This window comes from Parabacteroides johnsonii DSM 18315, from assembly GCF_025151045.1.
Lineage (GTDB): Bacteria > Bacteroidota > Bacteroidia > Bacteroidales > Tannerellaceae > Parabacteroides > Parabacteroides johnsonii.
Genome location: NZ_CP102285.1, coordinates 3,633,304 through 3,690,974, shown reverse-complemented (window position 1 = coordinate 3,690,974; position 57,671 = coordinate 3,633,304). Strand labels below are relative to the sequence as shown.

Annotated in this window: 39 protein-coding genes and 1 pseudogene (1 of these 40 running past the window's edge); 19 read left to right on the top strand and 21 right to left on the bottom strand. The window is 47.1% G+C overall.

What is annotated here, in order from left to right; genetic code table 11:
• The first annotated feature begins 553 nt into the window (after positions 1-553).
• The 7 genes and pseudogenes from NQ564_RS15260 to NQ564_RS15230 all read left to right on the top strand — a co-directional run bounded on the left by NQ564_RS15260 (position 554) and on the right by NQ564_RS15230 (position 7,947).
• Entirely contained in the window at positions 554-2,230 is a 1,677-nt protein-coding gene (locus NQ564_RS15260; protein ID WP_039847995.1) for a hypothetical protein, read from the top strand.
• 267 nt (positions 2,231-2,497) lie between these two features.
• The gene (locus tag NQ564_RS15255; protein WP_008146621.1) at positions 2,498-2,851 is read left to right on the top strand and encodes a DUF3244 domain-containing protein; all 354 of its coding nucleotides are present in this window, start codon (positions 2,498-2,500) and stop codon (positions 2,849-2,851) included.
• Between the two features lie 21 nt (positions 2,852-2,872).
• Positions 2,873-4,051 (top strand): hypothetical protein, encoded by a 1,179-nt coding sequence (locus NQ564_RS15250; protein ID WP_008146619.1) that lies wholly within the window; start codon positions 2,873-2,875, stop codon positions 4,049-4,051.
• Between the two features lie 105 nt (positions 4,052-4,156).
• Positions 4,157-4,609: a porin family protein gene (locus NQ564_RS15245; RefSeq protein ID WP_008146617.1), complete on the top strand. Its 453-nt coding sequence runs from the start codon at positions 4,157-4,159 to the stop codon at positions 4,607-4,609.
• Between the two features lie 171 nt (positions 4,610-4,780).
• Positions 4,781-5,290, top strand: a complete 510-nt coding sequence (locus tag NQ564_RS15240) for a hypothetical protein (RefSeq protein ID WP_233441456.1) — start codon at positions 4,781-4,783, stop codon at positions 5,288-5,290.
• A gap of 56 nt (positions 5,291-5,346) precedes the next feature.
• The gene (ruvB, locus tag NQ564_RS15235) at positions 5,347-6,372 is read left to right on the top strand and encodes a Holliday junction branch migration DNA helicase RuvB (protein ID WP_005645102.1); all 1,026 of its coding nucleotides are present in this window, start codon (positions 5,347-5,349) and stop codon (positions 6,370-6,372) included.
• Between the two features lie 52 nt (positions 6,373-6,424).
• Positions 6,425-7,947, top strand: a pseudogene (locus NQ564_RS15230) (lipopolysaccharide biosynthesis protein).
• A 9-nt stretch (positions 7,948-7,956) separates the two neighbouring features.
• On the opposite strand, the gene NQ564_RS15225 reads toward NQ564_RS15230, so the two are convergent.
• Positions 7,957-10,026, bottom strand: coding sequence for a sensor histidine kinase (locus NQ564_RS15225; protein WP_008146612.1), 2,070 nt, complete (start codon positions 10,024-10,026; stop codon positions 7,957-7,959).
• A 253-nt stretch (positions 10,027-10,279) separates the two neighbouring features.
• On the opposite strand from NQ564_RS15225, the gene NQ564_RS15220 reads away from it, so the two are divergent.
• From NQ564_RS15220 to NQ564_RS15210, 3 genes are all read left to right on the top strand, one after another.
• The gene (locus NQ564_RS15220; RefSeq protein WP_036607795.1) at positions 10,280-11,638 is read left to right on the top strand and encodes a TIGR00341 family protein; all 1,359 of its coding nucleotides are present in this window, start codon (positions 10,280-10,282) and stop codon (positions 11,636-11,638) included.
• A 19-nt stretch (positions 11,639-11,657) separates the two neighbouring features.
• Positions 11,658-13,790, top strand: a complete 2,133-nt coding sequence (locus tag NQ564_RS15215; protein WP_370759226.1) for a S46 family peptidase — start codon at positions 11,658-11,660, stop codon at positions 13,788-13,790.
• A 283-nt stretch (positions 13,791-14,073) separates the two neighbouring features.
• A complete protein-coding gene (locus tag NQ564_RS15210; RefSeq protein ID WP_008146602.1) occupies positions 14,074-15,648 on the top strand; it encodes a sulfatase family protein in 1,575 nt (524 codons plus the stop codon).
• On the opposite strand, the gene NQ564_RS15205 is transcribed toward NQ564_RS15210, so the two are convergent.
• On the bottom strand, positions 15,649-16,536 hold the full coding sequence (locus NQ564_RS15205; RefSeq protein WP_008146600.1) for an AraC family transcriptional regulator: 888 nt from the start codon (positions 16,534-16,536) through the stop codon (positions 15,649-15,651). It lies immediately after the preceding gene.
• Positions 16,537-16,889: 353 nt separating this feature from the next.
• Between NQ564_RS15205 and NQ564_RS15200 the strand changes: the two genes are divergently transcribed.
• Genes NQ564_RS15200 through NQ564_RS15190 form a run of 3 tightly spaced genes read left to right on the top strand, consistent with a single transcriptional unit; the run spans position 16,890 to position 24,428 of the window.
• Positions 16,890-18,263 (top strand): sugar porter family MFS transporter, encoded by a 1,374-nt coding sequence (locus NQ564_RS15200; RefSeq protein WP_008146596.1) that lies wholly within the window; start codon positions 16,890-16,892, stop codon positions 18,261-18,263.
• Between the two features lie 9 nt (positions 18,264-18,272).
• Entirely contained in the window at positions 18,273-21,572 is a 3,300-nt protein-coding gene (locus tag NQ564_RS15195; protein WP_008146594.1) for a DUF5107 domain-containing protein, read from the top strand.
• A 45-nt stretch (positions 21,573-21,617) separates the two neighbouring features.
• Positions 21,618-24,428 carry a sugar-binding domain-containing protein gene (locus tag NQ564_RS15190; protein ID WP_008146592.1) on the top strand — a complete coding sequence of 937 codons (2,811 nt, stop codon included), beginning with the start codon at positions 21,618-21,620 and terminating at the stop codon, positions 24,426-24,428.
• Positions 24,429-25,126: 698 nt separating this feature from the next.
• On the opposite strand, the gene NQ564_RS15185 is transcribed toward NQ564_RS15190, so the two are convergent.
• The 3 genes from NQ564_RS15185 to NQ564_RS15175 all read right to left on the bottom strand — a co-directional run bounded on the left by NQ564_RS15185 (position 25,127) and on the right by NQ564_RS15175 (position 30,297).
• Positions 25,127-27,268: an alpha-L-fucosidase gene (locus NQ564_RS15185; protein WP_008146587.1), complete on the bottom strand. Its 2,142-nt coding sequence runs from the start codon at positions 27,266-27,268 to the stop codon at positions 25,127-25,129.
• Between the two features lie 207 nt (positions 27,269-27,475).
• Positions 27,476-28,648: a C1 family peptidase gene (locus NQ564_RS15180; protein WP_021862791.1), complete on the bottom strand. Its 1,173-nt coding sequence runs from the start codon at positions 28,646-28,648 to the stop codon at positions 27,476-27,478.
• A gap of 38 nt (positions 28,649-28,686) precedes the next feature.
• Complete coding sequence (locus NQ564_RS15175) at positions 28,687-30,297, bottom strand: dipeptidase (RefSeq protein ID WP_008146585.1); 1,611 nt, start codon at positions 30,295-30,297, stop codon at positions 28,687-28,689.
• A 128-nt stretch (positions 30,298-30,425) separates the two neighbouring features.
• Here NQ564_RS15175 and NQ564_RS15170 point away from each other — a divergent pair, with 128 nt between their 5' ends.
• Positions 30,426-32,000 carry a beta-N-acetylhexosaminidase gene (locus NQ564_RS15170; RefSeq protein ID WP_021862789.1) on the top strand — a complete coding sequence of 525 codons (1,575 nt, stop codon included), beginning with the start codon at positions 30,426-30,428 and terminating at the stop codon, positions 31,998-32,000.
• 117 nt (positions 32,001-32,117) lie between these two features.
• Here the strand turns inward: NQ564_RS15170 and NQ564_RS15165 are convergent, their stop codons facing one another.
• The 5 genes from NQ564_RS15165 to NQ564_RS15145 all read right to left on the bottom strand — a co-directional run bounded on the left by NQ564_RS15165 (position 32,118) and on the right by NQ564_RS15145 (position 37,344).
• A complete protein-coding gene (locus NQ564_RS15165; protein ID WP_050771026.1) occupies positions 32,118-33,893 on the bottom strand; it encodes a DEAD/DEAH box helicase in 1,776 nt (591 codons plus the stop codon).
• Positions 33,894-34,017: 124 nt separating this feature from the next.
• On the bottom strand, positions 34,018-35,082 hold the full coding sequence (locus NQ564_RS15160) for a tyrosine-protein phosphatase (RefSeq protein ID WP_008156211.1): 1,065 nt from the start codon (positions 35,080-35,082) through the stop codon (positions 34,018-34,020).
• Between the two features lie 78 nt (positions 35,083-35,160).
• The gene (locus NQ564_RS15155) at positions 35,161-36,090 is read right to left on the bottom strand and encodes a carbohydrate kinase family protein (protein ID WP_008146580.1); all 930 of its coding nucleotides are present in this window, start codon (positions 36,088-36,090) and stop codon (positions 35,161-35,163) included.
• A 5-nt stretch (positions 36,091-36,095) separates the two neighbouring features.
• Positions 36,096-36,713 carry an SIS domain-containing protein gene (locus tag NQ564_RS15150; protein WP_008146579.1) on the bottom strand — a complete coding sequence of 206 codons (618 nt, stop codon included), beginning with the start codon at positions 36,711-36,713 and terminating at the stop codon, positions 36,096-36,098.
• Between the two features lie 100 nt (positions 36,714-36,813).
• Positions 36,814-37,344 (bottom strand): ORF6N domain-containing protein, encoded by a 531-nt coding sequence (locus tag NQ564_RS15145; protein WP_008146578.1) that lies wholly within the window; start codon positions 37,342-37,344, stop codon positions 36,814-36,816.
• A gap of 92 nt (positions 37,345-37,436) precedes the next feature.
• On the opposite strand from NQ564_RS15145, the gene NQ564_RS15140 reads away from it, so the two are divergent.
• Entirely contained in the window at positions 37,437-38,663 is a 1,227-nt protein-coding gene (locus tag NQ564_RS15140; RefSeq protein ID WP_008146577.1) for a M16 family metallopeptidase, read from the top strand.
• A 7-nt stretch (positions 38,664-38,670) separates the two neighbouring features.
• On the opposite strand, the gene NQ564_RS15135 is transcribed toward NQ564_RS15140, so the two are convergent.
• On the bottom strand, positions 38,671-40,071 hold the full coding sequence (locus NQ564_RS15135; RefSeq protein WP_008146576.1) for an alanine/glycine:cation symporter family protein: 1,401 nt from the start codon (positions 40,069-40,071) through the stop codon (positions 38,671-38,673).
• A 195-nt stretch (positions 40,072-40,266) separates the two neighbouring features.
• Between NQ564_RS15135 and NQ564_RS15130 the strand changes: the two genes are divergently transcribed.
• A complete protein-coding gene (locus tag NQ564_RS15130; RefSeq protein WP_008146574.1) occupies positions 40,267-40,773 on the top strand; it encodes a flavin reductase family protein in 507 nt (168 codons plus the stop codon).
• A gap of 51 nt (positions 40,774-40,824) precedes the next feature.
• Here the strand turns inward: NQ564_RS15130 and NQ564_RS15125 are convergent, their stop codons facing one another.
• The 3 genes from NQ564_RS15125 to cysS form a co-directional block, all read right to left on the bottom strand.
• A complete protein-coding gene (locus NQ564_RS15125; protein ID WP_008146573.1) occupies positions 40,825-41,592 on the bottom strand; it encodes an AAA family ATPase in 768 nt (255 codons plus the stop codon).
• Positions 41,593-42,674: 1,082 nt separating this feature from the next.
• Entirely contained in the window at positions 42,675-43,082 is a 408-nt protein-coding gene (locus NQ564_RS15120) for a PaaI family thioesterase (RefSeq protein ID WP_008146570.1), read from the bottom strand.
• 4 nt (positions 43,083-43,086) lie between these two features.
• Positions 43,087-44,565: a cysteine--tRNA ligase gene (cysS, locus tag NQ564_RS15115; protein ID WP_008146569.1), complete on the bottom strand. Its 1,479-nt coding sequence runs from the start codon at positions 44,563-44,565 to the stop codon at positions 43,087-43,089.
• Positions 44,566-44,655: 90 nt separating this feature from the next.
• Here cysS and NQ564_RS15110 point away from each other — a divergent pair, with 90 nt between their 5' ends.
• A complete protein-coding gene (locus tag NQ564_RS15110) occupies positions 44,656-46,464 on the top strand; it encodes an alpha-1,3-galactosidase-related protein (RefSeq protein ID WP_008146568.1) in 1,809 nt (602 codons plus the stop codon).
• Between the two features lie 141 nt (positions 46,465-46,605).
• Here the strand turns inward: NQ564_RS15110 and NQ564_RS15105 are convergent, their stop codons facing one another.
• The 5 genes from NQ564_RS15105 to rpoN all read right to left on the bottom strand — a co-directional run bounded on the left by NQ564_RS15105 (position 46,606) and on the right by rpoN (position 51,571).
• Positions 46,606-48,444 carry a 4-hydroxy-3-methylbut-2-en-1-yl diphosphate synthase gene (locus NQ564_RS15105; RefSeq protein WP_008146567.1) on the bottom strand — a complete coding sequence of 613 codons (1,839 nt, stop codon included), beginning with the start codon at positions 48,442-48,444 and terminating at the stop codon, positions 46,606-46,608.
• A gap of 124 nt (positions 48,445-48,568) precedes the next feature.
• Positions 48,569-49,075: a 5-(carboxyamino)imidazole ribonucleotide mutase gene (gene purE / locus NQ564_RS15100; RefSeq protein ID WP_008146566.1), complete on the bottom strand. Its 507-nt coding sequence runs from the start codon at positions 49,073-49,075 to the stop codon at positions 48,569-48,571.
• Positions 49,072-49,452: a glycine cleavage system protein GcvH gene (gene gcvH, locus NQ564_RS15095; protein ID WP_008146565.1), complete on the bottom strand. Its 381-nt coding sequence runs from the start codon at positions 49,450-49,452 to the stop codon at positions 49,072-49,074. The genes purE and gcvH overlap by 4 nt, the downstream gene beginning before the upstream one ends.
• Before the next feature lie 16 nt (positions 49,453-49,468).
• Positions 49,469-50,089 (bottom strand): phosphatase PAP2 family protein, encoded by a 621-nt coding sequence (locus NQ564_RS15090; RefSeq protein WP_008156225.1) that lies wholly within the window; start codon positions 50,087-50,089, stop codon positions 49,469-49,471.
• A gap of 12 nt (positions 50,090-50,101) precedes the next feature.
• The gene (gene rpoN / locus NQ564_RS15085) at positions 50,102-51,571 is read right to left on the bottom strand and encodes an RNA polymerase factor sigma-54 (RefSeq protein ID WP_008146563.1); all 1,470 of its coding nucleotides are present in this window, start codon (positions 51,569-51,571) and stop codon (positions 50,102-50,104) included.
• Positions 51,572-51,769: 198 nt separating this feature from the next.
• Between rpoN and NQ564_RS15080 the strand changes: the two genes are divergently transcribed.
• Complete coding sequence (locus NQ564_RS15080) at positions 51,770-53,932, top strand: sensor histidine kinase (RefSeq protein ID WP_008146562.1); 2,163 nt, start codon at positions 51,770-51,772, stop codon at positions 53,930-53,932.
• On the opposite strand, the gene NQ564_RS15075 is transcribed toward NQ564_RS15080, so the two are convergent.
• Together NQ564_RS15075 and NQ564_RS15070 are read right to left on the bottom strand one after the other, a co-directional pair.
• Complete coding sequence (locus NQ564_RS15075; RefSeq protein WP_008156228.1) at positions 53,910-54,782, bottom strand: DMT family transporter; 873 nt, start codon at positions 54,780-54,782, stop codon at positions 53,910-53,912. The two genes, NQ564_RS15080 and NQ564_RS15075, sit on opposite strands and share 23 nt — an antisense overlap.
• A 165-nt stretch (positions 54,783-54,947) precedes the next feature.
• A complete protein-coding gene (locus NQ564_RS15070; protein ID WP_008146560.1) occupies positions 54,948-56,615 on the bottom strand; it encodes a nucleoside kinase in 1,668 nt (555 codons plus the stop codon).
• An 82-nt stretch (positions 56,616-56,697) separates the two neighbouring features.
• Between NQ564_RS15070 and NQ564_RS15065 the strand changes: the two genes are divergently transcribed.
• Positions 56,698-57,671, top strand: the 5' portion of a protein-coding gene (locus tag NQ564_RS15065; RefSeq protein ID WP_008146559.1) for a Na/Pi cotransporter family protein. The gene runs 715 nt beyond the window's last position; the window shows 974 of its 1,689 coding nt (coding positions 1-974); it begins with the start codon at positions 56,698-56,700; its stop codon lies off the right edge, out of view.

The following is a 57,671-nucleotide window of genomic DNA, read 5'->3' as shown; positions in this document are numbered from 1 at the left end:
ATTCCATTCTCTACGTTCTCCATCGCATAGAAAGTGAAGCTCACAACGGCCAAAAGTGAATACTCCTAAACGGGTTCAAAGTACAATAACCCCTCCTAAAAGCGTTATATTGGAATTTCTGCTAATAACCAGAGCTTTGTCGAATATCGAGTTTCTTAAAAAATATTACCCGCAAGGGTAATTTGAAATATATGGGGTATAAAATCAATTTTCATGCGCTATTGTTTCGATTCGGACCAACGAGTATTTTAATGAATCGTACAATAAGTAATAGGTGACACTAAGCTTCGTTTTGAAGATGATGTGAACCTATTAAATCATCATCTAAAAGGTTCACATTTCTTCCATTGGCATATTGGCTAAAAACAGGTGGGCTTTAGGCTGAAAAGCGTAAAAACGGGGGATATACGTGTCGGCTGAAATGCCCAAAACGAATTGAATTGACAGCTAAAAGCCTGTTTTTACGATAAACTGAGTAGTCGAAGGTGTTGTCCTGATTATAAAAATGCGTACCTTTCCCGCCTGAAAGCAATAGATCTAACAATATATCCGTATGAAAAACATATTCTTGCTTATCTTATTACCTGTCTGTCTCTTCTTCTCATGCGGAGGGAACCGGACTGCGTCGGAAATGATGGATCGGGCAGAAATACTTTTGGAAACAAATCCGGATAGTGCTTATACATTATTAAATAATATAGAAACCCCTGATAAATTGAACGAAAGGCAGTTTGCACGTTGGTGTATGCTGTATTGCCGGACGGCGGACAAATTGTTCGAAGATATGTTGTACACCGAACAACTCGACCGGGCTTTGTCTTGGTACAAAAATCATGGGACTGCGGAACAGCAGGCTTGGATGGGGCTCTACTTAGGGCGTTCGTATGTGAAAGACAAACTCTTTATTCCGGCGACGAAAGCTTATTCGGATGCGTTGTCGTTGACAAAAGAGAAACATTTATATAATGTAGCAGGGTATATTTGTAGCTATATGGCGGATCTTTACCAATATACGGGTCAGAGAAGTGAGGAGCGGAGGAAAGTCGAAGATGCAGTCGGTTTTTTCAAACAGGCTGGTAATGAACGAAGTTATGCCTTTGCCTTGCGAGATGTGGCAAAGACATGGGCATTTGACGATTCCTTGTCGTTGGCGCTTCACTATATGCTAATGGCAGATTCAGTTATTACGAACCTCCGGGATTCGGCTGAAATTGGTGAAATAGCTAATGGTTTGGGGAATATTTATGATTTGATGGGGGATGTGGAGAAATCAAAAGCTTGTTTCTTCAAGTGTTTAAATTTGAATACGATGGATCAAGCTCCGACTTACCTGGCTTTGAGTGATCTCTATTATAATGAAAGCCACCTTGATTCTGCCCGTTATTATCTTGAGAAAGCTGCAACTCCGACATCGAATTCTTATACATTGATAGATTGTTTTTATTTAGGTTATCTTATAGAGAAAGAGGCTGGCGATACGGAAAGGGCACTTTGTCTTTTGGAGCAATACCAAGAAAAGAAGGATTCTTTGTACAATGAACAAATGCAGGTTGATATCGTTGATGCGGAGAAACGGCATGATGTTGTCACTGTTGTTCAAGAGAATAGAGAATTGGTAGTTGAGAAACGATTTTTGTTAGCTTTTGCTGTTATCATTTGTCTTTTGTTAGTTGTAGGCTATCAGATGAGAGATAAGAAAAGGCTTCTTGAGATAAATCAACGACAAAAGTTTTTAGAAGAAGAGAAAAGACATCATAAGAAACTGAAAACTGAACTCGAAGACCGTCTTCAAGAGCTTACGGCAGAGATGGAAAGGAAAGCTGCAACACATGAGGATACAAGTGAATACAAGAAAGAGATCATTGCCTTGAGATTTGAAAAATTGAAACAGTCTTCTTTGTTTAAAGCAATAAAGGAGCAATGTCGGAAAGTAGAACTAAATATTGAACAAAAATTAAGCGAAGAAGATTGGAAAGACCTTATCCGGCTGATTAATTCTCTTTTTCCGAATACTTCTGCTTTTATGAAAGAAAATACGTTGGGACTGACAAAAACAGAAACCAAAGTCTGTTATCTCAGTTTTTTTAATCTGCGTTTAAGTGAAGAGGCCATTCTTTTAGGAGTCAGTTCAGACTCGGCTAATAAATTCCGGAGTCGTACCCGGCAGAAACTATGCCCAGACCAAAAGGGGGGTGATATAAACGAGTTCATCCTTCAAAAAGGATGGTAAAAGCCCGAATTTTGCATTAAAATATGGACAATTCTTACTATTGGAATTCGTAAATAGTTGATTGATAGATTTAAATGTAGGGATTGTGTGAATGTTAGTTGTCTATAATAAAAGTGTAGCATGAGTCTATATGCTTTATTATCAGATGGTGTGAATTTATGTAGGACAATTTTGTCCATATAAGAAAGGGTTTTGTCCATATCCCAATTTGTAGCTTCTTATGCTTTCCTTTATGTTTGCATCCAATGATTAATTAACAATGCTTATATGAATACATTTAGAAAAATCGGATGCTTGCTCTTAATAGCAGCTTTTTCGTTTCCTTGCTTTGCCAAAAAACGAATACACCTAAAAGGAAAATGGAGTGATCGATTTAGAACTATTATCTCTGAGCAATCCATCCAAGCATGGGTTGAAGACAACAACAAAGATTTGTTGTTGGAGTTTTCTGCTAATTTAGGAACGGTCGAAGTGACTATAACAAATTCAGTAGGAGAAGTAGTATATAAACAATCTGTAGAGGCACAGCCTTCGGTGGTCATTTCTTTGGAAGAAGAGATGAGAGATGGAGATGTGGTGTTGGTGACAGATGGTGAGAATGTGATTTATGGATCTTTATAATTAACTACAAAATAATAAAAAATGAAAGTTTATAACTTGTTTATTGCGATATTATTATCGCTTGTTTTTGGTACGTCATGTACTAATGAAGAAATAAATGAATTTCAACCAAATCAAAAATTACAGACGAAAGCAATTGAAAAATCAATTGAAGTATCAGATGTTGCTCAATTGATTTCTATGGTTGAGATTGATGATGAAGTCATGAATGAAGTTAAAACAGGAGTTGAAAACTCATGTAAATATGGTTTAGATGAAGAATATAGATTTACAGATATGCTTAATCCGGATGAAAGTAAAATATCTCGATCTATTAATATTCCGATTTTAATTCAGAGAATGAAGGCGAAATATGAAGAATTGGATTTGGAAACTTTGAATTCTGATTTTTTTGATCTTCTTGAAAATAGTGATCTACAGATATATTGGCCATATTCTGACAATTGGAATGGCTTAGACAAGCCTATCATTGTCTGTGGTTCAGAAGATGATAAATTAGTTTATATTTTTAAAGGGAATAATAATGAAACAGACACTATATCTTTTACGAAAGAATTTATTAAGCAAAATACTGTTTGGGTTATTTCAGAAAATAGCACACCATATGATGAGCTTCCAAATTTTTATAAAGATGAATTTATAAATAAAGATGGAGTCGTGTTTTTAAGCCAATATGCAGCTAAAAAAATGGCTTGTAATAATCGTGCTATAGGGAGTGATAGCGGAATTTATCTTGATAAGTTTAATGCTCTTCACTCATATGAAGGAGGGCTGTCGGCAGGTGGACCAGAGTTGAATTTTATATGGTGCCATGCTGGACTGTCTTTATCCAATTCACCTACAGGATTTGTTAATACTTACAGATATAATATGAAAGGTAGTGAAGTTGGGAAAGAAATACAATTAGATTATCGAATAAGAAATTTTTGGCCAGAAAATGAAGTAGAAAACGTTCTTGTCGTTTTTGATTCGGATGGTGGTAAAGATAAAACAGCTACACGTAATATGAGATATATTGATCTCTTCGGTAAAGAAACAATTGTTTCAGCTAAATTTAAATATGAGAGACGAGATGAGTTTATTTTTGATAAAACCTTCACTCGAAAACAAATTTATGAAGATAACTATGCTACTTCCGGCGACTTAAGACAGTACAAAAATTCTGAAAATTTATTTTGGGTTACTCTTGCTGTTAAATAAATGATACAAACTATATTACCATCGAGATGAAAGCATTTTAGTCTCGATGGCAATATTTTAGATATAAATATGAAAGCGAATTTGTAGAACTAAAAACAAAATTTAATGGGAAAAATAATTATTTCGCTACTTTTACTAATCTCTTCTTTGTCCGTAAAAGGGATTGAATTACAGCCTTATTCCGGAATTATATATTCGCATAGATGGGGTTTGCAGACTGGTGCGGACATCAGTTTCCCTCTGAAAAATAATTTTTATTTTCAAACGGGCCTGATGCTTTATTCAAATCCGGAACCAACATATTCTTATGACGATTGGAGGATTGGCGTCAATTTGCCTATTTATATGCAATATCGGTTGCCAATAAATAACAAGTTGAGAATAAATATCAATGTCGGGCCTTATTTGGGAATTGCATCTGTCGGGCAAATAGGTGTTGCATGTAAAATGGGTATTGATATTTCAAGGGTTAATTTAGGTCTCAGCTATTATCAGAATTGTGTGACAGATAAATTTGCGGTATTAGGATTGTCTGTAGGATATAAATTTGTGCTCTGACATATATTGAAAAAGTATTCTCGCTGAGTAGGGGTTTTCTCATTTTTCCAGTCATATCAACGAAGTCAAACCAATAAAAAGAGAGTGATGTTTTTATTGTTGAGTTTAGTGTGTTTATCTGTTTCCGCACAAAATGGGAAAGTGAGAAGTGGGGTAATAGGTGGTGTTTCGATGGATTGGTATAAGGATGAGGCTATGTCTAAAGGCAACGTTGGGTTTAATATACCGGATATGAAACCTTCTTTTCATGTGGGATATCAGTTTCAATTCGAATTGAAACACCGTTTATCGGTGGATGCTACTTTATTATATGGGCAGAAGCGGGGAGAAATTACTTCGGTTGGCTATGAAGTGGCACCGGTTAAAGGCTACAAAAGTAAGTTTGCAAGAAACTACATTGCTTTGGACGGTGTTCTGAATTATAACCTGATAGGAGGACTGAAGGTCGGAGCGGGTGTTGAGCCTACTCTCCATTTTAAGGATCATATTATGATTGGGAATACAATCAAATCAGCCTTTGACGTCCCGGTCGTTGTCAAAGCCGCTTATACTTTCAAATACTTCGATCTGGCCCTGACATACAAACATGGCACTTGCAATGTAATGAAAGGAGTCCCTTATATGAAATCGGGACGGACACGTGATCTGCAAGTTTCTATCTTTGTCCCGATATTCCGGTGATACAAGTTCAGAACCCGGTAATTCTTATTATCTTTGCCTGTCAAAGCAATAAGAATATGGAAGATGAATTTGATATAAGGGATGCACGTGTTCCGGAGAGCGAGCGAGAGTATGAGAATGCGCTTCGCCCGCTTTCGTTTCATGACTTCAGCGGACAGGCCAAAGTAGTCGAGAACCTGAAGATTTTCGTGATGGCAGCCCGGATGCGTAAGGAGGCACTCGATCATGTGCTGTTGCATGGGCCTCCCGGATTGGGAAAGACTACATTATCCAATATTATAGCGAATGAATTGGGAGTCGGCTTCAAGGTGACTTCAGGGCCGGTACTGGATAAACCGGGCGATCTGGCGGGAGTGTTGACTTCGCTGGAAAAGAATGATGTCCTTTTTATCGACGAGATCCACCGGTTGAGCCCGATTGTGGAGGAATACCTGTATTCGGCGATGGAAGATTACCGGATCGATATCATGATCGATAAAGGGCCGAGTGCCCGTTCCATCCAGATCGACCTGGCTCCGTTTACATTGGTGGGAGCGACGACTCGCAGTGGTTTGCTGACAAGTCCGCTCAGGGCACGTTTCGGGATCAATATGCACCTCGAATATTACGAGATGGAGACGCTGACGAAGATCGTGTTGCGTAGTGCCGATATCCTGAATGTGAAATGCGAGCTGAGTGCAGCACGCGAGATCGCTTCCCGTAGTCGTGGTACCCCCCGTATAGCGAATGCATTGCTACGTCGTGTGCGTGATTTTGCACAGGTGAAAGGGTCAGGCGAGATCGACAAGGCGATTTCCTGCTATGCACTGGAGGCATTGAACATCGACCGGTACGGTCTGGATCAGATCGACAATAAGTTGCTGACGACTATCATCGACAAGTTTAATGGTGGACCGGTAGGGCTGACGACTATCGCGACTGCGCTGGGAGAAGACCCCGGAACGCTGGAAGAAGTTTATGAGCCTTTCCTTATTAAAGAGGGTTTTATCAAACGTACGCCCCGCGGTCGCGAGGTGACGGAGTTGGCTTATACCCATCTGGGACGGCTTCGCCCCGACGGAATACAAAGCTCACTATTTTAGTCAAACCATTAATTGTCAATTACCAATTATCAATTGTCAATTGTTTTAAATTATGGCAGGAGGAATGAAGCGGCTCGCAGGAGAGACCGCAATTTATGGCGTCAGCAGTATTGTCGGGAAGTTCCTGAACTGGATGCTGGTGCCGATGTACACGCGTGTACTGGCTACCGAAAGCGATTTCGGGATTGTGACGAATCTGTATGCTTGGACAGCCTTGTTGATGGTGATCTTGACGTATGGGATGGAGACTGGCTTTTTCCGGTTTATGAACAAGAAAGAGATCAAGCTCCCGATGCGGGTGTATGCGACGACGTTATTCAGTCTGGCGTTCACTTCCGTCCTGTTTATGGTGTTGGTGTTCAGTGCGCTGGCTCCGATCAGTAACTTTTTAGGATATGGTGCGCACCCTGAGTATATCGGGATGATGGCGGGGATCGTGGCGGTGGATGCTTTCTGTTGCGTTCCGTTTGCTTTCCTCAGGTATCAGGGGAAGGCGGTTCGCTTTGCAGCGATCAAACTGTTGAACATCTTCCTGAATATCGTATTGGTGATCTTCTTCCTGATCGTTTGTCCGTGGCTGTATGAACATGCGCCGGGATTGATCAGTTGGTTTTATGTGCCCGGCTATCAGGTAGAGTATATCTTTGCCAGTAATGTGGTTACTTCGGTGGTGACGTTCTTGCTTTTGGTGCCGGATATGATACCCGGATTGCGTGAGAAAGCCAGTTTTGTGTTGCTGAAACAGATGTTGAAATACTCGTTCCCGATCCTGATTTTAGGGATTGCCGGTATTTTCAACCAGACGGCGGATAAGATTCTGTTCCCTTTCCTGTTCGAAGATAAGGATTATGCGGCTACCCAGTTGGGGATTTATGGGGCCTGTTTCAAAGTGGCGGTGGTGATGGTGATGTTTATCCAGGCATTCCGGTATGCCTACGAGCCTTTTATTTTTGCCAGGAATAAGGATGACGATAATACGAAAGCATATTCGGAGGCAATGAAGTATTTCATTATTTTTTCGTTGATTATCTTTTTAGGTGTGATGTATTATCTGGATATCCTGAAATATTTTGTAGACGCCAAGTATTATCCCGGATTGCGTGTCGTACCGATTGTGATGTTGGGAGAATTGTTCTTCGGAATCTATTTTAACCTGTCGTTTTGGTATAAGCTGATCGACCAGACGCAGTGGGGAGCCTACTTTTCGACGATCGGTTGCGTGGTGACCGTGTTGATGATTGTATTGTTGGCTCCGGTTTACGGGTATATGGCATGTGCTTGGGCTTCATTTGCCAGCAATCTGTTGATGATGATCCTTTCCTATGTGATCGGGCAGAAGAAATTCCCGATCCGGTACGATATAAAGTCGGCCGTTATTTATAGCATATTGGCGGCTTTATTTTATGCTGTCGGGATGTTGCCCCGTATCGATTCGGAAATTCTCCGTTTGGGCTATCGTACGGTTTTGCTCCTGGTTTTCTTGGCAATCATCATTAAACGCGTCTTCCGTTAAGCGAATTGCCTTATATCGGAAAAAGATTTGCATCTAAGAATATTGGAACTGGCAAAATATGAACCTGTTGGCTATTTGTAGGGATTAATCGGGAACCGTAGCACGAACCGGGCTCCTCCGGTATAACTGGTGTCCAGTTTGAGGGAACCGTTGAGACGTTGGGTGATGAGGCGGCAGAGGTAGAGGCCGAGACCCGAACCGGGGATGAAGTCGTCGTTCTTGGTGAAACGTTCAAAAATCCATTCGCTCTTGTCTGCCGGAATTCCGCATCCTGTGTCGGTAACGCTGATGCACATTATTTTTCCTTCTTCTTCAGGCTGGTAGGAAAGTGTGATGCTTCCCTGATCCGTGAACTTGTTCGCGTTGTTCAGCAGATGGGTGATGATAATGCCGAAATGATTCGGGTCCGAATAGATCAGGTCATTGCTCTTGTCGCCTTCGATCTGGTAATGGATATCCGGCTTCTGCTGCAACTTTTTCAACTGGTTCATTTCGTGGTGGCAAAGCAGGTCGATATGGACCGGTTCCAGCGGGAGGATTTCGTTGCTGCTATCCAGTTGGGCGATTACCAGAACATCGTTCATCATGGAGGTGATGTTATGGCAGTTCGTATAGATGATTTTGCTGAATTCCTTTTTTTCCTCCGGGCTTACGCCGTCGCCGGTGATGAGTTCGGCAAAGCCGTTGATCGCATTTAGCGGCGTACGCACTTCGTGGCACATATTCTTGATAAAGGCGTTCTTCATCCGTTCGCTTTCCTGTGCCTTTTCACTGGCGATGACTACCAGTCGGTTCGACTCCTGCAACTCCTTGTACAGCGATTTGATCTTTCCTAAGCGGAAGAATATGAAGATTCCGAAGCAGATCGAAAGGATGAGCAATGTAAGGAATAGATATAACCGGCTCTGGCTTTTTTGCAGGTCTACTTCCAGCGCTTTCTTCTCGACCACCAGCTCGTCTACATGTTTTTTGATCTCCAGGTCTTCGACTTTGTTTTCCATGCTTCGTGTGCGTGCGGAATCCAAGAGTACGGTATATTCCTTGTAGGCTTCGTAGGCATCTTTATATCTGTGCAGACTGTCGAGACAGTCGATTTTGTCTTTTAGCGTCAGGACGATGTTTTCGGTCAGGTCGAACTGGAAATCGCCGTGGCGGAAATAATAGATGACTGAATCGTTGTAATCTGCCGCTTTCTGGAAGTCCCGTATCGATTTGTAATAGTTGAGCGAAGTGAAAAAGCGGTCATATTCGGCGGAGAATGCGGCATCTTCGGGATATTTCCTGTTCAAATCGATGAAGTAGTTGAAATAGTAGGTTGCCATATCTTTCCCGACCGTTTCTGTTGCGGTTGCCAAGGTGGAGTAGGCGTTCAGAAGATGCCGTTTGCTTGTGTACGGACGCTTCTTCATCTCTTTTGTGTCTGCATATTCCTTTTGCATGTTCAGGTAGAGGAGGGAGGCTTTCACCCGATCTTCGGGAGTCGCTTCCATAAGGCTCAGTATGTTGAGCGTATTCAGGCGGAACAGATACGAATAGCGGAGCGGGATATTGTCCGATAGCTTGATCAGGTTGTTCATGTAATAACATATCTCTTTATAGATAGCATTCTGGTTTTTCGGATCGACCCGGTTGCTGTTCGCCATACCGAGGAGATAATAGTTCGCTATTTTGTCGAGAACCGGCATGCCTTTTTCCGTTTCGAGGCGGAGTTTGTATTTTTCAATCAGCTTCATCCGGTCTTCGCCTTTGGTGTAATAGACAACACGGACATCCATGATCGTTTTCATATACGTGACAAGGAAATCGCGTGCTTTCCCTTTCAGTTCCCTTTCGGCTTCGGCGAGATACACCTTTGCGCTGTCCTTGGCATCGGTATTCACATAAAAGCGCAAGATTTCGGTCAGGGCCGCTTCCTTATAATAGTCTTCGTCTTCTTCAAGGGCGAGTTTATAGAGTTGCTTGGCATATTCCACTTGTTCTTCCTGTCGGGAAATATCCATCAGATTAGTCATGATTTCCAGTTTTTGTAAAGGAGAGGAGGCAGATGACAAGGCCCCCGACAGCGAATCTTTCACTGCTGTATTCGCCTCTGTAGAGAGGGAAAAAGCGAGGAAGTATATCAGGAGAATGTAGTGTTTCATCTTGTTTACCGGGATTAATTGAGAGTGTTCGTTGTTGTTTCTGTATTGTGTATCTGCAAAGTTAAGTGAAAATCAATAATTATCAGGATATATGCTCCACTTATTTTATGTTCACAGCTCTTATTTTTTATTTCGAGATACTATTTCTATCTTTGTGCAGTTTAGGCGATGTGTTAAAACGGTTGTGAGAGAGTGTTAGCCATTATAAAGGTCGTTTAACGGGATGTTCGTATACAAACATGATTTTAATAGGATGGAAAAAGGATTGTTGCACAAGCAAATTAGGGACTTCTTTGTCCGTAATTTTGATGTCCGTCAAGAAAAAGAGGATGAACTCGAAACGATCGAGTCTATCAAGAAAGGCATAGAGTTTAAGGGGACGAACCTCTGGGTTCTGATCTTTGCAACCTTTGTTGCTTCGCTGGGTTTGAATACGAACTCGACGGCGGTGATTATCGGTGCGATGTTGATTTCCCCGCTGATGGGCCCTATCATGGGGTTCGGTCTGGGATTGGGAATCTCTGATTTCGACCTGATCAAGCGTTCCTTCCGCAATTTTGCTACGGCGACGGTATTTAGTGTCATCACATCGACGCTCTTTTTCCTGATCTCTCCGATCAGCGAGGCGCAGAGTGAGTTGCTGGCCCGTACGCAGCCTACTGTCTATGACGTGCTCATCGCGTTCTTCGGTGGTCTGGCGGGGATCGTTGCCAGTTCGACCAAGAGCAAGGGGAATGTGATTCCCGGCGTGGCGATCGCTACGGCTTTGATGCCGCCGCTTTGTACGGCCGGATTCGGATTGGCGAGCGGTAACCTATATTATTTCTTCGGTGCTTTCTATCTCTATTTTATCAATACGGTGTTTATCAGTCTGGCTACCTACGTGGTGGTCCGCCTGTTGAAATATCCGAAGAAGGTCTTTTTAAACAAACAGCGCGAGAAGATCGTGACGAGATATGTCGGGGTGATCGTTTTCTTTACCATCGTGCCGAGTCTTTTCCTGAGCTACAACCTGATCCGAGCCAGTTATTTCAATGACCGGGTGCGGACGTTCGTCGCGGATGAACTGAGTTTCCCGAACACGCAGATATTGAGCAAGACGGTGATCGACACCAGTGACAAGAAAGAGGTGAAAGTTGTCCTGATCGGCGAGACTGTGCCGGAAACGATGATAACGAACGCCCGTGCCAAGATGCCGAAATACGGCTTGAAAAACGTAGGGCTTATCGTACAGCAAGGGTTCGGGCAGGAAGCCACCGACATTAACGAGTTGAAAAGCCTACTGATGCAGGATTTGTATAAGAATAGCGAAGAGGTTCTCCGGGCACAGTCCCTCCAGATCGATTCGTTGAAACGCGACCTGAACAAATATCACAGTCATAATCATCTTACGTCCGAGCTGATGCCGGAAATGAAAGTTCTTTTCCCTTATATCAAGGAAGTCTCTTGTGCGCATACCTATCTGATGGATATGGATAGCATTCAACCCGATACCGTCCTGTTAGTCTATCTGAAAAGTAAAGAAAAAGTACGCGAGGCGGAACAAGAAAAGATCAAGAAATGGCTTGCCGCGCGTGTAGAACAAAAGAAAATCAAATTAATTATTGAATAACGAACAAAGAATGAATTTTATGAAGAAGTTGTGGGCAGTGTTACTGCTTCTCGTTGCTTCAGGCCAAGTGTTTGCCGATGAGGGCATGTGGGTACTGAAAGAGTTGAATAAACAAAACCTGGCGAGGATGAAGGAGTTGGGATTTACTCCGTCTTACGAACAGTTGTACAGTGAAACTGACCCGTGTGTTGCCAATGCCGTGGTGATCTTCGGAGGAGGATGTAGCGGTATCACCGTCTCTAATGAAGGGCTGATTTTCACCAACCACCATTGTGGTTTCGGTTCGATCCAGCAGTTAAGCAGTGTGGAACACGATTACCTGAAAGACGGTTTCGTTTCCCAGAGTAAGGAAGAAGAGTTGCCGGTTCCGGGCCTGACAGTCCGCTACCTGCGTGAGACGGTGGATGTGAGCGATCGCATTAATTCACAGATAGCTTCGATCAAGGAAGAGCACCTGCGTCTGGCTGCTGCCGACTCGATCGGGCAGGCGATGGCCGATTCTGTGGGAAACACGGAATTTCAGGCTGCCGATGTCGTACCTTTCTATAATAATAACAAGTATTTCCTGATCGTCTACGATGTTTTCAATGATGTCCGTATGGTGTTCGCTCCGCCCAGCTCGGTCGGAAAATTCGGTGGGGATACGGACAACTGGATGTGGCCGCGCCATACGGGCGATTTCTCCGTGTTCCGCGTATATGCAGGTGCCGATAACAAGCCGGCAGCCTACAGCAAGGATAATAAGCCATATCAGCCTAAATACGTAGCCGAAGTGTCGTTGCAAGGTTATGAGGACAAGGATTACGCGATGACGATCGGTTTCCCCGGCAGCACGGACCGTTATCTCTGTTCATGGGGTGTGCAGCAGCGTATCGAGGATAGCAATAAGCCTCGTATCGAAGTGCGTGGCATCAAACAGGCGATCTGGAAAGACGCGATGTTGAAGAGCGACGAGGTGCGTATCAAATATGCCTCCAAATATGCTGGTAGTTCCAATTACTGGAAAAATTCAATTGGCATGAATAAGGGGCTTGCCAACCTGAAAGTGATCGAACGCAAACGCGAAGAAGAAGCTGCTTTTGCCGCCTGGGTGGCACAAGATGCGAAGCGTAAAGAGGTGTACGGTGACGTCTTGAACCTGTTGGAAAAAGGATATACTTCTTCCAGAGAATATAAGAAGATCTCCACCTACTTGGGCGAAGCGTTCCTGAGCGGCGCCGAGATCGTGAAGCTGGCCCGTATGATCCAGAGTGTGGATGTGAAAGGCTCTACCCCTGAAGAGATCGATATCTTCCTCGAAGATAATATCAAGCCTTTCTTCAAGGATTATGACGCAAGCCTCGACCAGAAGGTGCTGGCGGCTATGATGAAGATCGTAAAGGAACGGGTTCCGGCAGAGAATCTTCCGGATATCTACAAGAAGGTGGACAAAAAGTATAAAGGCGATTATGAAAAGTATGCCGCCGATGTATTCAAGAAGACATCTATCCTGTCTTATGACAATATCGCTTCCATGCTGAAGGACCCAAAAAAATATACGAAGCTGAAGAAGGACCCGGCTGCCGAGTTGAGCTTGTCCGTCCTGATCTCCCTTTTCGAATTGCAACAGCTCACAGGTGATTCTTATTACGATATCGCCAAGGGCGAACGCCTGTATTTCGCCGGCCTGAAAGAGATGTACCCGGAAAAGGCACTTTCTTCGGACGCCAACTTTACGATGCGTGTGAGCTACGGTTCCATCGGCGGCTACCGTCCGTACGATGCTGCTTGGTATGATTATTATACGACCGAGAAGGGGATCTTCGAAAAGGAAAACCCCGAAAGTGACGAATTCTGGGTTCAGCCTGAAATCCTCGACCTGATCCGCAACAAAAATTTTGGCCAATATGCCAATAAGGATGGAGAGTTGCAGCTTTGCTTCCTTTCCAACAACGATATAACAGGAGGTAACTCCGGTAGTCCGGTATTCGACAAGAACGCTCGCTTGATCGGCCTCGCTTTCGATGGTAACTGGGAGGCCATGAGTGGTGATATCGCCTTCGAACCGGATTTGCAGCGCACGATCAGTGTTGACATACGCTATGTGCTGTATATGATCGACAAGTGGGGAAAATGTCCGCGGTTGATAGAGGAATTGAAGCTGGTGAAGTAAGACGCAGATATGAAAAGGAGACGCGGGTTACGCGGAGGACACACTCTTGCGTGATCCGCGTCTTTTTTATAGTTCTCCCGGCTGTTCTGCATTGCCTCCGCCTCCTGATGAGGATTTGGAGGGCTGCTTGTCGTCTGGTTTGTTTTATTATGATTTTTATTTGTTATCGGAATATTTTATTACCTCGTCCGAACATTCTCCCATTGGTAAATTGGCATATTTCCGCATTGGTACATAATGCAAATTCGTTACTTTTGCAGAGAAGAAAAACAAAAGACATGCCATGAAAATATTAAATCAACTTATCATTGGTGCCGGTCTCCTGGCGACAGCCTCCCCGGTGCTGGCTACTGGCAAAACGGGAACGACTGGCGAACGCCCGAATATCCTCTTTATACTTTCCGACGACCATAGCTCGCAGGCGTGGGGGATATATGGCGGAATCCTGCGCGATTATGTGAAAAACGAGAATATCCGCCGCCTGGCAGCCGAAGGATGCGTGCTCGACAACTGTTTTTGTACGAACTCGATCTCCGTACCCAGCCGTGCTGCGATCATGACAGGCGCCTATAGCCATCATAATGGGGTCTATACGCTTGAAGACAGACTCGATCCGGCTTTGGACAATATTGCGAAACGCATGCAGGAGGGAGGGTATCAGACTGCCCTTTTCGGCAAATGGCATCTCAAGACGCAGCCGTCGGGGTTCGACACCTTTTCGGTTTTCCATGATCAGGGAGAATATTGGGATCCGCTTTTCAAGACCGCGGAAGGATGGGTAGACGATGATAAAGGGAAAAGTGGCAAGATGGAGAAGGGGTTCTCGACCGACTTGGTGACCGACAAGACGATTCAGTGGATCCGTTCGCGCGATAAGAACCAGCCTTTCATGATGTGTTGCCATTTCAAGGCGACACATGAACCGTGGGATTTTCCTGAACGGTTGAAACATCTCTACGACGGGGTTACATTTCCCGAACCGGCAAATATGATGGAGTTCGGGCCGGAAGAGTCCGGGCGTACATTTCCCGGACAGCCGTTGGAGGACATGGCACGCCGTTGGGGGATTGCGTCGAAAGACCCGGATTCGTGGTGGTGCAAGTATCCGGAACTGCCTTTCTCCATAGAAGGAATGAACAAGGAGGATGCACGCCGGAAAATCTATCAGAAGTTGATTCGCGACTACCTACGTTGTGGAGCGGCCATCGATGACAATATCGGCCGTCTGCTGCGTTTCCTCGATGAGGAAGGGCTGTCGAAGAATACGATCGTGGTCTATGTTTCCGACCAAGGCTATTTCCTTGGCGAGCACGGCTTTTTCGATAAGCGTATGATGTTCGAGGAACCACTCCGGATGCCTTTTGTCATCCGTTACCCGAAGGAGATCCCTGCCGGGACACGCAATTCTGACATTATCCTCAACACTGATTTTGCCGCCACGTTAGCCGACTATGCCGGAGTGAATGCTCCGGCGTGCAGCGAAGGCCGCAGCTTCCGTGACAACCTGAAAGGCGAGACTCCTCGCGACTGGCGGCAATCCATGTACTACCGCTACTGGACGCATCACAAAATACGTCCGGCTCATATGGGAATTCGGGGCCATCGTTATAAACTGATGTTCCTCTACGGCGACCCGCTGAATGCAACGGGATCGGATAAGGCACCGGTCACTCCGTCTTGGGAATTCTATGATCTGCTCGCCGACCCGCATGAAAACCATAATCTTTACGGTTCCCCAACCTATGCTGGTGAAATCGAGAAGATGAAACGCGAACTCCTGAAACTCCGCCGAGAGATTGGCGATACCGATGCGGCAAATCCCCGGATGCAGGAGATTATGGATGCGTATTATTGGTAATCATCCTTTCTTCATCTTCTTGTACTCGCGCGGCGGCATTCCCATGATCTTGCTGAAGAGGCGGGAGAAGTAGTAAGTGTCTTCGATGCCGATCTTATAGCAGACCTGGTTCACCTTCATGTCCGTAAAGTCTAAGAGCTGGCAGGCCTGCTGTATCTTTAACTGGTTGAAGTAGGTCAGTGGTGCGTAACCTGTCCGCTGGCTGAACAGGACGGAGAAGTGGGAGGAGGAATAGCCCGTATGGGCGGCGATTTCCTGCAACGTCAGCTTTTTCTCGATGTTCTCCTTCATGAAATGGATGGCAGCCGTTACGATATCGTTCTTTTCCGTTTCGTGACGGGCAGCATCCCGATATTGTTGCAAATAGCGCAATGTCCCAAGGTAGTGGTAGAAGATGGAGCAGGCATAGAGTAGGTTTTCATGGCTGTAGCCCATTTCCAGTGTCCGGAGTATTTCTTCGAACATATCGATCCGGTTACTGATGCGGGAGTGCATCCCCGGTTTGATCTCTACCGGACGTGTGCACTGCCTGGCGAAATGGGAAGCCAGCTTTCCTTTAAAATGAATCCAGTAGATTGTCCACGGGTCCTTCTCGTTGGCCCCGTAAGCGTGCGGTTTTCCTGCCGGCAGGATGAAATATTGGTTGGCGGTCACCTGGAATTCCTCGCCTTCCGTCCGGTACCAGCCGGATCCCTCTATACAATAGATAAAGACGAATTGCGTGATCGGCTCCTGCCGTTCCCGGAAATGATGCCAGGCCTTCGGATAATATCCGATATCGGTAATGTGTAAAATGGAGGAAATAGGGTCTTCTTCCATCTCACGGATGATGGGCTGTGGAAGGACAAGCACCCGTTCTCCGCTGAAACCGTCTTTTCTTTTGATCATGGCTAACTGACTTAAGTGTGGTACAAACTTACTATTAAAATCGGAAGATTGTCCATCTCCTTCGATTTTTTATCTATTTATTCTTCCTGCAAAAGGCATTTATTTTGCATTCGTATCTTAATCATTCAATATTAGCAGGTAAATGAAGATTTACGGGTATGGAACAAGGATGACATGGTGATACAAAATGATTATCTTCCCGTAGGGGCAGGGCTCTGCTCTGCCCTTTGGATCCGGCAAGGCGGACGTTATTTTCATTGGGCGGAGTAGAACCCCGCCCCTACGAGACACCATTATTTTATTACGCACCCATAAATCATCATTTACCGCAAATAACTTAACAACTAATTATCATGAAACAAACGACAACCTATTTATTACTGATCTGCCTCGTCTCGGCAATGGGTGGATTGCTTTTTGGTTACGATTGGGTCGTAATCGGGGGAGCCAAGATTTTCTATGAACCCTTTTTCAATCTGGAAAGTTCGGCGGCACTCCGAGGTTGGGCAATGAGCAGCGCGCTGATCGGTTGCTTGGTGGGAGCTTTGTTTTCGGGTGCCTGGAGTGATCGCTACGGACGTAAGAAAATGTTGATCGCGGCCTCTTTCCTTTTTGTCGCTTCGGCCATTGGGACCGGGGCGGTGGACAGTTTTTTCTGGTTTGTCGTCTACCGTATTGTCGGAGGATTCGGGATCGGTATTGCATCGAACGTCTCTCCGGTTTATATTGCGGAAGTTTCTCCCGCATCCGTCCGCGGCAAGTTTGTTTCGCTCAACCAGTTGACGATCGTGTTAGGCATTCTGATGGCCCAATTGGCGAACTGGCAGATCGGCGAATATTTTACGGCCGGCAGCGAGACGCTGAGTGCGGAAAGTATTGAATGGGCTTGGCGTTGGATGTTTTGGGCCGAGCTGGTTCCGGCGGGATTGTTTTTTGTCCTTTCCTTTGTGATTCCAGAGAGTCCTCGTTGGCTGGCTACGGCCGGACGTTCTGGCGAGGCTGGTAAGATCCTCATGCGTATCAGTGGTGCGGAGTATGCCGGACAGACGCTCTCTGAATTGGGACAGTTGAACGGAGATAAGCAAGAAAAGGCCAATTGGGGTGCTCTGTTGAAACCCGGTGTGAGGAATGTACTGGTAATCGGGATCGTACTGGCTGTTTTCCAGCAGTGGTGCGGGATTAATGTGATCTTCAATTATGCGCAGGAAATCTTTTCGGCTGCCGGCTATGCCGTGTCCGATGTCCTGATGAATATCGTGGTGACGGGTGTGACGAACGTGATCTTTACGTTTGTCGCCATTTATACGGTGGATAAATGGGGGCGGCGCACACTGATGTTTGTCGGTTCGGTAGGGCTGGCGATGATCTACTTTATTTTAGGGACTTGCTATTTTTTAGGGGTAAACGGCTGGCCGATGTTGCTCTTGGTCGTTTTGGCGATTGCCTGCTATGCGATGTCCCTGGCTCCGGTGGTCTGGGTGGTGCTTTCTGAAATTTTTCCCGTTCGCATACGCGGGATGGCAATGGCGCTCTCTACCTTCTTCCTTTGGGTGGCTTGTTTCCTGCTCACTTATACCTTCCCGATCCTGAATGAGGCAGTCGGCGCTTCGGGAACATTCTGGCTATATGGCGGGATCTGTCTGGCCGGCTTCCTTTTCATACGGGCCAAGCTCCCGGAAACCAAAGGTAAGACACTGGAAGAACTGGAAAAAGAATTAACGAAATAATTTGAGAATATGGCAGAGATTGTAAAAGTTTGGGAGGAAGATATCCTTCTCCCTACCTATGGCATTGGTAAACCGGAGAAGAATCCGATGTTCCTGGAAAAACGTGTGTATCAGGGAAGCAGCGGGGTCGTATATCCGTATCCTGTAATTGAAAAGATCGAAGATACTTGTGAGGATAAGTCCTATCATGCCGTGTATCTGGAAAATGAATATATAAAGGTGATGATCCTGCCAGAATTGGGCGGACGGGTACAGATGGCGTACGACAAGGTCAAGCAACGTCATTTCATTTATTACAATCATGTGATCAAGCCGGCCCTGGTCGGATTGACCGGCCCTTGGATCTCCGGCGGTATCGAGTTCAACTGGCCGCAGCACCATCGTCCGAGCACGGTTCTTCCAGTGGATTACTCGATCGAGAAAAAGTCGGACGGTAGTGTGGTTGTTTGGGTTAGCGAAAGGGAACGTATGTTCCACCAGAAAGGGATGGCCGGGTTCACATTACATCCGGGCCGGGCTGTTCTGGAAATACAGGGAAAAGTATATAATCCAACCCCTGTTCCGCAGACGTTCCTCTGGTGGGCGAATCCGGCGGTTGCCGTGAACGAGCAATACCAGTCGGTCTTCCCCGGTGATGTGAATGCTGTGTTCGATCATGGAAAGCGGGATGTTTCGCGCTATCCGATTGCTACCGGAACCTATTATAAGATGGATTATTCGGCAGGTGTCGATATCTCCCGCTATAAGAATATTCCCGTGCCGACGTCCTACATGGCGATCCGTTCCAAATATAATTTTGTCGGCGGCTATGAAAATGATACCCATGCCGGTGTCCTGCATGTTGCCAACCACCATGTCTCTCCGGGCAAAAAGCAATGGACCTGGGGAAATGGCGATTTCGGGCAGGCCTGGGATCGTAATTTGACGGATGAGGACGGTCCTTATATCGAGTTGATGACAGGAGTCTATACTGACAACCAACCGGATTTCACTTGGTTGCAGCCATATGAAGAAAAGACTTTTACCCAGTATTTTATACCATACCGGGAATTGGGTGTGGTGAAGAATGCTTCTTCCGACCTGTTGATGAACATCGAAACGGAGGGCAATGCTTCCCGCCTGAAAATCTTTGCTACTTCGGTGCAGAAGGATTTGCATATCGTGGTGGTGAAAGAGGACGAACAAGTTTTGGATATCATTCGTGATGTCACACCAGAAACGATCCTCGAAGAGTGGGTTCCGGTCGATACCCTGACAGGTCTTCGCGTCTCTATCTGTAACTCAAAGGGAAAACTCCTTCTATCTTGGGAACCTGAACCCAATGAGATAAAGGAAGTACCCGAACCAGCAAAAGCAGCTCTTGATCCGAAGGATATCCAAACGACGGAACAGCTTTATCTGACCGGCTTGCATCTTGAGCAATATCGTCATGCAACCTATGCCGCAACCGACTATTATGAAGAGGCGCTCAGCCGTGATCCGGATGATGTCCGCAACAATAACGCAATGGGATTGTGGCTGATCCGCAAGGGGCAGTTTGCAAAAGCCGAACCTTATTTGCGTCGTGCTGTCAAGACACTGACAGAAAAGAATCCGAACCCGTATGACGGCGAGCCTTTGTATAATCTCGGGTTGTCGCTGAAATATCAGGGTAAGACGGATGAGGCCTACGACTATTTCTATAAAGCCTGTTGGAATGCTGCCTGGCAGGATGCCGGTTATTATTCGCTGGCCCAGTTGTCCGCTTCGAAAGGAAATTGGGAAGATGCTTTGTATGAAATAGATAAATCCCTGCTCCGGAACTGGCATAACTTGCGCGGCCGCCATCTGAAAACTGTCGTTCTCCGTCATCTCGGACGAGTGGACGAGGCCTTGAAGCTGATTCGGGAATCCCTTGCTATTGACCGCTTCAACTTCGGTTGTAGTTTTGAAGAGTATCTGTTGACGGGTGAGAAGGCTGTCCTGGATGATCTGCTTGTACGGATGCGTTCGGAAGGACATAATTACGAGGAATTATCGCTCGATTATGCCTCTGCCGGTTGCTGGGAAGAAGCCTTGAAAGTGGTTGAGGTTGCATTCGAAGTAGTTGCCTCGGAACGCACATTGCTGTATTATTATAAAAGCTGGTTTTTGTTATCCTTAGGCCGTCTGAAAGAGGCTGAAATGGCTATCTGTGTTGCTGAGCATCAACCGGCCGACTGTTGTTTCCCGAATGCTCTCGAAGCGATCAAGGCGTTACAGGAGGTAATCCGGTTTGCAGATGTCGTACCCAAGGCTCATTACTATTTGGGTAACCTGTGGTACGATAAGCGGCAGTACCCTGAAGCGATAGCCGAATGGGAGAAGTCGGTCGAACAGGACGATACGTTTCCGACGGTTCTCCGTAACTTGTCACTGGCCTATTTCAACAAACAGGATAAACAGCAGGAAGCGGTGGCTCTGCTCGAAAGAGCGTTTAAGCTGGATATACGGGATGCCCGGATCCTGATGGAACTCGACCAACTGTATAAGCGTCTGAACCGTCCCCATGCCGATCGCCTGAACTTGTTAGACAAGCTGAAAGAGGTGGCTTTCTCCCGCGACGATCTTTATTTGGAATATGTCACCTTATTGAATCAGCTAGGACGTTATGAAGAAGCGATCCACATGATCGATGCCCGCCGTTTCCATCCCTGGGAAGGGGGAGAGGGAAAAGTCCCTGCACAGTATCAGCTGGCACGTGTCGAGTTGGTAAAAGCCTGTCTGAAAGCCGGGGAGAATGAAAAGGCATTGGACTTGATCGAAGAATGTTTCATCTATCCTCATAATTTAGGCGAGGGGAAACTCTATGGCGCCCAGGAAAACGACTTCAATTATTACAAAGCCTGTGCTTTGCAAGCATTGGGGCGTGAAGCCGAAGCGCGTGAATTGTTCCTGGCCGCCAGCACCGGGAATAGTCAACCGGCAGCCGCCATGTACTACAATGACCAGAAACCGGATAAGATCTTCTACCAAGGTCTTGCTTTCCGCAAGTTAGGACGTGAAGATGAAGCCCGAGGGTGCTTTAACCGACTGATCGACTTTGGCGAAAAGCATTTGTTCGATACCTTCAAGATGGACTACTTCGCCGTTTCACTTCCCGATCTCCAGATTTGGGAAGACGATATGGACAAAAAAAACCGCATCCATTGCAACTACCTGATGGGATTGGGGCATCTCGGACTCGGCAATCTCGACAAGGCGGAACGTTATTTTCACATCGCCGCCGGAATGGATAATAACCACCAGGGCGTACAGATACATTTGCAAATGGTCGGAAACCTTATATAGTGTAATGAACGGACTGATATATAAATTACTTAAACTGATAGAATTATGAGACAGGTGAACTTCTTTTTATTTTGGGCCTCGATAAGCTTGATATTCTTTTTATCCTGTAAAGAGACTTCTTCCGAACTGTCTTTGGCAGGTGAATGGCAATTCGCTTTGGACCCGACGGATGTCGGAATAGGGCAGGAGTGGCAGAATAAAGACTTGGAAGATGTTGTTTGTCTGCCGGGTTCATTACAAGAGCAGGGGAAAGGCAAAGATGTCAGCTTGGATACTCGATGGACTGGACAAGTTGTCGATAGTTCCTGGTATAATGCTCCCGAATATGCCAAATACCGGCAATCGGGCAATATCAAAGTACCTTTCTGGTTGAATCCGAACAAGCATTATGTAGGTGTAGCTTGGTACCAGAAGAAAGTGAATATGCCTTCCGGTTGGGAGGGCCGTCCGGTTATTCTCTATTTGGAACGGACACATTGGGCGACAACTCTCTATATAGACGGTAAGAAAGTCGGTGAGCAGAATTCCCTTCAGACTCCTAACCGTTTTGTTTTAGAAGGTATGCAAGCCGGAGAGCATACGATTACATTGCGTGTGGATAACCGTCTTTATGTAGATGTCGGAATAAATGCACATAGTATTTCCGATCATACACAAAGTAACTGGAATGGAATTATCGGGGATATCAAGCTGTCGGCAAAACCTTCCCGGTATATCGAATCTGTCCAAATCTATCCGGATCTAAAGAAAAAGCAGGCTAAATTAAAGATACGACTGGCAGGAAATATCGGAAAAGATAATTCGACTATTTTCTTACGGGCGGAGACCGCTTCAGGAAACCCTGTAGGTGAATTTGTTCAGGTGGAAGTCGATGCAAAGAGTTCGGATGGCCATATCGAAGCAGCTGTAGATATGGGAAAAGATTTAAAAATCTGGTCAGAGCATACCCCGAATGTTTACAGGATGAATGTCTTACTGCAGTCATCGGATGGAGTTGACAGAAAGACCTACGATTTCGGTTTCCGTGAGTTTAAGGCAAATGGTACACGTTTTGAGGTCAACGGACAGCCTGTCTTCCTACGTGGTACGCTCGAATGTTGTATATTTCCACTGACAGGATATCCCGCCATGCAAAATGATTATTGGGCTAAGATCTACCGTACCTGTAAGGAATACGGCTTGAATCATGTCCGTTTCCACTCCTGGTGTCCTCCGGAAGCGGCTTTTCATGTGGCTGATAGTATGGGTATTTACCTGCAAGTAGAATGCGGCGGATGGGCGGAAGTCGGTAGTGGCAAACCACAGGATCAGTGGTTGAAGGAAGAGAGCGACCGCATCCTTGAAGAATATGGTAACCATCCTTCTTTCTGCATGATGGTCTATGGCAATGAACCCGGTGGGGCAGACCAAGCACACTATCTTTCCGGTCTGGTCGATCATTGGAAAAAGAAAGATCCCCGCCGTGTCTATTCCAGTGCGGCCGGATGGCCGTATGTGGAGAATGCTGACTATTGGAATACTCCCGATCCGCGCATACAGGCCTGGGGTGCCGGTATTAATAGCATAATCAACCGGGAGGCTCCCCGGACAGATTATGATTTTGCCGGCAAAATCCGATCGGATATGCCGACTGTCAGCCACGAAATCGGGCAGTGGTGCGTCTATCCTAACTTCAAGGAAATAGATAAATATACAGGTGTGCTGAAAGCTAAAAACTTAGAAATATTCAAGGAGACTTTAGCCGATAAAGGTATGGAAGATATGGGAGAGAAATTTCTCTATGCTTCCGGGCGTTTACAGACTCTTTGCTATAAAGCAGATATCGAAGCTGCTCTCCGTACACCGGGTTTTGCCGGTTTTCAGTTACTTGACTTGCACGACTTTCCCGGACAGGGGACTGCACTGGTAGGTGTGCTTGACCCTTTCTGGGACGATAAAGGGTATGTGACTGGTGAGGAATACCGTACGTTCTGTAACAGCACTGTTCCGCTGGCACGTTTTCCGAAAATGGTTTGGTTGAATAATGAAAAACTGGAAGTCCCGCTGGAAATAGCCCACTTCGGCGAGAAGCCGCTTCCTGAAACAATGATCCGCTGGACTGTCTCGACTGTGGATAAACAGATATTGACAGAAGGTTCTTTCACGCGTGAGATACCCCTCGGAAATTGCATCCCGGTCGGAACGGTCCGTTGTGATCTGGCCGGGATCAAGGAACCTTCCCAACTTCTTGTCTCCGTTCAGATCGGGGATTCGGATATGAGGAATCGTTGGAATATCTGGGTCTATCCGGCAGTGAAAAAGACGGTAGATAATCTCCCGTATGTTACGACACGTCTGGACCGGACGGCTCAGGATAAACTGAATAAAGGTGAGTCCGTCCTGCTGCTGACCTATGGAACTGTCCCCCCTGAAAAGGGAGGTGACATAGCCGTCGGCTTCTCCAGTATCTTCTGGAATACGGCTTGGACCCGCGGGCAGGCTCCGCATACACTTGGTGTTTGCTGTGATGCAAAACATCCGGCATTGGCTGCTTTCCCGAATGAGGGAGTAAGTGATTATCAATGGTGGGATCTGATGAACCGTTGCGATGCCATGATCTTAGATGACTATCCGAAGGATTTCCGTCCGATCATTCATATCGTCGATGACTGGTTTACAAACCGCAAACTTGGAATGCTTTACGAAGCCCGTGTCGGGAAAGGCAAATTGTTAGTTTGTGGTGCTGATCTGCAAAACGATTTGAACAAACGCCCGGCAGCGGCCCAGTTCCGGCAGAGTCTTTTGGAATATATGGCGTCCGAATCGTTCAACCCATTGCAGGAGTTAAAAATAGAAGATGTATTATACACTAAATAAGAGCAAAGAATGAGTTTTAAGAAATTTGCATAAGCGCATGTCTGTTGGCTGCCTTGCTGTTTGATCACTTGGCCAAGACTTGGGATGAGGGCGAATATGTTCCATGTCCTTGTTTTGGTCGAAAAGATGATGGGGCAGGCATGGCAAGTCCGTATCTTGCCCGAACAGGGCGGAACGTTGTGTCTGGTGATCCCCCGAAGGAGGCAAAGTTGTTTCCGTAATTTATCCTGATCTGGAAAGGGGGGGGGATTGTGTAATATTGTTTCGTTAACAACAAAGCACATCCTTTGGGAATAGCAGTAAATTCCGGTTCTTCATCGAAAAAAAGGCTTTCTACTATGAGGTATGCGGTTTTTCACAACGAAGACGGTTACCATCACTGGGAGTTGCCGGGACCATAGACTATGAAGACGGTCGTCATGCCGACAAAGGGGCAAATCTCTTTTGATATATTCAGGCCTGCGGAAATATTTGTTTGCAGCAGGGGATTCTTCGGGAGTTCAGTTTTTCTACAATGTTAGGATATTCAGCTTTTTGATAACAAAGGAATTTTGTTTTATATGCTTTGCTACATAAGGAAAGGGGATATGTATATTTTGCCCCCTTTCCTTTATTTTGCCAGATTTCCCAAACAGCAAACGCTTGCAACAGCAGTATTCTTGCTCTACCTTACAGGGGTTATATTGGTTGTGCGAGCTTTAGAAGATGTCAATTCCAGCAAGGGCATCAGCTTCCGTACGGGCGGCGATTTCTGCTGCTTCCACTTGGATGTAGCGGGCTTTTACCATTTGCTTGAAATGATGGTAGCGTTTGGACGGGTCGTTGATCAGGTTGCCGAATTCGAAGCTTTCCATCTCTTTCCAGTTCTTTCCGTCATTGCTGATCCGGATGATACCGGCTACCGTGCCTTTATCTCCTTGTTTTTGTGGGGTGAAGGCAAAGCCGCTTAATATATGTTCGCTGCCGAGATCGATAGCAAGAAATTGTGCAGTCTTGCCGATTACTTTCCATTCCTTCTTGACCAGTCCGAACCGTTCCTGCAAGATAGCTCCTTTTTCTCCGTTCAGGATGGCTACTGCTTTCAGTTCGTTGTTTCCCATCTGGAAAGGATCTTTATATTCGGTAGAGCCTGCCGAAGGTTCCGTTCCGTCTGTCGTATAGTAGATCTTGAAACCAGCGTTCAGGTTCTCCGCAATGTTTTCGCCGTGCGCTTTCCAGCCGAATTCCTGTGGCATCGGTTCGATGGTAACCAGTCCGTCCATGTTTCTCTGTGCGCTCAACCGGGGCGGACGGGCTTTGTAGTGATGGGCGGAGATGGTACAGATCGTAGGTGTCAGGCGGGATTCGAGTATGCGGACCCGTATCTTGTCTGTCGTGACATCGGGGAAGCGCAGGATTCGTTTGTAGCCGATGTTGGTGGAGTGGGCGATCTCTTTCCATCCTCCGTCGATCCAGGCGTCCACGGCGTGTTTTTCCACTCGTTCCCCGTTGGTGGCAATTGCTTCCTGGAGAACCAAACGGTTGAGGGTGACAGGTTGGGGAGTGGAGATGACGATTCCCGGGCCGTCTTTATCGACCGTTACGTAGGTGTCTGCATTTTGGTCGAGAACTTCTTTCGGGCCTTCTGCCTGACGGAACAGGTCGGTCCCGTAGGTTTCCCGGATTCGCTGGCCGGTACCTTTCAATACGGCTACATCTGCTGGTGAGAATTTCCCGTTCCGGTTGGGCGGGATGTTCAACAGGAAGGTGGAGTTGCCTCCTACGGCACGTTCATAGATGTCGAACACATCGTCGGTGCTTCGTACTTTTTGGTGCGTGTCGTCCCGGTAGAACCAGCCTTCACGGATGGAAGTGTTGGTTTCGGCCTGCTGGTAATGCAGGTATTTGGCTTTATAGAGTTGTTCACGGCTTCCGAGGTCTTTGTCGGTCATATCGGCAAAGTTCGACATCGTGTCCGGATTTGCTTGGTAGGGGATCACGTTCCATTCGGTCGACCGTGTGCCGCCGGCTTCGTTACCGCACCACCGGACATCTTCCCGTCCGAAGATAACGGCTTCGGGAGCAAGTGCCTTGATCAGTTTCTTCCAGGCGGGGTAGTTGTAGGTCTGTCCACCTTTTCGTTTGGGGTGTGCCCCGTCGAACCAAACCTCGTGGATCGGACCGTATTCGGTCAGGATCTCGAAGAGTTGGTTGAGGAAGTATTCGTTGTAGTCGTCCACTACGAACTCGAAACGGGTCTTGTTGGCAAAAGGCCGTCCGGGAACCTCCCGTGGGATGGTTCGTTTGGTGTATTGGCTGAGGTTACCGTACAATCCTTCGGGGTTTTCTATTTGATAGAGGTCTGCCGGCGACAGATAGACGCCTAACTTCAACCCGTACTTACGACAGGATTCGGATAGGTCTTTCAGAATGTCACCTTTGCCGTTGCGGAAACCGGTGGACATGATGCCATGTTTCGTATAGCGGCTTTGCCACAGGACGAATCCGTCGTGGTGCTTGACTGTCAGGATCACCATTTTCATGCCGGCCGCTTTCATGGCTTCGCACCACTGATTCGTGTCGAGCTCTTTCAGGTCGAAGACTTTTGGGTCTTCCTTTCCGCTTCCCCATTCCAACCGGGTGAAACTGTTCGGTCCGAAATGGATGAAGGCAATAAATTCGTTTTGCAACGCCGCTAACTGGTTGGGCGAAGGCACGACATGGGCTGCTTTTCCGATGATGTCCGCGTGATTGTCGCCAGCTTCGATCTTGATCGTGTTCTGAAACTGCATCTGCTTGTCCTGAGCTTGCCCTTGTAAAGACAGCATGGCTCCAAGTAGGAGGATAAAGGTGTGTTTCATGTTTATAACGATTTTAATTTTTGTATGTTTATATATAACGATATTGGGGGTGTGTTAAAATCTCCTTGTCCCCGCGTCAAGCGCGGGGACGCAAAAGGACAGACCTTCTCAATCAGATTTTTATAGGGTCGGTTTTAATGCGATCCCGCGTCAAGCGCGGGAACAGGATAGTTTCGACACACCCCCAATGAATAGATGTGGAATGTGTTATTTAATTCCTAACTTAATCTTGATCGCTTTCGGTATCGCATCCTTATGGACCATTACGTAGATGGTCTTGGCGCGGACGAAGCTCTCGGACATGTTCAGGTAGCCGCCGAACTTGTTGCGGTCAGTACCCCATGAGTTTTTGGTGATGTAATATTTCGTGCCGTTCTGATCTTTCGTGATGCCGGTCACGTGCATCAGATGATCGTCGGTAGTCACGAATGATTCGAAGCCGGCCTGGCGTACTTCCGGGGTTACTTTGATTTCCGGGTACGGACGTTCGAACTTGAATACCTCTTCCAAACGTTCCTTTTCGCCTAATTTCTCGAAGCGGGCACGATCCGTATTCGACAGGTCTTCCACCTTCTTCACTTCCGGATTGATGGCGACACCGTTTGTAAAGGAGAATCCCTTCTCGCTCACGTCACCGTCCCAGCATACCGTATAGCCGTTCGTCAAAGCATAATCCACTGTTTCCATCATTTCATCGAGCGGCAGGTTGTACATTAAGGAATGTTCCCAATTGTCAGGCACTTCCACGTCAAATTTCACATAATACGGATGATGCGTGAAACTGGTCAGCTCGATATAATCGTCCATGTTCAATCCCAATGATTCGGCGAATGACTTCGGCGTATATTCTTTTCCTTTATATGTAAACTTCTCCGGTAGTTTGCCTAAATAGGTGTCGAACAGGTTCGCAATCAGTTTGTCATATTCCGGACTGCGCTGTTTCGTCTTTACTGCCACATCGGCGATGGCATGCATATAGCGGACCATCTCGCTATGGTTATGTCGTTCGGAGTCATAATTGATACCCGTGTAAACCTCTTCAGGGACAATCCCGACTTGGCGGTATGCGTTCATAAATGTATGCGACAGGCTGCCCTGTCCGATGTTACCATTTCCGCGACGCAGATAGTTGTCCTGCAACTGATTCATGTATTTCTGGCGGACGATGAACATCTCCGAAAGGTCATACGTGCCCTTTCCCATACGGAGCAGTTCGGATTCCATAAATGAAGTCGTGGCAAAGCACCAGCAAGTACCCGTTGCTGCCTGGTTCTTAACCGGGGTAGCAGGAACCGTTACCACCTCTGTAAACTGATACCCCTGGCCAAACGCTGTCGAGACAGAGAATGCCAACATGCAAGATAAAATAAATGTTTTCATATTGTCTAACTTTTTAATTCTTTCACTCTTTCATTTTTTCAAAATCCCCTCGCGAACATCTTCCAAAATTCATCCGCCATCTCCTGCCAGCGTAGGATTGTTGCTCCTGCGAAGTCAGCCGTGTAGCCTGTCAGGAAAGTCCGTGCGGCTTCTTCCCCTTTGCTGCTTTGCAACTCTTTGTAGCGGCTTTCCACGAAAGGCATTTCCGATAAGCCCTTTTCTTCGAAGTGGGCGACTGCACCGTTGATCTTGTCTTTGGTCAGTCCCCAGCGAACTGTCGCCAATTTGTTTGCCGTCCGGTATTTCCAGATGATAGCATCCTCACGATGACGGTGCTGTCCGCAGATGCCGAAAGCAACCGGTAGGTCGGTTGTACCAGCAAAGATCGGGATACGTGGGCTCTGTCCCGGATTGTCGAACGACAGCCAGGCTACACCGCCTACGGCATCCGGCAGCCAACTGCGAAGCTGTATCACGTGCGAGTAAGAACACTGCGGGACTGATACCAGGCGATTGCGTGTCACCGTCCCTGGCTTCACAGCATTCAACATACTGACCATATCTGTCACCATCCACGGGTTTGCCGCGGGGCTGGTGAGGGTGTCTGTCTTTTGTGTCTCCTTGTTCTTGGTAGTAACTTTCAGGTTTTTCGTCATGTCCCATTCCGTTCCCTCGTAGGTCTGGCGCAGTAATGCCATCACATCTGTTACGGCAACCGCTTTATCCGGCTTCACGCTGATCGGCAGTTCTTCCGCATCGTACGACAGTTTGAGTGAGGGGGCCAATGCGTTCAGGATAAAATACTCACGGATGCTGAATGATTTCGGTTCGCCGAAATAGTTACCCCCACTATAAGCTTTCCAGAATTTGAACGGTTCCTTGCCGTCCCAGAAACCCATCTTTTTGGCAACGGAGAATACATTTTCCGAAGCCATATAACGATCTTTATCTTTCAGGTCGAGCGTGGAGATACGCGAAATATTGGCCGATACGCCCACATGATCGTCCGGGATACGGACAGCCGCCCATACGCCCCCGACCTTGTCCGGGCCTTCGCCGAACACCTCGAAATGCCAGACCTCGTTCGGATCGGCAATCGTCAGGCATTCACCCGAATCTCCGTATCCATATTCGGCTACCAGCTGTCCGATCAGCCGGATCGCTTCGCGTGCCGTCGTGCAACGCTGCAAGGCTATCTTTCCCAGTTCCTCAATCATGAACATCCCCTTCTTGTTCTGCAACTCTTCACGTCCGGAGATCGTCGTCTCGCCGATCCCCAATTGCTTCTCGTTGAGGCAGGGATAGGAAGTATTTAGGAACTGGTAGGTCGATCGGGCTTCCGGTATCGTCCCTTTCAATTCCATATTCGTACGGTCGGCAGGATATTCGGTATGCATGCGGCCGTTATAGATGGCGACTGTCGTGTCGTGCTCATAACGTGCCGCCGGGACGATCTCCATCCATGTGCGGTAGTTCCCGTCGCAAGTGTGACTGGTCATGACCGAACCGTCGGCTGATGCTTTCTTGCCGACCATGATGCTTGTACAACTTTCAGGAGTGTTGACCGGCTGGGAGTACTCGATTTTCTGGGCACGGAGGCTGTCCCCGTAACAGATAAGTACAATAATGAGGATAATCAGTCTGTTCATGGTATTATATTTGATTTTGCGGCTAAAGATATGAAATTTTGTTATATTTGCTACCCCTTGCTTGGGGGATTAATCCCCCGGTAGAAGAGAAATATCCCTGCAAGGAAATGATTAAACATAAATATGCCATGAGAAAAATGATTTATCTGAGCGCTCTGTTGCTCCTATTCGTGTTGCCGATAATGGCACAACAACCTTTGTTCCCGACACCTGCAAAGGTGCAGAACGGAAAAGGCTCGTTCACCATTGGAAAGAATCTGCAGATACAAGGTAATGGCGGGTATGCTGATAAGCTGGCCGCCGGACTACAAACCGAGTTGAAAGAAGCCGGTATGCAATCATCACCTGCCAGCGGAATCATCCGTCTGGAACTTAATAATGATTGTAAGATGGCTGATGAAGCCTATACGCTTGTTATCGAACCGAACAGCATCCTGTTGCAAGCCTCTTCCGAAGCCGGCCTGTTCTATGCGAAGGAAGCCCTTCTTCAACTATCCCGTTTCGGTAAGGGCAGCGTGCGAGCCTGCAAGATACAAGATCAGCCCCGCTATGGTTGGCGTGGTTTTATGCTCGACGAGAGCCGCCATTTCTTTGGAAAAGAAAAGGTAAAACAATATCTGGATATCATGGCGTCTCTTCGCCTGAATGTGTTCCACTGGCACTTGACCGACGAACCGGGTTGGCGTATCGAGATCAAGCGCTATCCGAAGCTGACTACCGAGGGGGCTGTCGGTAACTGGCACGACCCGAAAGCGCCCGCTACGTTCTACACCCAAGAAGAGATCAAAGAGATAGTTGCCTATGCAGCCGACCGTCATATCATGGTCGTTCCTGAATTCGACATGCCGGGCCATGCTACTGCCGTCTGCCGTTCCTATCCCGAAATCTCCGGCGGCGGTGAGGGAAAATGGCAGCATTTCACATTCCATCCCTGTAAGGAAGAGACGTTCGAGTTTATCAGCAACGTGCTCGATGAGATTGTTGCCCTGTTTCCGTCTCCCTATATCCATATCGGAGGCGATGAAGTGCATTACGGTAACCAAAGCTGGTTCACCGATCCCGAAATCCAACAGTTTATCAAAGATAAGAACTTGGGCAACGAAACGGGCTTGGAACAGTATTTTATCCGCCGTGCCGCCGATATCGTAGCTTCCAAAGGTAAGACGATGATCGGTTGGGACGAGATGATCGATGCCGGTGTCTCTCCCGACAAAGCCGTCATCATGTGGTGGCGGCATGACCGCAAACACCAGTTGGTGAAAGCGCTCGAAAACGGTTACCGGGTGATTATGACTCCGCGTCGTCCGTTGTATGCCGACTTCATCCAATATGGTGGCCATAAAGTGGGCCGTGTGTGGGGCGGTTTCAATCCGGTCGAAGACATCTACCGTTTCCCCGAACCTATCATCCATCTGACTCGTGATTATGAAGACCAGGTGATGGGTCTCCAGTTCTCCCTTTGGACGGAACGTGTAGCCGATGCCAAACGTCTGGATTATATGACGTTCCCACGTTTGGTCGCAGTAGCCGAATCCGCTTGGACCCCTGCCAAGTCAAAGGAGTGCAGCCTCTTTATGCAGAAGCTCCCGTACTTCCTGCAATTCCTCGGTGAGAAAGGCATCTACTATTTCAACCCCTTTAATCCGGAATCCACACCCGAACCCGATGCACCGGACAAGGATGATGTGTTGAAGAATGGATAAGATATGTTGGGATAAGAAGAGAAGTGGAAATAAAAACAGCAACTCCCTGTCGTTACCGGCTGGGGGTTGCTGATGTATGCTGCGGTTTCCTGCTTTTGTTAGCGTGAGGAAGAAGGATCAGAAACGTCTTTTTTTACGGGCATCACGTGCGGCGGCTGTCCGTTTCCATGGGCGGTTACTGTCGCGTTCGTCTTTGCGGAAAGCACGGTCTGAACGATCGTTACTCCGGCGTCCGCTATCTTTGGAACCTCGTTTGCCTTTGTAGCCGTCATCGCTACGCCGGCCTCCATAACTGCGTTTGCCACCCCGTCCGCCTTCTTCTTTCTTGCCCTGTGCAGGCTCGACGGAGATGCGGCGTCCGTCCACTTCAAACCCATTCATGCTGTTCATCACGCGTTGGGCTTCACCCTCTTCCACTTCGAAGAAAGAGAAGTTTTCGCGCAGGTCGATCTTACCGATACGCACCTTGCCCGGCACGCATTTGTTGACCAGTTCGATCAGTTGGTTCGGATAGAGGCCGTCGGCTTTGCCGAAGTTGAGGAAGAAGCGCGAATAACCCTCTTCGGCCACATATGCACGGCGTTCGCCACGTTCACCCCGTTCACTACGGGCGGAACGTTCGTCCACCTGCTGGATTTCGTCAGCATCTTTGTAGTAGTCGATCATACGGTTGAATTCGAGCGAAACGACTCGCTTGATGATATCCTCCTTGTCCAGCCATTCCAGCTTGCGGTAGATTTGAGGCATCAGGGAGGCGATTTCTTCCTCGTTCACCTTCACTTTTTCGATCTGATCTACGAGATTGAAAAGCTGCTTTTCGCAGATAGCACTTCCGGAAGGGATCTCACCCTTTTCGAATTTCTTGTTGATGATGCGTTCGATCTCACGTATCTTGCCCTTTTCTTTCACATGACAGATCGAAATGGAGATACCCGTCTTACCGGCACGACCGGTACGGCCGCGGCGGTGTGTGTAGGATTCTACTTCATCGGGCAAGCCATAGTTAATCACGTGTGTCAGGTCGTCCACGTCCAGGCCGCGGGCAGCCACGTCAGTGGCAACCAGAAGCTGTATGTTTTTGACGCGAAACTTCTGCATTACGTAGTCGCGCTGTGCCTGGCTCAGTTCGCCGTGCAGCGAATCGGCGTTGTAGCCATCCTGTATCAGTTTGTCGGCGATCTCCTGCGTCTCTTTGCGGGTACGGCAGAAGACGATGCCGTAGATGTTCGGGTAAAAGTCGGCGATACGTTTCAGCGCGAGGTACTTGTCCTGTGCACGGACCATGTAGTAGATATCGCGGATATTCTTATTGCCCTCGTTCTTGTTGCCGATCACGATTTCCTTCGGATTCTTCATGTACCTCTTCGTGATGGCAGCAATCTCCTTCGGCATGGTGGCCGAGAAGAGCAGCATGTTGCGGTTTTCCGGCACTTCGGCGAGGATGGCGTTGATGCTGTCGGTGAAGCCCATGTTGAGCATCTCATCCGCCTCGTCCATGATGACATTCTTTACCAAGCTGAGGTTCACCGTCTTGCGGTTCATCAGGTCCAAGAGGCGTCCCGGAGTGGCCACTACCACGTGCACACCACGTTTCAGCGTCTTAATCTGGCTCTCGATGCTGGAACCACCGTACACTGGGAGAACCTTCAGGTTGTCGATATACTTGGAGTAGTCGTTCAGATCGTCTGCGATCTGTAGACAAAGCTCGCGAGTAGGACAAAGTACGAGTGCTTGGGGCTGGTATGTAGTTACATCGATTTTTTGCAGGATCGGAAGGCCGAAAGCGGCTGTTTTCCCCGTACCTGTTTGTGCTAATGCAATTACGTCGTTGTCATCTCCCAGTAAGAAAGGAATCACTTCCTCCTGTACCGGCATGGGCGATTCGTAGCCCATTTCTTGAATTGCCTTCAGTATTGGTGCGGCAACTCCTAATTCTTCAAATGTTTTCAAAATGTGATATATGTGTATATATAATAATTCAGAGTGGGCAAAGGTACGCAAATTATTCGGATACCTATCAGTGTAGGATAATATCTTTTAGTGTATCGCGCTCTTTTTCCGTAAGATGGAGCCCTTTCGACAAATATTTGTCAGTCGAACCGTACTCTTTCTTTATTTTATGGAAGGCTAAGTCCAGCCATGTCTCGTCTGCACCCAGCAGAACGGTGATAGTTTCCTGGGCGTCCGTATTGAGGTTGCGTGCCATATAGGCAAGGTGTCTCAGGTCTATATGGTTGTTCGAAGCCATATAGTCCTTCATAATCGTTTCTTCGGGTACGTCGAGAGCTGTCAGCAGCATGGCGGTCAGGAAACCTGCGCGGTCTTTGCCTAACGAACAATTCACGAGGATCGGGTAGTTGTCCTTGTCGAGGAAGACTTTCAATGCCTTGCCGAACTGTTCGCTCTCGTCTGTCACGTAGCTGATGTATGTATCCTGCATGTATACGAGTCCGTCACCTTTGCGTATGCGCCCTTCTTCCAAACGTCGGGCGATCTGTTCTTTTCCTTTTACCGGGATTGGGATGGAGATGATGTTTGCTCCTGTATATTTTTCCGGGGCGAGAGCTACCTCGTCTTCTCCCCGGAGGTCAATGACCGTTTTGATCTTCAGGTTGTCCAACCGGATGGTGTCGTTGCGGCTAAGCGCCTTGAGTTCACCCGAACGGAATATCTTGCCCCAGCCGGTCATACGGTTCCCGTGTTCGCTGAAATAGCCTCCTATGTCGCGCAAGTTCTGGACACTGTCCATCTGTACCGAGCGGGCACCGACGGTACGGTAGTACTTGTCGTTGAACGACAGGAGGAAGTATTTGCGGGTGATGTTGTCATTTGTGATGTAGGTCACTCTCCCGTCGTTGATGTTAGCATAGCCGCACGGCTGCGACATGTCGAAAGAGTTGGGGGTGTCGGATACATAAAGTTTCATCATCCCGTCGGTATGGGGATCTGTTTCCCATTTGATAATATAGTTACCGATGTCGTCACGCAAACATATGGCACGAATTTCAGGTGCTCTGCCGGAGCTGCACCCTGCCAATAAGGTCACACTGGTGAACAAGAAAAGAATCCGTTTCAATATCATACTTCTACTACTCATGCAAAGCAAAGATAGTGAAAAACATGTGTCTTTATACCCCTTTATCTACCCGGTTAATGATATTTAAGACTGAGAGAGGTAGGAGGTTGCAAATTCTTTAGAAATGTAATTGTCGTAGCTGTGGCAAACCTCAGTAGCCAGATCGATCCCGCACCGGATGATGTTCGCCCATGTCTCCTGAGGGAGAGTGACGAGGTCGCGGTGGCGGACATTATATTTTAACAGACCGTAGAGGATACCTGCATTGAAGTTGTCTCCGGCTCCGATCGTACTGACCGGACGGATGGCGGGCGAGTCGAAATGACGGTGCCGGTCGCCGTGGTAAAGGTTTACGCCTCCGGCTCCGTGGGTAGTGATGAAACGGTCGCAGTAGAAACGGATATGGTCAGTGTAGACCTTTTCACTGTCAGTCTCTCCGAAAATATTGAGGAAGTCTTCGTCCGAACCACGTACGATATCGGCATATTCGAAATTTTCGAGTAATGTCGGAGCGAGGCGTATGGCTTCGTGGGCGTGCGCCTTGCGGAAATTCGGATCGTAGTAAAGAATCGCCTTGCGCTGGCGGGCATAGTTGAGGAACTCCACCATCCGTCCTCTGAGCGCGGGGTTCAGCGAATAGTAGGAGCCGTAGATGAAAATGTCATCTTCGTTGATCTCCGGCAGGGGCACGTCGAGGCGTTGCTTCGGATACTCCTTGTAGAAGGTGTAGTTGGCATTGCTGTCGTCGTCCAGAAACGCGAGCGAGATCGGACTTTTACCGTCCGGAAAACGGTCGACGTAGCGGGTGGAAAGGTTGTTTTCCATCATAAAGTCGCGGATGATGTCGCCGACACGGTCATTGCCTACTTCGCTGATGAAGGAAACGGGTACTCCGAGACGTCCTAACGAGATAAGGCCGTTGAAGGTCGATCCGCCGGGTACTGCTGTATGGGGCTGGTTGTTCTTGAAGATGATGTCGAGAATGGTTTCTCCGATGCCGATTACCTTCCTCATACTGTTTATTTGTTTTCTGTTTTACACTGCTCGCGGCTTTTCGAGCCTAGATAACCACCGTGATGTCGTTTGGCATAGTCGGGATAGCCGAAGTTGATGCGTTTCATGGTGCCGACTACTAACAGATCGCCTATCACCGTCATGACCGTGGTCGATGTGGTGGGGGTGAGGCCTAAGGGGCACACTTCTTTTGGCGCACCTGTCGGCAGGCAGATCGTCGCTTCAGCTGCTAACGGGCTGTCGGGGTTGCCAGTGATAACGATAAACTGCATTTCCGGCACGAGACCACGTGTCAACTCCACCAGTTCGAGCAGTTCGCGTGTCTTGCCAGAATTGGAGATAAGCAACATGACATCGTTCTTGCGGACGATACCGAGGTCGCCATGCTGCGCTTCGCTGGGATGCAGGAAGTAGGCAGGCGTGCCTGTCGAACAGAAGGTCGTTGCGATGTTCATGGCGATCTGTCCTGCTTTCCCCATGCCGCTGGTGATCAGGTTTCCACCGAGTTCGTGTACGTGTTTCACAATGAGTGTCACTGCCTCTTCATAGCCGTTGGTTATCGGAATATTGCGTACTGCTTCAGCTTCCTGTTGCAGGATGGATGAGATTGCTTCGTTTATCATAGCTTTAAAAATGATTCTATATGATGTTATGAATTTAACAAAGTACAAAAGTATCTATTTTAATGATACCTGCACAGCGGGAAGCGCATATTTTTGTACTTTATTGGGGTTTGACGAATCCTATTGGATTACGGGGTTGGTTGTTCTGTTTGTTTTTTTGTGCCAATTGCGCCAAGGCAAGGTAGATTTCGTCAAATTTTTCTTCGTTTTCCTCTGTGATGTCTTCTAATGCCTCGATCCGTTCTTTCAGTTCTTTGAGTTGGGGTGAGGGAGCGGAGTTGAGCAGGTATTGGCGCATGGCGACGAAAGCACGCATGATTGAAATATTCACTTCTATTGCGATATCGCTCTTCAATAGTCCTGACAGCATAGCAACACCTTGCTCTGTAAATGCAAAGGGACGTTTCCGAGTGCCACCCCAACTTGATGTCACAAATTGTGACATCAAGACGGACCATTCGTCGGTGGTCAGTTGAAACATGAAGTCGAGAGGAAAACGTTTGATGTTTCTTTTGACTGCTTGATTGAGAGAGCGGGTATCTGATTGATATAATTCAGCCAAGTCGAAATCTAATATGACTTTCTGTCCTCTGATCTCGTAAATCTTACTTTGTATTGTTTGTAATTCCATAGTAAAGAGTTTTAATTTGACGGCTAGGGTAGTTAAAAGAAGTCTGTAAATAAATATTTGTTGTACTTTTGTGCCCTCTTAATGAATGGATAATGGAAAAAGATTACTTCTCACATATTTTGCCGAATGGTTTGCGTATCGTACATCTTCCTGCTGCTTCTCCGGTATCATACTGCGGGTTTGCCGTGAATGTCGGGACACGGGATGAGGAGGCGGACGAGTTCGGCTTGGCTCATTTTGTCGAACACATGATATTCAAAGGAACGGAAAAACGTAAGTCTTGGCATATCCTGAACCGGATGGAGAATGTGGGAGGGGAGCTGAATGCCTATACCACGAAGGAGGAGACTTTTGTCTATTCCATCTTTATGGAGGAGCATTTCCGGCGGGCTTTCGAACTGCTGACCGACCTGGTGTTCCATTCGCAGTTCCCGGAACAAGAGATCGAGAAGGAGGTGGATGTGATCCTGGACGAAATCAATTCATACGAGGACAGTCCTTCTGAACTGATCTTCGATGAATTTGAGAATCTGCTATTCGACGGTCATGCATTGGGACATAATATCTTAGGGGACGAGCATTCGCTACTCGGTTTCGGAAGTGAGTCGGGCAAGTCGTTTATGAAGCGTTTTTATGCACCCGAAAACATGGTGTTCTTTTCGATGGGCCGGATTCCGTTCAAGAAGATCGTGCAGCTGGCGGAAAGCACCCTGTCTGATATCGCTTTCCCGATGGCGGCACGTAACCGGATGGCACCCGGCGAGATCCTTCCCGTCAGCCGCCAGATACACAAAGATACCCATCAGGCGCATGTGCTGATCGGAGGACGAGCATACAGTATGCACGATGAGAAACGTCTGCCGCTGTTCCTGCTGAACAATCTCTTGGGAGGTCCGGGGATGAACAACCGTTTGAATGTCTCTCTCCGGGAAAAAAACGGGCTTGTCTATAATGTCGAATCAAATGTGACTTCTTATACCGATACAGGATTGGCAAGTATCTATTTCGGGACCGATCCGAAGAATAAGGAGAAAGCGATCAGGCTTGTTCATAAGGAACTGGCTAAGCTGCGCGATGTAAAACTGACCGCAACCCAGTTGGCAGCGGCCAAGAAGCAGGTGATCGGGCAGTTGGGTGTCTCTGGCGATAACCGGGAGGGACTGTTCTTGGGGTTGGGAAAGAGCTTTCTCCATTATAACCGCTATGATACCCTGCCGGAAGTCTTTGCTAAGGTGGAAAGGCTGACCGCCGAAGAGATACAGGAGGTCGCCAACGAGGTCTTTGCTCCTGAACGTTTGTTTAGCCTGATCTATCAATAAGAAGTGTTTACCAGCATTCTGCCTTGTCCTTCAGTTCCGGTAGCTTGTTTTTATCGAACACCGGACTTTTGATCCCACTGCGTTTCTGAGCAATGTAATCGTGCAGTAGCAGGAAGGCCTGTTTGCTCAGCAACGAGATAGCGACCAGGTTGCAGATCGTCATGAAAGCCATCGTGATATCCGCCAGACTCCAAGCGAGTTCCAGGCTTGCCAACGCTCCGAACATTACCATGCCGCCGACCAACAGGCGATAAATATAAAGCACGCTTTTCTTCGGTGTGATGAAACGGATGTTCGCTTCCCCGTAATAATAGTTTCCGATAATACTGCTGAAAGCGAACAGAAAGATCGCTACGGCAACGAATATCCCTCCGGCTTTTCCCACTTCGAGCGTCAAGGCATGCTGTGTCAGTTGTACTCCGTTTACCGAACCGTCCAACGGCGCCCCGCTGAACAGGATGATAAAAGCTGTGCAAGTACAGATCAGCAGGGTATCGGTGAAAACGCCCAAAGTTTGGATCAATCCCTGTTTGACCGGATGTGTGACGGATGCGGTGGCCGCCACGTTCGGGGCCGAACCCATACCAGCCTCGTTGCTGAACAGGCCGCGCTTGATCCCCTGCATCAGGGCGGCTCCGACCGTGCCGCCTACCGCTTGTTCCCATCCGAAAGCACTGCTTACGATCAGTTTGATGACGGTCGGCAGTTCTGTGATATTGAACAGTACGATCCCCAATGCGAGTGCCACGTATCCCAATGCCATCATGGGGACGAGTACGCTGCTGACTTTGGCTATTCGCTGGATTCCTCCAAAAATAATGACAAGTGTCAGTACCGTCAGTATCGCACCTACGATTTTCGGATCGAAACCGAACGAGCCTTGCATGGCCTCGCAGATCGTGTTGCTCTGTACCGAGTTGAACGCGAAGCCGAAAGTGACAGAGATCAGGATAGCGAACAATGCGCCCATCCAGTTCAGCCCCAATCCGTATCGCATATAGTAAGCCGGTCCTCCGATAAAGGAGTCCTTCCCTTTCCGTTTGTAAAGCTGTGCGAGCGTAGACTCGACAAAAGCGCTGGCCGAACCTAAAAGGGCGATGATCCACATCCAGAACACTGCCCCCGGACCTCCTACGGCGATGGCTGTGGCTACTCCGGCCAGATTGCCTGTACCGACACGGCTGGCGAGCGATACGGCGAACGCTTGGAAAGATGAGATATGCTTTTCGCCTTCATGGGCTTTGTTGGCGGAGTCGCCAAGCACGCGTATCATCTCCCGGAACATACGAAATTGGACGAAACGGGTTTTGAAGGTGAACCAGAAGGCGCATCCTAATAGCATGATAATTAAAACATACGACCACAAGAGGTCGTTAATCCCGCTGATCCAGTTGTTCAGTATTTCCATTTTGGCAGTTTATAGTCTTGATAATTACGTGAATATTAAGATGCAAACCTAAAGAAAATATTCTGTATGGACAAGAATATCTGGTTAACCGTACTAAAATAGTTTTATATGTTGTAGAGAGATATTTACACTCAGCATATACGCAAATGAATATTTCTGTATCTTTGGGTGGTTATAAAATTAAGGTATGAAATTATGAAGGCAATAGAGCCGGGTCGGGTCAAAGACAATTTTATAGAGATTATCGGAAAAGAGTGGATGCTGGTAAGCGCCGGTGATAAAGACGAGTTCAACATGATGACGGCAAGTTGGGGAGGCGTAGGTTTCCTGTGGAACAAGCCGGTAGTGTTCGTTTTTATCCGTCCGGAACGTTATACCCGCGAGTTTGTCGATGCGAAGGGCGCTTTCACGCTTTCCTTCTTGGGGGAAGAGCATAAGGCCGCTCATAAGATTTGCGGTTCGAAGTCGGGACGGGAGATTGATAAGGTGGCTGCGACAGGTTTGACGCCCTGTTTTACCGATTTGGGTAACCCTTGTTTCGAGGAATCGCGCCTGACACTCGAATGCAAAACTCTTTATGTGACTAAGATGGATAAGGATCATTTTGTTGATCCCGCCTTATACGAAAAGTGGTACAGCGCGATGGCTGGGAATCCGCATAACGTCTATGTAGCGGAAATCCTAAATGCCTGGGAGAGATAATCTCCCGGCACTGCTGAAAGTCAGGGGACGGACGCATGCCGGATATCCTGTTCAACCGATTCCCAGTTCTCGGAGCATCTGCTGCGTGTGTGTCAGGAAATATTTCGTCAGTTGGTAATGTTCCGTTTCCTCAAAAGGAGTCAGGCGAGCGCCGTCTTCGTCTATGTTGTAGATGTCGGCTTCCGGATAAGCCATCAGTATCGGCGAATGGGTGGAGATGATGAGTTGGCATCCCTGGTCCACCAATTCTTTTATCCGTACGAGCAATGACAGTTGGCGCTGGGGGGAAAGGGCTGCTTCCGGTTCGTCGAGGATATAGAGCATGTTCCGTTCTCCGTAGTTGAGGAATGTGCTGAGGAAACTTTCACCGTGCGACTGCTCCAGCAGACGCCGTCCTCCATAGCGTGCCATGGAGTAATCGCGTCCGTATTTGAGGATGTCGCGCATCGATTGGGCATCGATCTCGCGGGCATGGTCGAAAAAAGATTCGGCACGGAAAAAGAAATAGTCGTCCGGTTTGCGTACCTCCACTAAACGAATCTGATCGGGTAAGACGTTGGCGAGTACCTTGTGGCTCTCGTCGCCGTCGTTCAGCATGCCTTGCAGATCTTCGTTACGCCTCTCGTATTTATACATGACGGCCTCTAACAAGGTCGATTTACCGATCCCGTTTTCTCCCACCAGGAATGTGACAGGCCTCGTGAATACCAGTTCGTCCATATACCGTACGGCTGCTGCCTTGTACGGATATTTCAGATCTTCTACCGGCCCCGATACCTCGTCCGGATTGATTAGTTTGATTTGCTTCAGATAAACCATTATTGGTAATTGAAAATTGTTAGGAAACTCAGAAACTGTTTTGATTTAATACATCTCAAATCATGAGGCGAAAAAATCAAAACAGTTTCTCGTCTTTGGGGACTAAGGTACGAAAGAAAAACAATCCTTGGTCTTCTATTTTCAATTAAATTGTCTTTCTCTTGTCATATCCTTGCAATATATATGCCCTTCCTTTGTCTACGGAAAATAAAGAGTATACTTATAGACACATTCATTAATAACACTGCTTCGTTTTTTATAATAACTGATTTACGTGTTTAGGCTTTATGTCTCAGGGATGAGGGGTAAAGCTTGCTTTGTGTTTATATCGACTACGGAAGAAGGTGGTAGCTGATCATGATAATAGAGCCTGTTTAGATTTTATCCAATTCAAATCTTTATATAAAAAAATGCAATAGAGAACGACACCTGGCATATCTTGATGTCATCTGTCTAATAAACAATATATTAAAAGGTGTCGATGCCGGTATTGAGGTCGACACCACATCGACACCTTTTTGTGTCCGAAGTTTTGTCCGTAACCTGTCCATCCTCATGAAGCAACTGTTTCGAAATATGCCATAAACTACTTCAAAAGTCATAGTGAACTAATTCATGGCATATCACATATTACTTATATGCAATACTATCTACCGTAGATACGTAGTACTATATACTGTCAATAGGCAGTACTACCTGTTGCATATAAGTAGTACTACCTGTATATACTTTACCATATGCTATCATTTAGTTCTTTGTATGTTTTGAATTAGTTGATGGCATGAAATGGGATAGTTGGTAGATTATTACTTGTCTACAAATATCCGGTAATCGCCAAAGACAGGAAAAGGTGTCGATGTGGTGTCAACCTTGAAAAACCACGTTGACACCGGCTAATATATTATTTATTAGATAGATAGTGACAGAAGATGCCGGGTGTCGTCCTCTTTTATAAATCGGATAATATTTTGTTTCCGTTAAATCAGTCTGGTACATCTTTTAAGTAAATTATTCGACTGACACGAAAACTTACTTAAAAAGTAACGAACAGACGCCGTCTGTTGGAAATATTGAGATGAATCTTATTCTATCGGGGCAAAAGGCAGTTCCGTGTCTTTCCGATAGCCTGTACCGTTGAAGGTGGCGATCAGGTCACCGGTTTCATTGGTAATGCGTACTTCACAGTTCGCGAGCCGTTTGTGGCTAAATGTCTCATGGGCTTCGGCATAAAGATAGCCTTTGCTTTCAGCTTTAAAGAAGTTGATGCTGGATGTGATGGAAAGTGTCAGGCGTGCATGACTATTTGTGGCTGCTGCAAAGGCCAGGTCTGCTAACGTAAAAATGGCGCCTCCTTGGCATACGCCACCACCGTTGAGATGTTCCGGTTTTATTTCCATGCGTGCTTTTGCATACCCGCTTGCGGTTTCTAATAATTCGACACCAGCAAGCAGGGCGAACTTGTCGCCCTGTAGAAATTCCTGTATAGTCATCTTTCTATTTGCTTAATTTCCATTCAGCTCCGTCTTTCGTGTCTTTGATCTCGAAGCCGATAGCTGTTAGTTCGTTGCGGATCTTGTCTGATGTAGCCCAGTCCTTGTTGGCTTTTGCCTGCTGGCGGATGGTTAGCAACAGATCCATAGCTTTGCCGAACGCTTCATTGCTGTTATTTCCAGCTGAAGCCGCTTCATCTTTCATTCCGAGGATATCGAAAATGAACGTATGGAATACATCCTGTAACTCTTTCAGGTCTTCGAGCGAAATCGTAGCTTTACCGTCTTTTACGGAGTTGATTGTGCGAGCTGCGTCGAATAGATGGGCGATCACGATCGGTGAGTTCAGGTCGTCGTTCATCGCATCGTAGCATTTGCGACGCAAATCCTTTACGTCCACTGTTGAAACGTCGGCTGCCTTCAGCTTCATCAGGTGGTGGTAGGCGTCCATCAAGCGTTCCAACCCCTTTTCGGCGGCCTGCAAGGCTTCGTTGCTGAAATCCACCGTGCTGCGATAATGCGCCTGAAGGATAAAGAAACGGATGGTCATAGGTGAATAGGCTTGGCTCAACATCTTATTGTCCCCGGTAAAAAACTCGTCCAGCGTGATGAAGTTGCCCAAGGATTTTCCCATCTTCTGTCCGTTGATGGTGATCATATTGTTGTGCATCCAGTAATGGACCATATCTTCACCTTGGGAAGCGACAGCCTGTGCAATCTCGCATTCGTGATGCGGGAAGATCAAGTCCATGCCACCTCCGTGGATGTCGAAATGTTCGCCCAAGTATTTCTTGCCCATCGCCGTGCATTCGCAATGCCAGCCGGGGAATCCGTCGCTCCAGGGAGAAGGCCAGCGCATGATATGTTCCGGCTGTGCACATTTCCAAAGGGCAAAATCGATCGGATTATGCTTCTCATCCTGTCCGTCCAATGCGCGGGTCGTATTCAACATATCGTCGATGTTACGTCCGGAAAGAACGCCGTAGTTATGATCTTTGTTGTATTTCTCCACATCAAAATAAACGGAACCTTCGCTTTCGTACGCATAACCGTTATCCAGTATCTTCTTGACCAGTTCTATCTGTTCGATGATGTGGCCGGACGCATGCGGTTCGATGCTGGGAGGCAATACGTTGAGCGCTTCCATTGCACGGTGGTAACGGTTCAGGTAATATTGCACGACCTCCATCGGTTCGAGTTGTTCGAGACGGGCTTTCTTGGCGATTTTGTCTTCGCCGTCGTCTGCATCGTGTTCCAGGTGACCGACATCCGTTATGTTGCGTACATAGCGTACTTTGTATCCTATATGAGTCAGATAACGGAACAGCAGATCAAATGTGATCGCCGGACGTGCATGGCCCAGATGGGCATCGCCATAAACGGTAGGACCACAAACATACATACCCACATGCGGTTCGTGCAGCGGGATGAACTGTTCCTTTTTTCTTGTGAGTGTGTTGTAAATGCTTAATGGATGTTCCATATCTATATTGTATTAAGAGGGGCAAATTTACAAATAATATGGTATATTTGCCTGTATATTTATCAATATAATCAACAAAAGATGTAGGCCATGAAACTAAATTCTATTGTAATGCTTCTGTTTGTCGCTCTCCTTACGGCTTGTAAAGGCAGTGCGTATGATCTGTCCTCATATGGATTGAACCCTGATACCGGCGAGAACGCTTCTCCATTGATGGCAAAAGCCCTTCAACAAATAGCGGCGGAATCGAATTCCGACACAGTCCGGATCTTCCTGCCGAAAGGGCGTTATGATTTTTATCCGACAGGTTCTTCGGAACGTGAATATTTCATCTCCAATCATGACCAGGATAATCCGAAACAGGTGGGGCTGGCTTTCGAGAATATGAAGAACGTGGTTTTTGACGGGCAAGGCTCCGAATTGGTTTTCCATGGGCGGATGCTTCCGGTCTCTCTGGTGGGTTCGGATAATTGCACGTTGAAGAATTTCAGTATTGACTTTGCGAATCCGCATATCAGCCAGGTGAAAGTGCTGGAGAATGACACGCTCGGCGGTATGATCACCTACGAGGTTGCTCCTTGGGTGGAATACGAAATACGTGACAGTAACTTTGTCGCCAAAGGGGAAGGTTGGGAGCATGTCCCTGCTTGGGGTATCGCTTTTGAAGGAGATACAAAGCGATTGGTCTATACGACCAGTGATATCAGCGTGGGCAGCAAACAGGTTGCAGAGATTGCGCCACGCAAGATCTGCGCTCCCTGGAAGAACAAGAAACTGATACCGGGCACGGTTGTCGTTTTCCGTGGATACGGCCGTCCGACTCCGGGGATATTCATGTATCATGATACGAATACGACACTCAAAAATATACAGGTGCATTATGCGGAAGGAATGGGTTTGTTGGCACAGATGAGCGAAAATATCACACTGGATAAATTCTCGGTCTGCCTGCGTGGCGAGGATGATCCGCGTTATTTTACGACACAGGCTGATGCGACTCATTTTTCCGGCTGTAAGGGGTTGATTCGTTCGGTCGGTGGTCTGTACGAGGGCATGATGGATGATGCCATCAATGTGCATGGAACCTATCTGAAAGTGCAAAAGCGAATAGACGACAAGACATTGGTCGGTGAATACATGCACGGTCAGTCCTACGGTTTCGAATGGGGACGTCCGGGTGATGCCGTCCAGTTTATCGACTCCAAAACAATGGAAATTTTAGGGAAACAGAACAAGGTAACTGCGATTGAAGCTGTCGATAAGCCTGACGATCATGGTGCAAAGCAGTTCCGCATTACGTTTGATAAGCCTGTCGATCCCGCCATCAGTGAGGCCGGCACTTACGGTATCGAGAATCTGGAGTGGACACCGGAGGTTTATTTTGCCGACAATGTGATCCGTAACAATCGTGCCCGTGGTTCCCTGTTCAGTACTCCGAAGAAGACGGTAGTCGAGAATAACATTTTTGATCACACTTCCGGGACGGCAATCCTTTTGTGTGGTGACTGTAACGGATGGTTCGAGACGGGGGCTTGTCATGACGTACTGATCCGGAACAACAAGTTTATCAATGCGTTGACAAATCAGTTCCAGTTTACGAACGCTGTTATCTCCATCTATCCGGAGATACCGGATTTGAAAGGTCAGAAGAAATATTTCCATGGTGGGATCGTGATCGAGGACAACGAGTTCGAAACCTTTGATATGCCGATCCTGTATGCTAAATCGGTGGATGGCCTTGTCTTCCGTAATAATGTGATTAAACAAAATCATGATTATCCGGCTTTCCACTGGAACAACCATCGTTTCTTTTTCCAGCGTGTTGTTAATGCTGAGATCAAGGATAATCGGTTCGAGGAGGGGTTTGACCGGGAGAAAGACATTAGGGAAGAGTACTAAAAAACGAAAAGGGCTACCTTCACAGGCCTGCCCTTCTCTAACCAAAACTTTAACTATGAAAAAATTTACGTGCTACAAATATAGTTACAATTTCTATATCCGCAAGCGTATGTGTTATTTTTCTTTACTATTTTATCTTTTTTAACCTTTCCAGTCTCCATTTTCCTTTATCAGCTGGACCAATCGTTCTACAGCTTCTTCTTCGGAGATATTTTTCAGGACACATTCTTTGCCTTTGTACAAACTGATCCGGTTCTTTCCGGCACCGACATAGCCGTAATCGGCATCCGCCATTTCGCCGGGGCCATTCACGATGCACCCCATGATGCCGATCTTCAAGCCTTTCAGATGTGAAGTGGCCTCCTTGATGTGAGCGATTGTGGTTTGTAGGTCATACAAAGTTCGTCCGCAGCTTGGACAGGAGATATATTCTGTTTTGCTGATGCGGGTACGGGTTGCTTGCAGGATGCCGAACATGCAACTGTCTGTCACCATCGCTTCGCAGCCTTCGTTGTGCAACATGATCCCGTCTCCGAAACCATCTAACAGTAAAGTTCCGAAATCGGCGGCCGATTTCAGTTGTAAAGCTTCGGTATCTGTTTCCCTATAGTCGCGGTGCAAGATAACCGGTACATCGCAACCGGCAATGAGCAGGCGATGCATGGCTGCGCGTTCGGCAGCGATACCGTTCCGGTGATGCGTGCTCAAGACTACGATTACGGAAGTATCCTTTTTCAGGACCTCGATTACGCGGTCGGTCAGATCCCGGTAGGTGAGGCGGATAAATTTCAAGGGGACAGAATAGTCTTTCAGTTCCTCTATTTCCGATGCGATAAAGAAAGGATAGGCGTTCGGACGTTCTTTCCAGAAGTGGGCGTCTACTAAAAGACGGAAGTTGTCCGGCAGGTTGTCGGGATCTTCCTTGCCGATGTATATATAGTCCGGCTGGGAAGCATGATCAAACTCGAAATCACCGTTGCTGCGGTCGGAAATGACGACTGGCGGGAAGTTACCCCCGATTCCTTCCGTCACCCGGCTGTGGCGGCGTCCGACTGTTACCGGATCATATCCCGGAGCAGGTGTGGCCTCTAATGGCTCGTGCCCTTCGCGTTCGAGTATGTAATCGACCAACTTACGGGCAACCGGGATTTCTGCCTCCGGATCTTCGCTCAAAGAGACGCGGATCGTATCACCTATGCCATCGGACAATAGGGCTCCGATTCCGACGGCACTTTTGATGCGTCCGTCTTCTCCGTCGCCGGCTTCCGTTACACCGAGATGCAACGGGTAGTGCATATCTTCTGATTCCATTGTCCTGACCAACAGACGGACGGTTTTTACCATGACGACCGTGTTCGAGGCTTTGATGGAAATCACGACATCGGGAAAGTCTTCCTCCCGGCAGATACGCAGGAATTCCATGCATGAGGCAACCATGCCTTCGGGAGTGTCGCCGTACCGGCTCATGATCCGGTCGGATAGCGAACCGTGGTTTACGCCAATACGGATGGCGGTTCCGTGTGCTTTACAGATGTTGAGGAATGGTATGAAACGGTCGCGTATCTTTTGCAGCTCTGCAGCATATTCCTCGTCGGTATATTCCAGTAGGTCAAACGTCTTCACTTTGTCCACATAGTTTCCGGGGTTGATGCGCACTTTTTCCACTTCTTCGGCTGCGGCATCGGCCGCGCGCGGGTTGAAATGGATGTCGGCGACTAACGGAGTCGTATATCCGGCTTCGTCAAGTTGTTTGCGGATTGCACCTAAATTACGAGCTTCACGTTCTCCCTGGGCGGTGAAACGTACATATTCCGCACCGGCTTCGATCATCCGGATCGCTTGGTGGACGGCTGCATCGGTATCCATTGTGGAGACGTTTGCCATCGACTGGATGCGAATCGGATTATCGCCCCCTAACGGAGTATTCCCTATGTTGACAATAGATGATTTGCGGCGGCGATAGTTAAAAAAATCTTCCATCTTTTTTAGTTGAAAGGTGAAAGTTGAAAGGTGAAAGTTGAAAGGTGAGAGTCAACGAGGGTGGCAAGCGGTATCAACACTTTGCGTTTTTGTTAACTTTCAACTTTCAACTCTCAACTTTCAACTAATTCGTTTTGTATTTGAAGGAAACCTTAGCCAGTTCTTCGTTTGCTTTTACGATCTTCTTTTTAAGGTCTTCCTTATAGGCGGCAAGCTTATCTTGGAGTTGTTCGTCTCCGACGGCAAGCATTTGGACTGCCAGGATACCGGCGTTCAAAGCACCGTTGATACCGACAGTGGCGACCGGAATTCCCGGAGGCATCTGTACGATGGCCAGCAAAGCGTCCATACCGTCGAGTGTCGAATTGATAGGCACGCCGATCACAGGGACTGTCGTCATCGAAGCGATTACACCGCACAGGTGGGCAGCCATGCCGGCAGCCGCAATAATCACTTTGATACCGCGGTCTTTGGCTCCTTTGGCGAATACTTCCACTTCAGCTGGCGTACGATGGGCGGACAAAGCGTGCATTTCGAACGGGATTTCCATCTCGTCAAGCAGTTTAGCCGCTTTTTCCATTACGGGCAGGTCCGAGGTACTGCCCATGATAATGCTTACTACAGGTGTCATTTCGCAATCATTTGTTCGTATTCGGCAGCAGACATCAGTTCATCCAGTTCAGAAGGATCTGAGATAGAAATCTTGATTAACCATCCATTGCCATATACATCTTCATTCACCAATTCAGGTTTGTCATCCAGCTCGGCATTTGCTTCGATCACTTCACCGCTTACCGGCATGAACAGGTCTGAAACGGTCTTTACAGCTTCGATTGTACCGAAAACTTCTTCTTTGGCAACAACTTCGCCTTCTGTCGTGATGTCGACGAAAACGATTTCACCCAGTTCGCCCTGAGCGTAATCGGTAATACCAACGTAAGCTACATTGCCATCTACACGGATCCATTCATGATCTTTTGTGTACTTTAAATCTGCAGGAAAATTCATAATTTTAGTGTTTTTATTAGATGAATAAATAGATATAACTCAAGAATGAGGCTACAAAGGTACATATAAATCCGAGACAAAACCCGGCATATACCTGCATGGGAGTATGCCTTTTCAGAAAGATACGCGAAGTACCTACCAGCCCTGCTATCAGGATCACGATGATAAAAGCCCAGTAAGGATTTATCAAGTGGATCCGCGCTACCCCCATAATGCCGCCCAACAATCCGCCTATCCCGATCGCATGGGCGCTGATTTTCCAGAAAAAGTTGATGAGCAGTGCCAAGATTAATGCTACACAGGCACCTAATAGCAAGGAGATGAACCAGAACGGCAACATCATTTTATACATATAGAAAGCGCAGACCATGATCGATGTGATAAAGATCAGATACGGAACCACACGCTCATGTCTATCCGACAGTTCCAGATCGACTGCCGCCCCGTTTTTTACCATCATAAAGATGAATGCTCCGGGGATAACCGCGGTAGACAGGAATGTTCCGCCTGCGAGCAACAGCTTCATGGTCGGCGGATAGATTGCCAGATACGTGAAGGTGAGAGCCAGCACGACTCCATACGTCACCATCAGCAACGGATGGAACATACCGGATATGATATTTGAAAATAACCTCATAACGCTTCAAATTTATATTTCTTTTCTGAGCCGTGCAACCGGGATACCCAATTGTTCGCGGTATTTGGCTACCGTACGGCGGGCGATGATATAGCCTTTCTCTTTCAGGATGGAGGCCAGCTCTTCATCGGTAAGCGGTTTGCGCTTGTCTTCTCCGTCGATATGCTCTTTCATGATCTTTTTCACCTCGCGGGTGGAAATTTCTTCGCCGCTGTCGGTTTGCATCGATTCGGAGAAGAAATATTTGAGCGGATAAATACCGAAATTTGTCTGCACGTACTTGCTGTTGCTCACACGCGAGATTGTCGAGATGTCATATCCGGCTCGTTCCGCCACATCTTTGAGGATCATAGGCCGTAAAGTCGCTTCATCACCGGTGAGGAAGAAGTCGCGTTGCAAGAGGATGATCGTTTCCATCGTGCGCTGCAAAGTTTCCTGACGCTGCTTGATGGCATCGATGAACCATTGGGCGGAATCGAGTTTCTGTTTCACAAATTGGACAGCTTCCTTCATTTGGGCTGTCTGGTTCGCTTTGTTACCGGCATAATCCTGAAACATCTCCGCATATTCACGGTTGATGCGCATATCGGGGATTCCCCGGTTGTTCATGCTCAGGATCAGTTCACCACCTGTCGCCTCCACTACAAAATCGGGAATGATCTGGCTCAAAGCTGTTTCCATAGAACCGCCCCAACTGGCACAAGGTTTAGGATCGAGGGTTGTTATCTCACGAATGGCCTTTTTCAGGGCGGCCTCGTCGATATCCAGTCCTCTTATGATCTTGTCGTAATGTTTACGGGTAAACTCTTCGAAAAAATTAGTTAACATCCGGGTTGCTAACTCCGTCTCAGGTGTTTTTTCCCGACGGGCCAACTGGAGAAGAAGGCACTCCTGAAGATTACGGGCGCCGACTCCTGCCGGATCAAAGTCTTGTATGATAGTAAGAACTGTCTCTATTTCTTTTTCCGTCACATCCTGTCCCGCCTGAAACACCAGGTCATCGGCTATGGCGGACAGGTCACGGCGTAGATAGCCGTCATCATCTATGTTTCCGATGATATATTCGGCGATCTTCACCTGCTTCTCCGGCAAATCCCGTAGTCCGAGTTGTTGGAGCAGATATTCGTTCAGGGATTCGCTGACCGAGAAAGGAACATCCTCTTTTTTTTCTGCCCGCTCACTCAACTCACGAAGTTTGTAATCGGGTATGTCGTCCTCACTCATATAGTCACCGAGTGAAAGGTCGGTGTCTGTTTCGTTTCCTCCCTCCATCTCGTTAGATGAAGGCTCCTCGCCACTTTCGTCAGTACGGTCAAAGTCATCCGCAATTTCCTTTCCTTCTTCCAAAGCGGGATTGTCTTCCAGTTCATGCTTCACGCGTTCTTCCAGCTCTATGGCGGGAAGTTCCAGAAGCCGGATCAACTGAATCTGCTGCGGAGAGAGTTTTTGCTGTAACTTTTGTTGTAACTGTTGCTTCAACATAATCAAATTCAATAATGAGAGGACAATCACCGGACCGTCCAATGTTTAGAACATGCAAATATAACTTTTTACACGGAATGACCTCGATATTCAAAATATAATAGTTCTAAAGGAGGATAGATTAAATTATTATTATTATCGAAAAGGATTAAAAATCAAAACTATTTTCTACTTTTGCGATCAGATAAAGAATCTGATATGACTCTTAAAGCATCGCCATACGATCAGTTGACCCGGGAAGAATTGATACGATTACTGGAAGCCAGAGATAATGAACCTGACAATGCCGAGGTTTGTATATCCTCGGAGACGCCGACAATCAAACGTATTATTTCTGAAGTCCTGGTAATCCTTTTCAACGAAGAAAACAAGCCTATCGAAAAAGCAATGAATTTGTTACTGGACTATTTCAGTGCTGATTGGGGCTACGTTGCCATCTTTGAAGAAGACGGGTTGACGGCCAATTTCACATGTGAAGTGATGAGTACGTGGGTAAAGGCTCCTAAAGATGATCGGAATAAGTTGACATACGATATAATCCCGTGGATTATTGACACCGTCAAAGCCGGACACGATATCGTGTTGGGAGATATTGCCGGTTTACCCGCCGAAGCGGACATCGATAAAATCCTGCTGACCGAACAGCAACTGAAGTCTATGCTGATCATTCCACTTACCTTCCATAATAAAGTACAAGGTTTCATTGGTTTCGATTCGGTCCGGATGAGCCGTTTCTGGACTGCTCCGGAAGTGGAGGATATGCATATCATTGCCGGTATTTTCTCCATCATAATTGAACGCTGGCAAACCAATTATAACCTGGAAGAGTCGAGAAAACGTATCTCCAAGCTGAGCACAAAGTTTCAGCAGTTTTTCAATAATCTGCCGATCGGGGTGGAATTATACGATGCGGAAGGTAACTTGATCGATATAAACGATGCCGACACCAAAATCTTCGGTAGCTCCCGTGAACAGTTGTTAGGAGTCAACCTGTTCAAGAATCCGGCTGTTCCAGAGAAAATTCTTAATCAGATCAAGAAGAAGAAGGCATTCAGTTTTCCGCTTGCATATGATTTCAATTGTATACGGGATTCCCGCTATTATCATTCCAATATTTCCGATGAAACCAAATATCTGATGGTGAAAGGAATCGGGTTGAACGACCGGGAATTTGGGCATATCGGCTATTTGCTGATCATTTCCGACGAAACGGAAAAACAAGCCAAAGAGGAGCAGACGCAAAACAATTTGGCGATCTTGAAAGCTGTCCTCTTGTCCGGCCATTCCCTTATTGCCGAATATGATATTGAAAAGAAAGAATTGTTTGTCAATCCACTTCTGAACGAAACACCGGAGGATAACAAGCTTTTCAACTATTTGAGAAATAATAAGTATATGACGATCGAAGGTGTACAACAGATTATTCGTTCGACCGATAATGTCAACTTGCTTTTCCAGGTGATAGGAGGGAAGCAGGATCATTGCAGCTTTGAATGTCGTACCGCTATTGAAAACGAAACGATCTGGATTCGTATCAATGCGCAGGCTTATAAGACGAAAGGGAGCAGGCGACAGAACAAAATGATCTGCCATGTTACTAACATCACCGAAGAAAAACTGTTGGAAGAGAAATTGCACCATGCGGAATATGAAACCCGGCAGTCGGAGTTGGAGATACAAAAGGTACGTGAGGCGGATAAGCTGAAATCGGCTTTCCTCGCCAATATGAGCCATGAGATCCGGACGCCGCTTAACGCCATAATCGGCTTTTCCAATATTCTTGCCGAGACTGACGATAAAGAAGAAAAAGAAGAGTTTGTCAAAATAATCAATAAGAATAGTGATTTGCTCCTTCGTCTGATTACTGACATACTTGATTTTTCCAAAATAGAATCGGGCATCTTGGATTATTCGCTTGCCGATACCAGTCTGAAAGAGATCTTTCATGAGCAGTATCAGGTACACGCGTTGAAAATGCCTGAAAAGGTTTCTTTGATCTGTGACTTCGATGCTCTGCCGGACATTCTCATCCATACCGATCCGAAGCGAGTCACGCAGGTGATTTCGAATTTGATCTCGAACGCGGCCAAATTTACGGAGGAGGGAAGCATAAGTTTTTCTTACCGCATTGTAGAAGGCTATGTCCTGATCGAAGTAATTGATACGGGTATCGGAATATCGCTTCAGCATCAGCAGTCGATCTTCGACCGCTTCGTGAAAATTAACTCGTTCAAGCAGGGAACCGGTTTAGGTCTGACAATCTGCAAAACCATTATCGAAGCTCTTAACGGGACAATCGGTGTCGATTCGAGGCCGGGAGAAGGTGCGCGGTTTTGGTTTACGCTCCCTTACAACGGGTAGCTTCCCGCGTCTGTAGCAGGACAGAAAGGAGAATCAATCCCAATCCGGCATAGAAAGCGAGATTCAACTCTTTCGCCTCGCCGAAAAAAAGCATAGCTAGGATAATACTGTAAACCGGTTCCAGGTTGTAACTCAGATTCACGGTGAATGCGGATACCTGTTTCAATACTTGTATCTGTAAGAGGTACAGCCCGATTGTGCAAACCAGCGAAAGCAACAACAGGTAGAGGAAATTGGTCATTCCCGGTAGGATCGTTTCCACCGGAAAGAAATGCAGATAGAACGGTAGCAGACAGGTCAGTCCTAAGAAACCGCCAATCATTTCGTAAAACAACATCATGCTGGAAGCATGCCGTACTCCCACTTTCTTGTTTGTAATGGTGAAAAGAGCTGCCAGTGCCGAAGATATCACACCGATGATAATTCCTGTCCGATAACGGGTGTCGAACTGGAAGATTAAAACGATACCGCATACAGTCACCAGACTGAACAAGAGTTCTTTTACCGATACCCGCCTTCCAATAATCAGAGGTTCCAATAAGGCTGTGAAGAAGCCGACCAGTGAAAAGCAGACTACCCCGATCGAAACATTTGCCGCCTTGATACTTCCATAGAAGAATACCCAGTGAAGCCCTAACAGCAGCCCGGTTCCCGCTATTTTCAACACTTCGCGAAAGGAAGTCCGCTTTAATTTTCCACTTCCCCAAAGGATTATAAAAAGCATAATTGCTGCAAAAAGCATGCGGTACCAAACGAGTAATCCTTCATTCAGTGTAATTAATTTTCCGAACAAGCCGGTAAAGCCAGCTAAGATAATGGAAATATGCAGTTTTATAAAAGCCTCTTTCATATCCTCCCTGTTTTTTATTGGCTGCAAAGGTAATGTTTCATCTTTTACCATCCGGTGAAAATTTATTTTCTCTTGCGGGAAAATAAATTTTCATGGGAGTGAAACAATATTTTCATGGGTATGGAATTCCTGTTCCTTCATATGAAAATATTCCGTTGTTGCAGATCAATATCGGAAACTGCCGCCTCCGAGGAATTCACGCAAAAGGGAAGTGCCTGGAAGCCCGACATCGGGAATGTAATTGAAGTAGCGGAGGAAACGGAGCAGACGATATGCTTCGGCATTCTCCGGATCACATTCGCGCACTTCGCCCAGGATCGGTTCGGCTTCCTTGCGCAGGGCGGCCAGCTCATACAACATGGCGCTATTGAACATCGCATCCGCGTTCTCCTGATACGGGAATATCCATTTGTCCTCACCCCGGCGTACGCTGGGCCAGCGTGCGATCGTGTCGCGTGCGGAATATCCGCGGAACCGATAATCACGGATGATGCGGCGTAAGAGGCGATTGTCGGTTGTCGGAATCCAGTTATGGTTGTCCAGCGAGATGGAAGTCAGCACGGATACATAGATCCGGTATTTGTAGCGATCTTCAATCATGGAGGTCAGTTCGGGGTTCAGGGCATGGATGCCTTCTATCACCAGGACGGAGTTTTTCTGCATCTTCAGTTTCTTCCCTTTGAAAACGCGGCGGCCTGTTTCAAAATCGAAGCTCGGCACTTCGATCTCTTCGCCTGAAAGGAGTTTCTGCAATTCACTGTTGAAATAAGGCAGGTCGAGCGCATACAGCGATTCGAAATCATATTCGCCGGATTCGTCCTTCGGCGTATCTTCACGGTTCAGGAAATAATCGTCCAGTGAAAGTCCGACCGGATGGATCAAATTTGTAATCAACTGAATCTCCAACCGTTTGCAGAAAGTTGTTTTTCCCGAAGAAGACGGACCGGAAATCAATACGATACGGATACCGCTATCGTAGCGGGCGGCAATCTCCTCTGCGATCTTGGCTACCTGTTTTTCCTGCATGGCTTCGGAAACCATAATGACCTCGGATGCCATATCCTTCTCTATCGCCCGGTTCAGGTCTCCGACGTTATCCAATCCGACCGTGCGTTGTAGTGTCAGATGTTCCTTATAAACTTGAAACATTTTATCTTGGCGGATGACCGGTTCTAACTCTGTCGGATTCGTCCTTTGGGGTACGCGCAGCAATACGCCGTCGAAATAAGGAACCAGGTCGAAATGCTGTATATAGCCGGTGGAAGGAGTCAGGCAACCATAGAAATAATTGATATAGCCGTCCAGTTCGTAATAAGACGTATAAGGCATACCGGCGCTTTCGATCAGACGGGCCTTGTCGTTCATGCCCCTTTCACGGAACAAGACTGCTGCATCGACCGTGCGGACCGTTTTCAAATGGAAAGGAAGGTCTGCGTCGATGATTTCACGCATCCGCTTCTTGATTTTGCCAATCGTTTCTTCGTCTATGTCTTTGCCGTTGTGGATAACGCAATAATAGCCTTTCGAGATGGGATGTTCCAGGTTCAGAGTTGCCGAAGGGAGTACATCGTTCACTGCTTTCGAGAAAATATGACAGAGGGAACGGACATATGTCCGCATCCCTGAAAGTCCGGAATAGTCGACATATTCAACATCTTTCGGATGCCAGCAACGGAAGGTAAGCCCTTCTGTTTTGTTATTTACTTGCGCATTCATCGGGCGTAACCGGAGGGGTGCGCCAACCAGTGAATAGATGTCCAACAGCGAGGAGCCGATCGGCACCTCTTTATAAGTATTGTTATTTTTGCAATAAATTGTAATAGTTTCAGACATGGTATCTCAGTTATTATTTATACTTTTGTCCCCTAAAGTTAGGAATATTAATCGGATATACATCCACTTAAACGTATTTTAAATGGACTATTCATTTTTTGATTTTCTACGCCTTATAGGTTCCTTAGGTTTGTTCCTGTATGGTATGAAGATCATGAGCGAAGGTCTGCAGAAATTTGCGGGAGACAGTCTGCGCAGGATTCTGACGGCCATGACGACGAACAGGGTTACCGGAGTGCTTACCGGGGTTTTAATTACAGCCCTGATTCAATCATCATCCGCCACTACAGTCATGGTGGTCAGTTTCGTAAACGCCGGTCTGCTCACTCTTACCCAATCTATCGGAGTCATAATGGGAGCCAATATCGGTACGACCGTTACCGCCTGGTTGATCTCGGCTCTCGGGTTCAAAGTTGACATTGCGGCTTTTGCCCTTCCTCTACTCGCATTCGGTATTCCACTCCTGTTTTCCGGGAAAAGTTCACGTAAATCGGTCGGAGAGTTCATTTTCGGTTTCTCTTTCCTTTTTATGGGACTTCAGGCCTTAAAAGCCAATGCACCGGATCTTGGGGCCAATCCGGAGATGCTTGCCTTTGTACAGAATTATACTGACATGGGATTCTTGTCCATCATCCTGTTTCTGTTCATCGGAGCTATCCTGACAATGATCGTGCAGGCTTCTGCTGCGACGATGGCTATCACGTTGATTATGTGTGCTAACGGATGGATTGATTATCACCTGGGAGTCGCGCTTGTGCTGGGTGAAAACATCGGTACGACGATTACCGCTAATTTGGCCGCCTTGACTGGCAATACGCAATCCCGGCGGGCTGCTTTGGCGCATCTCGTCTTCAATATATTCGGCGTTATGTGGGTCTTGGTTTTGTTTTATCCGTTTACGGCTGCCGTATCTTGGTTCGTCACCGATGTCATGAATATATCTGATCCAGCAGTGGCTGTTTCTTTCAAGTTGGCTGCTTTCCATACGGCTTTCAATATCAGCAATACCTTTATAATGATTTGGTTTGTCGGGCTGATCGAGAAGACGGTTTGCTT

Bases quoted from the DNA above. Each gene is read 5' to 3' on its own strand.
- NQ564_RS15260 (WP_039847995.1), top strand. From the start codon at position 554: ATGAAAAACATATTCTTGCTTATCTTATTACCTGTCTGTCTCTTCTTC.
- NQ564_RS15255 (WP_008146621.1), top strand. From the start codon at position 2,498: ATGAATACATTTAGAAAAATCGGATGCTTGCTCTTAATAGCAGCTTTT.
- NQ564_RS15250 (WP_008146619.1), top strand. From the start codon at position 2,873: ATGAAAGTTTATAACTTGTTTATTGCGATATTATTATCGCTTGTTTTT.
- NQ564_RS15245 (WP_008146617.1), top strand. From the start codon at position 4,157: ATGGGAAAAATAATTATTTCGCTACTTTTACTAATCTCTTCTTTGTCC.
- NQ564_RS15240 (WP_233441456.1), top strand. From the start codon at position 4,781: ATGGATTGGTATAAGGATGAGGCTATGTCTAAAGGCAACGTTGGGTTT.
- ruvB (WP_005645102.1), top strand. From the start codon at position 5,347: ATGGAAGATGAATTTGATATAAGGGATGCACGTGTTCCGGAGAGCGAG.
- NQ564_RS15225 (WP_008146612.1), bottom strand. From the start codon at position 10,026: ATGAAACACTACATTCTCCTGATATACTTCCTCGCTTTTTCCCTCTCT.
- NQ564_RS15220 (WP_036607795.1), top strand. From the start codon at position 10,280: ATGGAAAAAGGATTGTTGCACAAGCAAATTAGGGACTTCTTTGTCCGT.
- NQ564_RS15215 (WP_370759226.1), top strand. From the start codon at position 11,658: ATGAAGAAGTTGTGGGCAGTGTTACTGCTTCTCGTTGCTTCAGGCCAA.
- NQ564_RS15210 (WP_008146602.1), top strand. From the start codon at position 14,074: ATGAAAATATTAAATCAACTTATCATTGGTGCCGGTCTCCTGGCGACA.
- NQ564_RS15205 (WP_008146600.1), bottom strand. From the start codon at position 16,536: ATGATCAAAAGAAAAGACGGTTTCAGCGGAGAACGGGTGCTTGTCCTT.
- NQ564_RS15200 (WP_008146596.1), top strand. From the start codon at position 16,890: ATGAAACAAACGACAACCTATTTATTACTGATCTGCCTCGTCTCGGCA.
- NQ564_RS15195 (WP_008146594.1), top strand. From the start codon at position 18,273: ATGGCAGAGATTGTAAAAGTTTGGGAGGAAGATATCCTTCTCCCTACC.
- NQ564_RS15190 (WP_008146592.1), top strand. From the start codon at position 21,618: ATGAGACAGGTGAACTTCTTTTTATTTTGGGCCTCGATAAGCTTGATA.
- NQ564_RS15185 (WP_008146587.1), bottom strand. From the start codon at position 27,268: ATGAAACACACCTTTATCCTCCTACTTGGAGCCATGCTGTCTTTACAA.
- NQ564_RS15180 (WP_021862791.1), bottom strand. From the start codon at position 28,648: ATGAAAACATTTATTTTATCTTGCATGTTGGCATTCTCTGTCTCGACA.
- NQ564_RS15175 (WP_008146585.1), bottom strand. From the start codon at position 30,297: ATGAACAGACTGATTATCCTCATTATTGTACTTATCTGTTACGGGGAC.
- NQ564_RS15170 (WP_021862789.1), top strand. From the start codon at position 30,426: ATGAGAAAAATGATTTATCTGAGCGCTCTGTTGCTCCTATTCGTGTTG.
- NQ564_RS15165 (WP_050771026.1), bottom strand. From the start codon at position 33,893: ATGGGCTACGAATCGCCCATGCCGGTACAGGAGGAAGTGATTCCTTTC.
- NQ564_RS15160 (WP_008156211.1), bottom strand. From the start codon at position 35,082: ATGATATTGAAACGGATTCTTTTCTTGTTCACCAGTGTGACCTTATTG.
- NQ564_RS15155 (WP_008146580.1), bottom strand. From the start codon at position 36,090: ATGAGGAAGGTAATCGGCATCGGAGAAACCATTCTCGACATCATCTTC.
- NQ564_RS15150 (WP_008146579.1), bottom strand. From the start codon at position 36,713: ATGATAAACGAAGCAATCTCATCCATCCTGCAACAGGAAGCTGAAGCA.
- NQ564_RS15145 (WP_008146578.1), bottom strand. From the start codon at position 37,344: ATGGAATTACAAACAATACAAAGTAAGATTTACGAGATCAGAGGACAG.
- NQ564_RS15140 (WP_008146577.1), top strand. From the start codon at position 37,437: ATGGAAAAAGATTACTTCTCACATATTTTGCCGAATGGTTTGCGTATC.
- NQ564_RS15135 (WP_008146576.1), bottom strand. From the start codon at position 40,071: ATGGAAATACTGAACAACTGGATCAGCGGGATTAACGACCTCTTGTGG.
- NQ564_RS15130 (WP_008146574.1), top strand. From the start codon at position 40,267: ATGAAGGCAATAGAGCCGGGTCGGGTCAAAGACAATTTTATAGAGATT.
- NQ564_RS15125 (WP_008146573.1), bottom strand. From the start codon at position 41,592: ATGGTTTATCTGAAGCAAATCAAACTAATCAATCCGGACGAGGTATCG.
- NQ564_RS15120 (WP_008146570.1), bottom strand. From the start codon at position 43,082: ATGACTATACAGGAATTTCTACAGGGCGACAAGTTCGCCCTGCTTGCT.
- cysS (WP_008146569.1), bottom strand. From the start codon at position 44,565: ATGGAACATCCATTAAGCATTTACAACACACTCACAAGAAAAAAGGAA.
- NQ564_RS15110 (WP_008146568.1), top strand. From the start codon at position 44,656: ATGAAACTAAATTCTATTGTAATGCTTCTGTTTGTCGCTCTCCTTACG.
- NQ564_RS15105 (WP_008146567.1), bottom strand. From the start codon at position 48,444: ATGGAAGATTTTTTTAACTATCGCCGCCGCAAATCATCTATTGTCAAC.
- purE (WP_008146566.1), bottom strand. From the start codon at position 49,075: ATGACACCTGTAGTAAGCATTATCATGGGCAGTACCTCGGACCTGCCC.
- gcvH (WP_008146565.1), bottom strand. From the start codon at position 49,452: ATGAATTTTCCTGCAGATTTAAAGTACACAAAAGATCATGAATGGATC.
- NQ564_RS15090 (WP_008156225.1), bottom strand. From the start codon at position 50,089: ATGAGGTTATTTTCAAATATCATATCCGGTATGTTCCATCCGTTGCTG.
- rpoN (WP_008146563.1), bottom strand. From the start codon at position 51,571: ATGTTGAAGCAACAGTTACAACAAAAGTTACAGCAAAAACTCTCTCCG.
- NQ564_RS15080 (WP_008146562.1), top strand. From the start codon at position 51,770: ATGACTCTTAAAGCATCGCCATACGATCAGTTGACCCGGGAAGAATTG.
- NQ564_RS15075 (WP_008156228.1), bottom strand. From the start codon at position 54,782: ATGAAAGAGGCTTTTATAAAACTGCATATTTCCATTATCTTAGCTGGC.
- NQ564_RS15070 (WP_008146560.1), bottom strand. From the start codon at position 56,615: ATGTCTGAAACTATTACAATTTATTGCAAAAATAACAATACTTATAAA.